Source organism: Micromonospora sp. NPDC049004 (genome assembly GCF_040649315.1).
In the GTDB taxonomy this organism is placed as follows: Bacteria; Actinomycetota; Actinomycetes; order Mycobacteriales; family Micromonosporaceae; genus Micromonospora.
The window spans coordinates 193,550-250,229 of record NZ_JBEZFG010000002.1 but is presented as its reverse complement, the minus strand read 5'-3'; the positions used below and the strand labels follow the sequence as shown (position 1 = coordinate 250,229).

Genomic DNA, 56,680 nt, shown 5'->3' with positions numbered 1-56,680 from the left:
GCAGGCGCTTGCGCGGCTTGCCGCTGGCGTCGGTGGACTCGCCACCGGCCGCCGCAGCGGCCGTGCCGGTCCGGCGGGGCCGCAGCACCGCCAGCGACGGAACGGCCGGGACCTCCTTCGGCGCGTCCGAATCGTCGTCGAAGGCCGAGCCCTGGCCACCACCGAGCAGCGCGGCGGCACCGCCGCCGACCGGCCGCTGCCGGGGCGCGTCCGACCCGGCCAGAGCAGCCGGGGTACGCGGTTCCAGCCCACGCCCCGACGACGCGCCGAGGGGACGGTCCAGCGAGGCGAGCAGGGCGTCCCGACCGGCCCGGATCGGGTCCCGACCCGGACGCGGGTGCTCGGACGCGGCCGGCAACCCGTGCCCACCACGACTCGGCTCACCACGCGACGGGCCGGGCAGGCCGTGCCCACCCCGCTCCGGCGCCGGCTCCTGGCCGAGGATCGGCGTGGGTCGCTCGGCGCACAGGTACTGCGCCATGTCGTCGTGCGGCGTGACCGCCTGCCGGGTCTTGTCGAGATCCCAGATGGCCTGCGCGGTGGCCTTGCCGGACGGCCAGGTGGCGATGATCCGCCAGGTGCCGTCCTCACGCCGGTACGCGTCCCAGGAGATCTTCTCGGTGTCGATGCCGTGCTGGCTCAGCCGGCCGTTGACCACCTCGGCGAGGGGGGTCGGCTTCTCCGCGCCCTTGAGCCGGGTGCGACGGGCGTGCTGGGCGAGCATCGCCCGCTCCTGAAGCACCGGGCCGGCGTAACGCAGGACCCGGTCGACGGGCACCCCGGCGATCCGGGCGACGTCCTCGGCGGACTCACCGGAACGGATGCGGGCCTGGATGTCGCGAGGGGACAGCGAGGGAATCGGGTCGGCGGCCGTGGGCGCCACCGCGAGCGGCGGAGCGCCGGGCTCCGCGTGCAACGCGCCGGCGATCCGCTCGTCGATCGGAAGGGCGAGCAGGCGCCCGACCTCGTCGGCGAGCACAAGAGCATGGCCGTCCTCGGAGAGGGCGACGAAGCGTACTGGGCGCATAGCGTTGCCTCCGTCCCGCTTCGCTGGCCGCACGCCACGAGTCGGCCACCCAGGCGTCTCGGACCACCGTACGCGCATCTGTCTCGGGGTGGGGGAAGCGACACCCCGCATGTCGCGACTGAGCTGCGGCGATGATCACGGTGGGTGTCCATCGAGGCCCCGACGGACACCCACCGTGACGATGCTCAGAGGCGCTCGACGACGTAGTCGATCGACGCGGTCAGCGCCTCGACATCGGCCGGCTCGACGGCCGGGAACAGGGCCACCCGCAACTGGTTGCGGCCGAGCTTGCGGTACGGCTCGGTGTCGACGATGCCGTTGGCGCGCAGCGCCTTGGCGATCGCGGTGGCGTCCACCCCGTCGGCGAAGTCGATTGTCGCGACCACGTTGGACCGCAGCGCCGGGTCGGTGACGAACGGGGTGGCCACCGTGGACCGCTCCGCCCAGCCGTAAACCGTGGCGGCGCTCTCCGCCGTGCGCTTGGCTGCCCAGGACAGACCGCCCTGCGCGTTCATCCAGTCGGTCTGCTCGGCCGCGAGGAAGATGGTGGCCAGCGCCGGGGTGTTGTACGTCTGCTCCAGCCGCGAGTTGTCGATCGCGGTCACCAGGTCCAGGAAGGCCGGGATGTAGCGCCCCGACGCCTTGATCTCGGCGGCCCGGTCCAGCGCGGCCGGCGACATCAGGGCCAGCCAGAGGCCGCCGTCGGAGCCGAAGCACTTCTGCGGCGCGAAGTAGTAGACGTCGGTCTCGCCGACGTTGACCTCCAGGCCACCGGCGCCCGAGGTGGCGTCGACCAGGAGCAGCGAGCCCTCGTCCGCACCGGCCACCCGGCTGATCGGCACGGCCACGCCGGTCGAGGTCTCGTTCTGCGGCGTCGCGTACACGTCCACGCCGGCCTCGGCGACCAGGGCCGGCGCGCTGCCCGCAGCGGCCTTGCGGACGGTCGGCTCACCCAGGAACGGAGCGTCGGAGACCGACTTGGCGAACTTCGCGCCGAACTCGCCGAAGCTGGCGAACTGGGCACGGTCGCGGACGAGGCCGAAGGTGGCGACCTCCCAGAACGCCGTGGTGCCGCCGTTGCCGATCACGACCTCGTAGCCCTCGGGCAGCGAGAAGAACTCGGCGATGCCGGAGCGCAGCCGGGCCACCTGGTCGCGGACCGTCTTCTGCCGGTGCGACGTGCCCAGGTAGCTGGTCGCCACCTCGGCGAGCGCGGACACGGCCGCCGGACGGACCTTGGACGGGCCGCAGCCGAAACGTCCGTCGGCGGGCTTGATCTCGTCGGGAATCCGGATGATCGGTGCGTCAGCCACGGTCTTGAAGGTCCTTCCGCATGGGCGAGGGCGGGCTCGGCGCGGACCGGCGGCGGGCGCGTACGCGGGCGCACGGCGGCCGGGATCCGTACCGGCGATCCGGCGACACTGCCGACCCTCATCCTCGCACCCGGTCCGGGCCGGGGAAGTCGGGGTCCCGAGGGCCGGCCTGAGTCCTTCGCCACACCTCGTGGCCGATCGCCCGGCGGGGCGTACGGAAAGGGCCCCTCCGGACGTGGGGACGTCCGAAGGGGCCCTCGATGCCGGTCAGACGCCGTGGGGGATGGCGCTCCAGCCCTCGACGTCGCTGGGCTTGCGGGTGTTCGGGCCGACGTAGCGGGCGGACGGGCGGACCAGCCGCTGCAGGCGCTTCTGCTCCAGGATGTGCGCGCTCCAGCCGCCCATCCGGGCGCAGGTGAACATCGAGGTGAACATGTGGGCCGGCACCTCGGCGAAGTCCAGCACCACTGCCGACCAGAACTCGACGTTGGTGGCCAGCACCCGGTCCGGGCGGCGGGCCTGAAGCTCGGCGAGGGCGGCCTTCTCCAGCGCCTCGGCGATCTCGAAGCGCGGTGCGCCCAGCTCCTTGGCGGTGCGCCGGAGCACACGGGCGCGCGGGTCCTCGGCGCGGTAGACGCGGTGGCCGAAGCCCATCAGCCGCTCGCCGCGGTCCAGGACACCCTTGACGTAGCCCTCCGCGTCGCCGCTGCGCTCCACGGCCTCCAGCATGCTGAGCACGCGGGACGGAGCGCCGCCGTGCAGCGGCCCGGAGAGGGCGCCGATGCCCGACGAGATGCAGGCCGCCGCGTCCGCCCCGGTGGAGGCGACGATGCGGGCGGTGAAGGTGGAGGCGTTCAGGCCGTGCTCGGCGGCCGAGATGAAGTACGCGTCGACGGCCTTGACGTGCCGCGGGTCGGGCTCGCCCCGCCAGCGCTTCATGAACCGCTCGACGATGGTCTGCGCCTTGTCGATCTCCTTCTGCGGCACCGCCGGCAGGCCGAGACCACGGGCGGACTGCGCGACGAACGAGAGCGCGGTCACCGACACCCGGGCGAGGTCCTCGCGGGCCTGCTCGTCGGAGATGTCCAGCAGCTGGCTGAGCCCCCAGTACGGCGCCAGCATCGCGACCGCCGACTGCACGTCGACCCGGATGTCGCCGGAGTGCACCGGCACCGGGAACGGCTCCGCCGGCGGCAGGCCCGGCCCGAACCGGCCGTCGACCAGGAGCGCCCACACGTTGCCGAACGAGACCTGGCCGATCAGATCCTCGATGTCGACCCCGCGATAGCGCAGCGCGCCACCCTCGCGGTCGGGTTCGGCGATCTCGGTCTCGAAGGCTACGACGCCCTCCAGACCGGGTTTGAAATCGGCCATGTCGCTCTCCTGGATCTGGTCGGTGCGCCTGATCAGCTGAGCCGGCCCGGTCGGCCGGGCGCCTTAGGCGACCCTCAGGGATGTGTTCGGAACATCTTGCCTGCTGCGTAACCGGATATGCGACCCGCTGCGACTGTGCTGCACACGACATCCCCGGACGCGCATTCTCCGCGCCACTCGGTGAGACTGGGCGATGCGGACTGGCCAGCGCGGAAGGGTGCTCGTCGGATCGCTGAAAAGGAGTGGGGACGTGACGGGCGACACACCAGCCCCGGCCGCGATGCGTAACGAGTACGCCGCGGACCTGGGCCTGACCGAAGCTGACCTGGCCGCCGACTGGCACCGCCAGTTCGACAGCTGGTTCGCCGACGCGGTGGCCTTCGGGCTGCCCGAGCCGAACGCGATGGTGGTGGGCACCGCCGACGCCGCCGGCCGGCCCAGCGGCCGGACGGTGCTGCTCAAGGGGTACGACCCCGAGGGCTTCGTCTTCTTCACCAACCACCTCTCCCGCAAGGGCGTCGAGGCGTCCGCCAACCCGTACGCCAGCCTGGTCTTTCCGTGGTTTCCCATGCAGCGGCAGGTGGTGGTCGCCGGGTCGATCGCCCCGGTCGATCAGGCGGTGACCGAGTCGTACTTCGCGAGCCGGCCACGCGGCTCGCAGGTGGGCGCCTGGGCCAGCCCGCAGTCGCAGGTGGTGCCGGACCGGGCCGCGCTGGAAGAGCGCTACCGGGAGGTGGCCGAGCGGTTCGGCGACGCGACGGTCATCCCGCCTCCGCCGCACTGGGGTGGTCTGCGCGTCCGGCCGGAGTCGGTGGAGTTCTGGCAGGGGCGGGCCGGTCGGCTGCACGACCGCCTGCGCTTCCGTCGTGTCGACGGAAGCGACTGGATCGTCGAGCGGCTGGCGCCGTGACGGGTGTGCAGGAGGCCCGGCCGCGCGGAGCGCGCCGCTGGGCGATCGACGTCCGTCCGCTGCGGGTTCCGGCGTACCGCCGGTTGTGGCTCGGCAACACGGTGGCGATGTTCGGCTTCCAGTTCACCGCCGTCGCGGTGCCGGTGGAGATGTACGCCCTGACCCGGGACTCGTTCTGGGTCGGTCTGCTGGGCGTGGCGGCCTTCGTACCCCTGCTGATCTTCGGGCTCTGGGGTGGCGCGGTCGCCGATGCCCGCGACCGCCGTGCGGTGCTGCTCGGCGGCTCATTGTTGCTCTGGGCATCCACTCTCGGTCTGCTGGTCCAGGCGCTGCTGAACGTGGGCAGCCCGGTGCTGTTGCTGGCGCTGATGGCGGTGCAGTCGGTGGCCTTCGCGATCACCTCGCCGGCCCGCAGCGCCATGCTGCCCCGGCTGGTGCCCGACGATCTGGTCGCGTCCGCCACCACCCTGAACTACACGACCTTCACCGCCGCCTCGGTCGCCGGCCCGCTCGCCGCCGGTCTGATCCTCTCCGCCTCGCCGGACACCACTGTGGTGCTGCCGATCGCGTACGGGTTGGACGCGGTGCTGTTCACCGCCATGCTCTGGGCCGCGCTGCGGCTGCCCTCGCTCCCGCCCGAGCCGACCGCGGACGGCCAGGCCCGGCGTGCCGGCCTGGCCAGCGTGATCGACGGATTCCGGTACCTCGCCACCACGCCGGTGCTGCTGCTCTCCTTCGGCGTGGACCTGATCGCGATGATCCTGGCCATGCCGAGGGCGCTGTTCCCGGAGATCGCCCACGAGCGGTTCGGCGGCGGCGGCTCGGTCGGCCTGCTCTACAGCGCCATCGCCATCGGCTCCATGATCGGCGGGCTGACCTCCGGCTGGATCGGTCGACTCCGTCGGCAGGGGGTCGGCCTGGTCGTCGCGGTCGTCGGCTGGGGCCTGGCGATCGCCGCGGCCGGGCTGGCCCACCAGCTCTGGCTGATGGTCCTGCTGCTCGCCGTGGCCGGCGCCGCCGACCTGGTCAGCGCCGTACTGCGCCAGTCCATGCTGCTGGTGTACGCGCCGGACCGGATGCGCGGTCGGCTCCAGGGCGTCAACACGGTGGTGGTGGCCGGCGGTCCGCGCCTGGGTGACCTGCGGGCCGGCACCATGGCCGCCGGGCTCGGCGGAGGTGTGGCCTGGGTCGCCGGCGGGCTCGCCTCGGCGGTGCTCGTGGTGGTGCTCGCGGTCGCCTTCCCGGCGCTGCTGCGCTACCGGGCCACGACGGCGTCGAGCGGCGACCGGCCGTGACCGGTTAGGGTCGCCGGCATGGAAAGCCCCGACCAGCGCCCCTTCTCCGGCGCACAGTGGACCATCGCCGCCGCGGGCCACGAGGCAGTCATCGTGGAGGTGGGCGGCGGGCTGCGGACGTACCGGCACGACGGCGTCGACCTGCTCGACGGCTACCGCACCGACGAGGTCTGCCCCGGCTGCGCCGGGCAGGTGCTCGCGCCCTGGCCGAACCGGATCCGCGACGGTCGCTACCCGTTCGCCGACCGGACGCACCAGCTCGCGCTGACCGAGCCGGAGCGGCACGTCGCCATCCACGGGCTGGTCAACTGGGTGCCGTGGCGGCTGCTGGAGCAGTCCGCGGACGCGGTGACCCTCGGCTACGACCTGCCGCCGCAGCCCGGCTACGAGTGGCCGCTGCGGCTGGTCAGCCGGTGGAGTGTGAGCGCGGACGGTCTTCGGGCCGAGCACGAGGTGACCAACATCGGCGCCGAGGTGGCCCCGTTCGGCTTCTCGGTGCACCCGTACCTGCAACTGCCGGGTGTCGCGGTGGACGACCTGGTCATGCGGCTGCCGGCGCGTACGCGTGTGCTGGTGGACGGTCGGCTGCTGCCGGTCGGGGTGACCCCGGTGGCCGGCACCGAGTACGACTGGACCAGCCCGCGTCGGATCGGCGGCGCGGAGCTGGACCTCTGCTTCGGCGAGGTGATCCGCGACGCCGACGGCGGTTCCTCGGTGAGCCTGGCCGCGCCGGACTCCTCGTCCGGGGTGAGCATCTGGGCGGACGCGGAGTTCGGCTGGTGGCAGGTGTTCACCGGGGACGCGCTGACCGGCGAGCGGCACCGGCGTTCGGTGGCGATCGAGCCGATGACCTGCCCGCCGGACGCGTTCCGCTCGGGCAAGGACCTGCTCACGCTCAAGCCCGGCACGACCTGGCGTGGTGCCTGGGGCATCCGTCCCGGGGCCTGATGGAGTTCGCCGAGGTCGTCCGCCGCCGGCGGATGGTGCGCAACTACGACCCGGACCGTCAGGTCCCGCCCGACGTGGTGGATCGGCTGCTCGACCACGCCGTGCGCGCCCCGTCGGCCGGCTTCGCCCAGGGCTGGGGTTTCCTGGTGTTGGAGGAGGCGGCCGACCGGGAGCGGTTCTGGGCCGCCACCACGCCGGAGGGTGGCGGGCGGGAGCGCTGGCTGGCCGGTATGCGCCGCGCTCCCCTCATCGTGGTGCCGCACGCCAACGAGTCGGCCTACCTGCAGCGGTACGCGGAGCCGGACAAGGGCTGGACGGACCGGTCGACCGACCGCTGGCCGGTGCCCTACTGGTACGTGGACACCGGCTTCGCCGCGCTCCTGATGCTGCTCACCGCCGTCGACGAGGGGCTGGGGGCGTGCTTCTTCGGGATTCCGCCGCAGCGGCTCGCCGCCTACCGGGACGCGTTCGGCGTGCCGGCGGAGTACCACCCCATCGGTGCCGTCACAATCGGTTACCGCGCGCCCGACCATCGGTCACCATCGCTGCGCCGAGGGCGGCGCGAAATGGACGAGGTGGTGCGGCGCGGGCGGTGGAGTTGAGTGCGGCGTCCCGTTCGTCGGAGTTGAGGATCGGGCGAGCGATAGCGAAACTGACATCAGGGAGCAGAACGTCGCGTGCGCTGGGCCGCTAGGCTGGCACGGTCATCGGTGCCGCGCCGCGCGGTGCCCGCCGCGGCCCGGCTCGGCGTCGTCGGTCGGCCCGGCCACGGGGAGGGGAGCGTGCCGTCGTGATCTTCAGAGCGGTCCGGGACGGGCGTCCCTATCCGGAGCACAACCTCACGCTCAAGCAGTGGGCGGAGATCCCGCCCCGTCCGCTGCGCCTGGACCAGTTGATCACCACCAAGCGTGAGCTGGCGCTCGACAAGCTCCTCGCCGAGGATTCGACCTTCTACGGCGACCTGTTTCCGCACGTGGTCCAGTGGAACGGCGGGCTCTACCTGGAGGACGGGCTGCACCGCGCCCTGCGTGCCGCCCTGCAGCAGCGCAACCAGATCCATGCCCGCGTGCTGGTGCTCTCGGGTGCGGGCGATCCCGCCTGAGGCTTCGTTAAGGTGACGGCATGACTGCCCTCGATCTGCTCGACCTGGACCCGTCGCTCAGCGAGGAGGAGCGGCAGATCCGCGACGTCGTCCGCCAGCTCGTCGACGAACGGGTCCGCCCACACGTCGCCGAGTGGTACGAGCAGGGTCGCGTCCCGGCCCGCGAGCTGGCCCGGGAGTTCGGCAAACTCGGCCTGCTCGGCATGCACCTGAGCGGCTACGGCTGCGCCGGCGCCTCCGCCGTCGCGTACGGGCTGGCCTGCCAGGAACTGGAGGCCGGCGACTCCGGGCTCCGCTCACTGGTCTCGGTGCAGGGCTCCCTGGCCATGTACGCCATCTGGCGCTACGGCAGCGAGGAGCAGAAGCAGCGCTGGCTGCCGGCGATGGCGACCGGCGAGGCGATCGGCTGCTTCGGCCTCACCGAACCCGACCACGGCTCCGACCCGGCGTCCATGACCACCCGGGCCCGCCGCGACGGCGACGACTGGATGCTCACCGGCGCCAAGATGTGGATCACCAACGCCCCGATCGCCGACGTGGCGGTCATCTGGGCGCGCACCGACGAGGGCGTCCGCGGTTTCGCCGTACCCATGGACACGCCCGGCGTCACGGCCCGCGAGATCAGCCGCAAGATGTCGCTGCGCGCGTCGGTGACCGGCGAGATCGTGCTCGACGACGTCCGGCTCCCCGCCGACGCCCAACTGCCCGAGGCGGTCGGGCTCAAGGCCCCGCTGAGCTGCCTGACCGAGGCCCGGTACGGCATCGTCTGGGGCTCGCTCGGCGCGGCACGGGACTGCCTGGAGACCGCCCTGTCGTACGCCACCAGCCGCACCCAGTTCGGTCGGCCGCTGGCCGGGTTCCAGCTCACCCAGGCCAAGCTCGCCGACATGGCCGTCGAACTGGTCAAGGGTCAACTGCTCGCGCTGCACCTCGGCCGGCTCGCCGACGACGGCCGGCTGCGCCCCGAGCAGGTCTCCGTGGGCAAGCTGAACAACGTGCGGGAGGCCCTGGCCATCGCCCGGCAGTGCCGCACCATCCTCGGCGCCAACGGCGTCTCCGGGGAGTACCCGGTGATGCGGCACGCGAACAACCTGGAGAGCGTCCTGACGTACGAGGGCACGTCCGAGATCCACCAGCTCGTCGTCGGGCAGCGGCTCACCGGGCTCTCTGCCTTCGCCTGACCTGCCCGTTTACGCATTCCGGCCGCTCGCCGCGCGCCTGTCGTACGGGGGCCGTACCGTCATTGACAGACGACGTGTCTGACGAGGACGGTGAGTGTGATGGCCCGCGACGCTGGCATCAACGAGCCCACGAGGGAGTTCCCCGGTTACCCGACCGGCGACGACCTCAAGGAGCGCTCGGCCGCGACACCCGACCCGACTCCGGACGGGCCGGGCGGCACCGACGGCCCCCCGAGCGGTGGTGCCGGCCCAGGCGGTGGGTCCGGTGGTGCGGCCCGCGGGCTGCTCCTGCTGCTCGGCGCCGCCGCGCTGGCCGTGGTGGTGCTGCTCGGTGTGCAGGTGACCGGTTTCCTGCCCGATTTCCGTAACCCGTTCGCCAAGGAGCAGACCGACCGCAGCCAGCCGCCGCTGCTGAAGTCGATCCAGGATCTCAGTCGCTACGTCGCCGCCGAGGGCAACTTCCAGGTCGTCGTCGACACCCAGAACGACCGGCGCAACGTCCCGGACTTCCTGCTCAACGAACGCACCCTGTTCGTCGGGGCCGGCAGCGTCGAGGCGTACGTCGACTTCACCAAGATCGGTGAGGGTGCGATCGTGCAGTCCGCCGACGGCAAGTCGGTCGAGATCAAGCTGCCCGCGCCGCAGCTCGGCGAGACCAACCTCGACATGGAGAAGAGCTACGTCTTCGCCGAGCAGCGCGGCCTGCTCAACCGGCTCGGCGACCTGGTCGGCAACGACCCCAACCGGCAGCAGCAGGTCTACCAGCTGGCCGAGGAACGGATCACCGCCGCCGCCCGGGACAGCGGGCTCTCCGCCCGCGCCGAGGAGAACACCCGCAAGATGCTGGAGGGGCTGCTGCGCTCGCTGGGCTTCGAGCAGGTGACGGTCACCTACACGGCCCCCTGACCCCTGCGCTTCGGCTCTCGGGCATCGTCAGCACCTCGACGCCCGGGCGCCGTCTTCGGGCCGTCCTCGGCAGGTGCTCACCCGCCCGGGCCGCGCGTGCAGCGGCTCCCGCACCCCCCGGCGGCCCGTGCTCGTCATCCGTCCCCGCCGGCGGCCCGCCGCCGGCGGGGTGCGCGATGCGCAGATCTTGGACAGTTTCCGTCAGCAGCTGACGGAAACTGTCCAAGATCTGGAAGCGGAATGCCGGTTTGCCGTGCCGTGCCGTGGCCGGGAGGCCGGGAGGCCACCACATCGTTTGACGTGGTGGCCTCCGGGCTGCGCTGTCGTGGTGGGTCAGTGGCCGGTGGAGGCGAGGTAGCGGTCCTCGTTGGGCATGAGGACCCAGAGGATCAGGTACACGATCACCTGGGTGCCGGGCAGCAGCAGCGACAGCAGGAACAGCAACCGGACCATCCCGGCGGACATGCCGAACCGCTGACCGAGGCCGGCGCAGACACCGGCGAGCATGCGCCCCTGGCGGGGCCGAACCAGTTTGCGACTCATCGTCGTACTCCCACTCTGCGGCTGTGCGCCGCGTCTGCAATCCACGGTACGAAGGAGTGGCCATCCCGCCCTCGGTCCCGAGGAGGATCGGCGACCCGTGGACCCGTAGGTGCATTACCCGGGCCAACCCTCCCCAACTCCTCCCACACCGCCCCGCGATCTTGCACTTTCTGTCGCGACAGAAGGTTCATACCCACCCGTATCGACGACCGAAAATGCAAGATCGGCGCGAGGGTCTGGCGGGGTCGGGGCTGGGGGTGGGCGGGTAGGCTCGCTGGTTGGGCACCCATACCCCGGGTGACCGACGGCCCCCCGACCGGGCGGCCACGAGCGGGGCCGCCTGACCGGTGGCCACGAACCGGGCAGATCCCGTACGACGGGAAACGCCGAGGAAGCGCAGCCATGATCAGTGTTTTCGACCTCTTCAGCGTCGGCATCGGGCCGTCCAGCTCGCACACGGTGGGGCCGATGCGGGCCGCCCGTACGTTCGTGCTCGGGCTCAAGGCCGACGGGCTGCTCACCGAGACGGCGCGGGTGCAGGCCGAGCTGTTCGGTTCGCTGGGCGCGACCGGCCACGGGCACGGCAGCGACCGGGCGGTGCTGCTGGGGCTGGCCGGTGAGGCGCCGGAGACGGTCGATACCGACACCGTCGGTCCGCGCGTCGAACGGATCCGCGCCGAGCGGCGGATCAGCCTGCTGGACGCGCACGAGATCGACTTCGACCCGGACCGGGACCTCACGCTGCACCGTCGCCGGTCGCTGCCGTATCACCCGAACGGGATGACCTTCGTGGCCTTCGACGCGGCCGGGGAGCAGATCAGGGCCCGCAGCTACTACTCCGTCGGCGGTGGCTTCGTGGTGGACGAGGCGGCGGCGGGCGCGGACCGCATCAAGCCGGACACGACGCGGGTGCGGTACCCGTTCCTGACCGGGGCGCAGCTACTGGAGGTCACCACCCGCACCGGCCTGTCGATCAGCGAGGTGATGCTCGCCAACGAGCGCTCGTGGCGCAGCGAGGCGGAGATCCGGGCCGGCCTGCTGGAGATCTGGCGGGTGATGCGGGAGTGCGTGCAGCGCGGCTGCGAGCGGGACGGCGTACTCCCTGGGGGTTTGAAGGTTCGGCGGCGCGCGGCGGAGCTGCGGCGCGGCCTGGAGGCGGACGCCGGGACTGCCGACCCGCTGCACGCGATGGACTGGGTGACGCTGTTCGCGCTCGCGGTCAACGAGGAGAACGCGGCGGGCGGCCGGGTGGTCACCGCGCCGACGAACGGCGCGGCGGGGATCATCCCGGCGGTGCTGCACTACTACGCCCGGTTCATTCCGGACGCCGATGACGACGGTGTGGTGCGGTTCCTGCTGACGGCCGGTGCGATCGGCGTGCTGTTCAAGGAGAACGCGTCGATCTCCGGCGCGGAGGTCGGCTGTCAGGGTGAGGTCGGCTCGGCCTGCTCGATGGCGGCGGCGGGGCTGGCCGAGGCACTCGGCGGCACTCCCGAACAGGTCGAGAACGCCGCCGAGATCGGGATGGAGCACAACCTCGGGTTGACCTGTGACCCGGTGGGTGGCCTGGTGCAGATCCCCTGCATCGAGCGGAACGCGGTGGCTAGCATCAAGGCGATCACGGCCGCCCGGTTGGCCCTGCGCGGCGACGGCGTGCACAAGGTGTCGCTGGACAAGGTCATCAAGACCATGCGGGAGACGGGCGCCGACATGAAGGTCAAGTACAAGGAGACGGCGCGTGGCGGTCTGGCCGTCAACGTGATCGAGTGCTGAACCCGTAGATTCGGGGCATTCGTTCACCGACTGCTAGCCTGGCGTCCGTTTCAGGAGGCGGGAGGCTGCGGTGACCTCTGGCGTCGCGGCCCTGTGGTCGCACCGCAACTCGCTGCGCATCCTGGTCCGACGGGACCTGGCGGTCAAGTACCAGCAGTCGGTGCTGGGCTACTTCTGGTCGCTGATCGAGCCACTCGGCATGGGCGCCATCTACTGGTTCGTCTTCGGGGTGCTCTACTCCCGGGACACCGGTCGGCACCTCGGCGAGGCGGCCGGGTCGTACCCGCTGTTCCTGATCACCGGGATCTTCGCCTGGATGTGGACCAGTTCGGCGCTGAGCGAGGCCACCAACGCGCTGACCGGCCAGTCCCGGCTGATCACCACGATGAACGTGCCACGGCAGGTCTTCCCGATCGGCCGGGTCACCGGGCGGTTCGCCGAGTACGCGGCCGGCCTGCCGATCCTGATCGCCATCGCGGTGATCTACGCGGCGCACGGCCGGATCCATCCCGGCTGGTCGCTGCTCGCCCTGCCGCTCGCGGTGGCGGTGCAGGCGGTGCTGCTGACCGGGCTGGCCCTGCTGCTGTCCGCGTGGAACGTGCTGATGCGCGACGTGGAGCGGTTCCTGCGACTGATCATCCGGGTGCTGTTCTACGCCACGCCGATCATCTATCCGTTCAGCCTGGTCCGGGAGTCCAACCTGCCGGGCTGGCTGAAGGTGGTGTACGAGCTGAACCCGCTGGTCGGGATCTTCCAACTGCACCACGCGATCTGGTACCCGGACGAGTTCCCGGACGCTCGGCTGCTCACCACCACTGTCGTCGGCAGCCTGCTGGTGCTGGCCGCCGGCTGGTGGTCGTTCCGCCGGTTGGAACCCGCTGTGCTCAAGGAACTCTGAGATGGCGGCGCCGATCATCGAGGCGGACGGTCTGGGCATCCGGTTCGTCCGCAACCGTCGCCGCCAACTGCGGCTGCGCGAGCTGTTCATCCACCGGGGCGGGCGCGGCGCCCTGCCCGGTCAGTTCTGGCCGCTGCGTGACGTGTCGTTCACCGTGGCGCCCGGCGAGACCGTCGGGGTGATCGGCCGCAACGGCACCGGTAAGAGCACCCTGCTGCGGTTGATCGCCGGGGTGCTCATCCCCGACGAGGGCGACATCCGGGTGCACGGCGCGGTGGCGCCGCTGTTGGAGTTGTCCGCCGGTTTCTCCAACGACCTGACCGGGCGGGAGAATCTGCACCTGGTCGGTGGGCTGCACGGACTGTCGACGGGCTACCTGAAGCGGCACTTCGACGAGATCGTCGAGTTCGCGGGTGAGCAGGTGGAACGGGCCATCGACACGTCGGTGCGGCACTACTCGTCGGGGATGAAGGTGCGGCTCGGCTTCGCGATCATCTCGCGCCTGCCGCACCCGATCCTGCTGATGGACGAGGTGACCGCGGTCGGGGACGCGGAGTTCCGCGAGAAGTGTTACGCGACGATTGATCGTCTGCTCGGAGAGGGGCGCACGCTGGTGCTGGTGTCACACAACGAAAAGGACCTGACCCGGTTCTGCCGTCGGGGGTTGTACCTCGACGCGGGCCGGTTGACGCTCGACGGCACCATCGCCGAGGCGCTCGACGCGTACAACGCCGCGGTTCCGCGGTGACGCTCGCGATCGTGCTCGCAGCCGGGACGCCCGCGGCGGGCCTGACCACCGCGTCCGGCGAGCCGCTGGCCGACCGGCTCGCCGTCCAGCTGCGCCGGGCCGGGGCGACCGAGGTGCGCTTCGCCGCCACCCTCGACGAACTGGCCGCGCTTGCCGACGACGCCGACGGGCCACTGCTGATCAGTGGCACCGACCTGGTGGCGCACACCGCAGTGCTGAGGCACCTCGCCACCAGTCCGGTTGGACCGACAGTGGCGCTGGTGCTGACCGACCCGCCGGTGCCCGGACGGACGGCCGTGCGCGAGGAGCGCGGCCAGATCGTCGACGCCGGCCCCCTGGATGCCCTCGACGGCGACGCCACGGGCGTGTTCGGTGGCGCGCTCCGGGTCGGCGTGGACGACCTGCCGAATCTCGCCGCCGCCGCCCGCGCCGCAGCGTCCGAGATGCTGCCCGTCGCCGCCCCGATCGGCCCGGCCGGTGACGTGTCGCCGCTGCCGGTGGCCGGCGGTGTGGGCTCGGCGGGCTCGGCCGCCGCCGGTGGTCCCGGGTCCGCCGTGGACCGGCTCGTCGCGGGTCTCGCGGCGCTCGGCACCCTGATCTTCGCCCAGCGGGTACGCCTGCTCGTGGCGCACCGCGTCGAGGACTCGGCCGGGTTGGTCGCCGCCGAGGCGGCGGTGACGGCTGTCGACGAGGACCGCGCCGAGCTGCGGCTGTCGGTGAAGGAGAAGGACGACTTCTTCTCCACGTACTTCGTCAGCACCTGGTCGCCGTACGTCGTGCGGCTCGCCGCCCGGCTGCGGCTCACCCCGACCGGGGTCACGGTGATCTCGGTGCTGTTCGCGCTGGCAGCCGCCGTGCTGTTCGGAGTCGGCGGGCGGCCCGCGCTGGTGGGCGGCGCGGTGCTGCTCTACCTCGGCTTCGTGCTCGACTGCGTGGACGGCCAGTTGGCCCGCTACACCCGGCACTTCAGCGCGTGGGGCGGCTGGTTGGACACGATGGCCGACCGGGCGAAGGAGTACCTGGTCTACGCCGGTCTGGGCTTCGGAGTCAGTCACGCCGGGCTGGGCAACGGCTGGGCCCTCGCCATCGCCGCGATGACGTTGCAGACCGTCCGGCACATGACCGACACCTGGTACGGGGTACTGCACGACGAGGCGGCACGCCGGCCCCGGACGGCGGCGGGTGCCAGCGGCGGCATCGGCGACCGGCTGAACGCCGCGTCGACGCGGGTGCAGGCGGACACCGGCTCGCTGTCGTACTGGCTGAAGCGGACCGTGGTGTTCCCGATCGGTGAGCGGTGGGCGCTGATCGCGCTGACCGTGGCGCTGTTCAACCCGCTGGTCAGCCTCATCGCGGTGCTGGTCTGGGGTGGGTTGGCTTTCGCGTACACCGGTGCCCTGCGCACGTTGCGGGCCCGCTGGATGCGGGTGCCGGTGCTGGACACGGTCGACGCGACCCTGCACCGCGACGACGGCCCGCTGACCCGCCGGCTGCCGGTGGTCCGCCCGATGGGGCCGCTCACCCTGGCGGTGATCGCCGCGCTCGCCCCGGCGGTGCTGCTGGTCGCCGCCCTGCTGGACGACTCGCCGACGGGACTGCGGTGGGCGGTGCCGGTGGCGTTGCTGGTGCTGCTGGCCGGTGGCCTCGGTGCCAGGGCCGCGCACAACGGCCCCCTGGACTGGCTGGTGCCGGCGGCGCTGCGGGCCGCCGAGTACCTGTTCGCGATCGCCGTCGGGGTGGTCGGCGACGCGCCGGGCTGGCTGATCTTCGGCTACGTCTTCGTGCTCGCCGTGCACCACTACGACCTGACGGCCCGACTGGAGAAGCGGCAGACGGCGCCGCCGCTGCACCTCGCCACCCTGGGCTGGGACGGACGTTCGGTGCTGCTGGCCCTCGCGGCGATTGCCGGCATCGTGAGTATCGGCATGGCTACACTCGGTGCGTACCTTCTCGTGGTTTTCGTGGCGAGCGTCGTCCTGGCCTGGTTTGTCCGGCCGGCCCGTAGCGCGCGGGCGTCGGCCGCGCCGGTGGGCGCGGGAGGTGTCGCGCCGCGCTGACGAAGGGACGGCCGGATGACCCTGATCAGTTTCGTGGTGCCGGCCTTCCGGGTGCAGGGATATCTGCGCGAGTGCCTGGACTCGATCCTCGGCCAGCCGGAGACCGACCTTGAGGTGATCGCCGTCGACGACTGCTCGCCCGACGCCAGCGGCGAGATCATCGACGAGTACGCGGCCCGCGACCAGCGCGTCCGGTCGGTCCGGCTGTCGGAGAACGTCGGCCTCGGTCCAGCCCGCAACATCGGGCTGGACCGGGCTGTCGGCGAGTACGTGTGGTTCATCGACGGGGACGACTGGCTGGTGCCGGACTGCCTGCGGGAGGTGGCCGACCGGCTGCGCGCGACCCGGCCGGACGTGCTGCTGGTGGACCACGTCCGGACGCACTGGAACGACACCGCCACCCGCAGCGCGATGGCCGAGGTGTTCCCGGAGTCGCCCCCAGTTGCTACCTTCCGGCTGCGGGACCGGCCGGAGGCGATGCGGCTGCTGCACACCGCCTGGAACCGGCTGGTCCGCCGGGAGTTTCTGGTCGAGCTGGGATTGCGCTTCTCGGACGGCTGGTACGAGGACGTCTCGTTCAGCTACCCCGTGCTGATGGCGGCGCAGCGGATCGGCGTACTGGACCGGGTCTGCGTCAACTACCGGCAACGTCGGGCGGGCGCGATCACGAAGACCAGAGGGGACCGGCACTTCGAGGTGTTCCCGCAGTGGCACCGGGTCTTCCATCTGATGGACGCCTGGTCGCCGGCGGTGGACGAGCTGCGCCCGGCGGTCTTCGAACGGATGATCTGGCACTACCTGACCGTGCTCGGGAACGGTCAACGGATCGCCCCGGAACTGCGGCCGGCGTTCTTCGCGCAGATCACCGCCGACTACGCGCGGTGGCTGCCGGACGGCGGGTACCCGGTGCCGGAGGGCGTCGAGGGAATCAAGCACCGGCTGGTGGCGACCGGCCGGTGGCGGACGTTCAGCGCGCTGCGGGCCGCCAGCCGGGCCCGCGACACGGCACGGAGGCAGGCACGTACCGCCCGCCGTCGGGTCGGGCCGGTGGCCCGGCGCGGCGCGCGGCTGACCCGCGACGGGCTGCTGCGCGAGTACTACCGGGCCGAGCTGCGCCGGCCGGTGGACCCGACGCTCGCCGTGTACGCGGCCTACTGGTACCGCGGGTACTCCTGCAATCCGGCCGCGATCTACGAGGCGGCCCGCCGGCTGGCCCCCGAGGTGCGGGGCGTGTGGATCGTGCGCCGCGACCGGGTGGACGCCGTACCGGCCGGGGTGGAGTACGTCGTCGCCGGCACGCCGGCGTACTACCGGGTCCTCGCGCGGGCCCGGTGGTTGGTCAACAACGTCAACTACCCGGACTTCGTGCGTAAGCGGCCGGAGCAGGTGCACGTGCAGACCCACCACGGCACTCCGGTCAAGGTGATGGGGCTCGACCAGCAGCGTTACCCGATCGGCGCGGGCCGGATGGACTTCGCCGGCCTGCTGCGCCGGGTGGACCGCTGGGACTACAGCGTCAGCGCCAACAGCTTCTCCACCCAGATGTGGGACCGGGCCTACCCGGCCACCTACACGACGCTTGAGGTGGGCTATCCGCGCAACGACCGGCTGGCCACGGCCAGTCCGGACGACGTACGCCGGCTACGCGCCGAGTTCGGCATCGGGCCCGACGAGCAGGTGGTCCTGTACGCCCCGACGCACCGCGAGCACCTGCCCGGCTACCGGCCGCCCTTCGACCCGGACCGGTTCGTCGCCGCGCTCGGTGACTCGGGGCGGCTGCTGATGCGCAGCCACTACTTCCACGACCGGGAACGCCGGCCCGGCCGGCCGCTGGACTTCCAGCGGGTGCGCGACGTGAGCGGCTACCAGCGGGTGGAGGACCTCTATCTGGTCGCCGACGTGCTGGTCACCGACTACTCCTCGGCGATGTTCGACTATGCGGTGCTTGACCGGCCCATCGTGCTCTACACCCCGGACTGGGAGGCGTACCGCCTGGCGCGGGGTGTCTACTTCGACGTCACCGCGGAGCCACCGGGGGCGGTGGCCGCCACGTTCACCGACCTGCTCGACCTGTTCCGCACGGACGCGGTGCGCTCCGACGCGGCGCACAAGGCCCGCCAGCACTTCCGGGGGCGGTTCTGCCGGCTGAACGACGGGCAGGCGGCCGAACGGGTGGTGCGCCAGGTGTTCCTCGGCGAGCAGCCCGAACCGTCGCCGGGCTGCTGACCGCAACGACGTCGCGTGCCGCGTAATAGCGGTGTCATGGGCCGAACATGAGACGTTTACCCGATGTGCGAAACGAATGATCCTGGTCACAGTCTTCTGGGGGTTCGGCCGACGACCTGGGGGAGGTGACGGTGAGCACCGTCGCGCTCAAAGATGTGAGCAAGGTTTTCAAGGACGGCACGTTGGCCGTCGACAGCATAAATCTGGATGTGAACGACGGCGAGTTCATGGTGTTGCTGGGGCCTTCCGGCTGCGGCAAGTCCACAGTGCTGCGCATGATCGCCGGTCTGGAGGATCCGACACAGGGCGCGGTGCTGCTGGACGGGGAACTGGCGAACGACCTGCCGCCACGCGACCGCAAGATCGCGATGGTCTTCCAGGATTTCGCGCTTTATCCGCACATGACAGTTGGCGACAACATCGCCTTCCCGTTGCGGCTTGCCGGTATCGAACCGGAGCCGCGCGGTGAGCGGGTCACCGACGTGGCGAGTGCCCTGGGCATCAATGACGTCCTCGCCCGCAAACCGGGCCAGCTCTCCGGCGGCCAGCGTCAGCGGGTCGCCATGGGCCGCGCAATCGTCCGACGACCGGGGCTGTTCCTGATGGACGAGCCCCTGTCGAATCTGGACAGTGGGCTGCGCGCCGAGCTGCGCGCGGAGATCTCCGGGCTGACCCGCGAGCTGGGTGTCACCACCGTCTACGTCACCCACGATCAGGCCGAGGCGCTGACCATGGCCGACCGGGTGGCCATCATGCGCCGCGGCGTGCTCCAGGACGTGGGCACACCCACCCAGGTGTACGGCCGTCCGGCGACGCTCTACGTGGCCGCCTTCCTGGGCAGCCCCCGGATGAACCTGCTGGAGGCGTCGGTCTACGTCCACCTCGACAGGTACGTCACGCTCAACCTCGGTGAGCAGTCGCTCTACCTGCCGTGGAACGACATCCGCAGCCGCGCCGTGGCGCACTACCACGGTGAGCGGATCGTGGTCGGGATGCGTGCCGAGGCGCTCACCCCGGTCGCCCCGGACAGCCCCGGTGACGTCCTGCGTGGCCGGATCCGCTACCTGGAGCACCACGGGCACGAGTCGCTGGCGTTCCTCGACATCGGGGCGACCGCGATCATGGTGGACGAGATGGGTGCGCCACTGGACCCGCCGCCCGTGGGCCAGCGGGGCCTGCGCCGGTTCGGTGCGGTGATGCAGCGGCTCACCGGCAAGCCGGTGGAGGCCGAGGACGTGCCGAACGGCGCCGCGCGCAGCACCAGCGTCCTTCCCGACCCGGGCCGGCACCACCGCCGCCCGGCGGAGTTGGCGGTGCGGCTCGCGCCCTACCCGGCGGTCACCGCCGGTCATCCGCTCGCCGTGTCGGTTCGGATGGACGCGCTGCACTTCTTCGACGAGCGCGGTGCCCGGATCGACGTGGGTTGGCGGTGACGCCACGCCGTAGCGGGGTGGCGGGAGGTCCGTCCGGTGTCCTACCGTCTGCCCACCTAGTCCAGTATGTGACACACCGAGAGGGGAACACCCGTGTCGGGTGACCGTCCCAGTCCGCTCGTCATCGAGCGCATCCTGCGCGACCGGCAGGGCATCTGGCAGCAGATCGTGGCCGAGGGCGACCTCAACGCGCTGACCGGGCGGATGCTGGCCAGCTCCGCCATCGCGCTCGCCTGCTACGGGGCGGTGCTCGGGGCGTTCCACAGCCCGCTGATGGCGCTCACGTCCGCGCTGAAGCTGCCGCTGCTGTTCCTGGTCACGCTGGCCATCTGCCTGCCCACGCTCTACCTGTTCAACCTGGTGTTCGGCGCCCGACTGTCGGTGCGCCAGTCGCTGGCGCTGGTGATGGTCGCGATCACGGTCACCTCGATGCTCGCGGTGGCGTTCGCGCCGATCAGCCTGTTCTTTCTGATCACCGCGCCCGACTACGGTTTCTTCAAGCTGCTCAACGTCGCCATCCTGACGCTGTCGGCACTGGTCGGGCTGCGCTTTCTGACCGGCGGGATGCAGGTGCTCAACGACCACGGCCTGCTCGCCCCGGCGGTCCCCACGGCCGCGGCCGCGGGTGAGGTCAACGCCCAGACGCCGGCGGTGCCGGCTGCGGTGCCCGCCGGTGCGGTGCCGGTCAGCGTGCCCGCCGGTGCGGCCTCGACCGCCGATGCGGGTGCCGAGCCGGTCGCCGTGTCGGCGGGAGCCGCGGTGGCGGGTTCGGCCGCGAACGGTGCCACGCCCGCCGCGACGCCGACCGCGCAGCCCGCGGCTCAGGCGCCGGCGCACGTCCCGGCCCAGTGGGGCGGCCAACCGGCCCCCGGCTCGTTCCCGCCCGGCATGATGCCGCCCGGCTACCCGGCGGCGCAACGCCCGTGGGCCACCCCGCCGGCCCGGCGCGGCGAGCCGACGCAGCGGCCGGCCAGCATGACGCTGCTCTACATCTGGATCCTGCTCTTCGGGTTCGTCGGCACCCAGTTGGCGTGGACGCTGCGGCCGTTCTTCGGTGACCCGGGTCAGGACTTCTCGCTCTTCCGTAGCATCGACGGCAACTTCTACGCGGAGATCCTGCGGACGATCGCCAACCTCTGACCCCAACGACTGCCGGGAAAACCCTGGTTGCCGCCCTTGGTTACCGAGAAGTAACGTCGGGCTATGACCATCGACTCCCGCCAGGTGGCGGCCGGCATCCTGGAAGCGGTGCCGTTCGCCCGGACGCTCGGCATCGAATTCGTCGAGGTGGCACCGGAGGCGGACGGCGGGGTGCGGGCCGTCGTCCGGCTTCCCGACACGCCGGCCACCCACAACCACATCGGCGGCCCGCACGCCGGGGCGATGTTCACGCTCGGCGAGACGGCCTCCGGCACGGTCGTGCTGGCCGCCTTCGGGCAGCTGCTCGACCGTTGCGTGCCGCTCGCCGTCCGGGCCGAGATCGCCTACCGCAAGGTGGCCCGGGGGCCGGTGCTGGCCACCGCGCGGCTCGCGCGCCCCGCCCCGGAGGTGATCGCCGAGCTGGAGTCCGGTCGGCGGCCCGAGTTCGCCGTCGAGGTGGAGATCGCCACCGAGGACGGCACGCCCACCTCGGCACTGACGGTGATCTGGACGTTACGGCCGAACTGAGCCACGCCACGGGCGGCCGAAAACGGGTTTGCGGGCCCGGCCGGGTGGTTAGATTCGTACCGTGCTGGGCCTACCTGCTCATGTGACCGCCTGTCTCTTCGATCTGGACGGTGTGCTGACGCAGACCGCCCGGGTGCACAACGCCGCCTGGACGAAGACGTTCGACGAGTTCCTGCGGCAGCGCGCCACGACGACCGGAGAACCCTTCCAGCCGTTCGACCCCGGCCCGGACTACAACCGCTACGTCGACGGCCGGCCCCGCGCCGACGGCGTCCGGTCGTTCCTCGCCTCCCGGGGCATCGTGCTTCCCGAGGGCAGCCCCGACGACCCGCCGGACACCGACACCGTCAACGGTGTCGGCAACCGCAAGAACGTCCTGCTGCTGCAACAGCTGCGCACCTCCGGTGTCGAGGTCTACCCGGGTTCGGTGCGCTATCTGCGGGCGGCGACCGCCGCCGGGCTGCGTCGGGCGGTGGTCACCGCGAGCGCGAACGGGCGCGAGGTGGTCGCCGCGGCCGGCCTGGAGGACCTGTTGGAGGCGCGGGTCGACGGGATTGTGGCCCGCGAGCAGAAGCTGCGTGGCAAGCCGCAGCCCGACACCTTCCTGGCCGGGGCCAGGATCCTCGGAGTGGACCCCGCCCAGGCGGCCGTCTTCGAGGACGCGCTCTCCGGGGTGGCCGCCGGCCGGGCCGGCGGTTTCGGGTACGTGATCGGTGTGGACCGGGTGGGACAGGCCGACGAACTGCTCGCACACGGCGCCGACATCGTGGTGAAGGATCTCGCCGACCTGCTCGACGCGGGCGACGCCGACCCGCCGGCACCACGTCCCGCCGGCGACACCGCTGGCCGGACGCCAACCGGCGACCGGGGTCTCGCGTGATCCGGGAACGGGCCTATCCCGTCGAGCCCTGGCACATCCGGGAGACCCGCCTGGACATGGACGTGCTCGCCCAGTCGGAGTCGGTCTTCGCGCTCTCCAACGGGCACGTAGGTCTGCGCGGCAACCTCGACGAGGGCGAGCCGCACGGCCTGCCCGGCACCTACCTCAACTCGTTCTACGAGCTGCGTCCGCTGCCGTACGCGGAGGCCGGCTACGGGTTCCCCGAGTCCGGGCAGACCATCGTCAACGTCACCAACGGCAAGCTGATCCGGCTGCTCGTCGACGACGAACCGCTCGACGTCCGCTACGGCGAGCTGCTGTCGCACGAGCGGGTCCTCGACATGCGGGCCGGCACCCTGCACCGGGAGCTGCACTGGCGCTCGCCGGCCGGCCGAGAGGTCAAGGTCCGCAGCACCCGGCTCGTGTCGTTCACCCAGCGGTCGGTCGCCGCGATCAGCTACGAGGTGGAGGCCGTCGACGGCCCGCTGCGGCTGATCGTCCAGTCCGAACTGGTCGCCAACGAGTCACTCCCGGCGCAGAGCAAGGACCCCCGGGTAGCGGCCGTGCTGGAATCGCCGTTGCAGGCCGAGGAGGAGCTGACCACCCCGGACGGCGGGCAGCTGATCCACCGCACCAAGGTCTCCGGGCTGCGGGTGGCCGCCGCCATGGAGCACGAGGTGCACGGCCCGGACCACACCACAATCGAGTCCGAGGGGTACGAGGACTGGGTACGCACCACCATCGGTTGCGTGCTCCGGCCCGGCGAGAAGCTGCGGGTGGTCAAGTACCTGACGTACAGCTGGTCCAGCCGCCGTTCGCTGCCCGCGCTCCGCGACCAGGTCGGCGCGGCGCTCGCCGGGGCCCGGCTGGACGGCTGGGACGGCCTGCACCGGGAGCAGCGCAACTATCTCGACCGGTTCTGGGACGCGGCCGACGTGCTGGTCGAGGGCGATCCGGAGATCCAGCAGGCCGTACGGTTCGGTCTGTTCCACGTGCTCCAGGCCGGTGCCCGAGCCGAGCAGCGGCCGATCTCGGCGAAGGGGTTGACCGGTCCCGGCTACGACGGGCACGCCTTCTGGGACACCGAGATGTTCGTCCTGCCGGTGCTCACGTACACCCAGCCGAGCGCGGTGCGCAGCGCGTTGCAGTGGCGGCACAGCACGCTGGAGCAGGCCCGGGAACGGGCCGAGACGCTCGGCTTCAAGGGCGCCGCCTTTCCCTGGCGGACCATCGAGGGGCCGGAGTCCTCCGGGTACTGGCCGGCCGGCACCGCGGCGTTCCACATCGCCGCCGACATCGCCGACGCGGTCCGCCGGTACGTGCTGGTCACCGGGGACACCGTCATGGAGCGGGAGATCGGGCTGGAGCTGCTGGTGGAGACCGCCCGGCTGTGGCGCTCGATCGGGCACCACGACCGGCACGGCCAGTTCCACATCGACGGTGTCACCGGCCCCGACGAGTACACGGCGGTGAAGAACGACAACGTCTACACCAACCTGATGGCCCAGCGGAACCTGCTCACCGCCGCCGAGGTCGTGATGCGCTACCGCGACGAGGCGTTCCACCTCGGGGTCACCGACGAGGAGGCGGCGAGCTGGCGGGACGCGGCGACCTCGATGCACGTGCCGTACGACCACGAGCTGGACGTGCACCAGCAGGTGGAGGGGTTCACCCGGCTGCAGGAGTGGGACTTCCCGCACACGCCCGCCGAGAAGTACCCGCTGCTGCTGCACTACCCGTACTTCGATCTGTACCGCAAACAGGTGGTCAAGCAGGCCGACCTGGTCCTGGCCATGCACTGGCGGGGGGACGCGTTCACCCCCGAGCAGAAGGTGCGCAACTTCCTCTACTACGAACGACGGACCGTCCGCGACTCGTCGCTGTCGGCCTGCACCCAGTCGGTGCTGGCAGCCGAGGTGGGCCATCCCGACCTGGCGCACATCTACCTGCGCGAGGCCGCGCTGATGGACCTGCACGACCTCAACGAGAACACGCGCGACGGCGTGCACATGGCCTCGCTGGCCGGCGCGTGGCTCGCCCTGGTCGGCGGGCTCGGCGGGCTGCGCGATCACGACGACGAGCTGTCGTTCGCGCCCCGGCTCTCCAGCCGGCTCACCCGCCTGGAGTTCTCCCTCCAGTGGCGCGGGCTGGCGCTGCGCGTGGACGTCCGGCCGCACCAGACGACGTACTCGCTGCGCCACGGTGGCCCGGACGACGTCGTGGAGCTACGCCACCACGACCAGATGCTGCGCGTCACCTGCGACGAGCCGGTGACCGTGCCGGTGCCGCCGGCCGAACCCTCGGGACCGCCGCCGGAGCAGCCACCGGGTCGGTCGCCGCTGTTGCGGCTGCCCGAGCACGAGCAGTGACGGCCGGGGCGGGAGTGTTCCCGCCCCGGCCGCCACGCGCGTACGTCAGACCGGCTCGCCGGTCGAGGGCCGTCCGATGGCGTCCCGCGGCGCGGCCGCCTTGGGATCGTCGGGCAGCCGGGCCGAGGCGGCCTGGTCCCCGAAGTCCTGGTTGCGCTCCGCGTCCTGTTCACGCTGGGCGCGCTCGGCCATCTGCTGCTGCCGGGAGATCTGCTGCTTGGCCATGGTGATCCTCGCGATCCGTCGGGGCGCGGGTGCGCCGACACGGTCTGCGGTCGGTCGTCGCGTACCCGGCGGCCCACCCGGCAAACGCCGTCCCTGTGGTGCGACGCGGCGGGCTGCGTGCGCGTGCGACGCGGCGGCCTGCGGGCGCTGCGGCGTGGCGGGCGCGGGCTGCGTGCGCGCGCGATGCGGCGGGCCGCAGGCGCGCGTGCGACGCGGCGGGCGGGGTAAGCGGGCCCAGAGGCGAGCACGCGGAGGTGCGGCATGGACGAAGAGCGCAGCACGGTGAGCATTCCGGTCCGGGGCGCCGAGCTTCCCGCCGATCTGATGCTGCCCGCACGGCCCGTCGGCGTGGTGCTGTTCGCGCACGGCAGCGGCAGCTCGCGGCACAGCCCGCGCAACGTCGCGGTGGCCCGGACGCTGACCGGTCGGGGCCTCGCCACAGTGCTCGTGGATCTGCTCACCCCGGCCGAGGACGAGCTGGACACCCGCACCGCCGAACTACGGTTCGACATCGGGATGTTGGCCAGCCGGCTGGCCGGGATCGTCGACTGGTTGGCTGCCGAACGCCCCGCAGGTGACGTGCCGATCGGTCTCTTCGGTGCCAGTACCGGCGCCGCCGCCGCGCTGGTCGCGGCCGCGTCCCGGGCCGACCGGGTGGGCGCGGTGGTCTCCCGGGGCGGCCGACCCGACCTGGCCGGCGCCGCCCTGGCCCAGGTGCGTACCCCGACGTTGCTCCTCGTCGGCGGCCTCGACGAGGAAGTGATCACGCTCAACGAGCAGGCGCTCACCGAGCTGGGGGAGGTCGGCAAGCTGTGGGTGGTGCCGGGTGCCACCCACCTCTTCGAGGAGCCCGGCGCGCTCGACCAGGTCGCCGAACACGCCGGGACCTGGTTCACCACCCATCTCGCCCGGACGACAGCCGCGCCGCGCCGCTCATGAGAGTGCCGGCGCGTCCGGGGTGGAGCGGTGGCGCAGGACGGTGTCGATGACCCGCCAGAGGACAGCGGTGATCGGAACGCTGACGAAGGCGCCGGCGATGCCCGCGATCAGGGTGCCGGCGGTGACCGCCACCAGGATCACGGCCGGGTGCAGGCGCACCTGGCGCTTCATGACCAGCGGCTCCAACAGGTTGCCCTCGATCTGCTGCACCGCGACCACAGCGGCGAGGGTGAGCAGGGCCGTCGTCGGCCCGTTGGCCGCCAGCGCCACGAGCACCGCCACCGCGCCGGCCACCGTCGCCCCGATGATCGGTACGAAGCCGCCGAGGAAGGTGATCAGCGCCAGTGGCAGGGCCAGCGGCACCCCCAGCAGCACCAGGGCCAGACCGATGCCTATCGCGTCGATCGCGGCGATGAGCATGGTCCCCCGGCTGTACGCGCCAAGCGTCTGCCAGCCACCCCGGCCGGCCTCGGCCACCACCGACCGGTTGGGACCGGTCATCCGGGACAGCACCCAGTGCCACATCGACCGGCCGTCCTTGAGCAGGAAGAAGAGCAGCACCAGGGCGAGCAGCGCGGAACCCAGCACCTCGGTGGCCGTCCGGGCCCCCGACACCGGGTCCGGCGAACTGCCGCTGAGCCCCTCGCGAGCCTGGTCGATCAGCTTGTCGAGTTGGGCGTCGCTGACCGGCAGGGTGGACGTGACGAAGTCGCGGCTGCGGTCCAGCCCCTGGGTCAGCTCCTGACTGAGCTGATCAAACTGGCTGGCGGTCAGGTTCCACACCAGCGCGCCGACCCCCACCAGGATGCCGAGCAGCAGCAGGACGGTGAGCAGCGCGGCAGGTGCCGCCGGCAGACGCAGGCGACGCAGCCGGAGCAGCACCGGGTCGAGCAGCGCGGTGAGGAAGATGGTGGCGGCCAGGGCGATGGCCAGCGGGGCCAGCAGGACGGCGATCCGACCCAGCAGGTAGAGCCCGGCGATGATCACCACCAGGCAGGCGCTCCACAGCACCGCGGTCCGGACCAGCCAGGGCAGGGTGGCCCACGCCTGGCGCGGCCCGGTGCCGCCGGTCGTCGCGGCGGTGCCCGTTGCGGACGCGGTGCCCGTTGTGGACGCGGCGCCGGTCGTGGACGCGGTGCCGGTTGTCGGCGCGGCGTCCGCCCCGGGTTCGTCTGCCGTCATGTCGGCCCTCCTCGATCTCGGCGAGGTCGGTACCCGGCCGGCGCTGCGCCGACACCCGAATCGCGCCAACGCTCGGCTCGCTCTCGGAAGTGACGGGCGCGTTCCGGACGGTCCGGGGCGTCCCGCCCGCGCGGATCGTACGTCGGCGCGGGCCGATCGGCCGGGCCTTCACCATCCCCGTCCGGACCGTCGGTGTTTGCGCCGACAGGCCCAGGGAACGCGAATGGGAACGACCCGAGGAGGAGGAGCACCGTGGGTGACTTCATGGACAAGGCCAAGGACGTCGCGGACAAGCACGACAAGCAGGTCGACCAGGGCATGGAGAAGGCCGGCGACATGGCCGACAAGCGCACTGGCGGCAAGTACGACGACCAGATCGACAAGGGCGTGGACCAGGCGCAGGCGCGGACCGGTGAGGGTGACCAGGTCCGCTGACGAACCGGAGTCTCCCGGGCCGCCGAGGTGTCGGCGGCCCGGGATCGTCCCTGTCGGACGGTACGTCGGTCAGCGCTGCTGCTTCTCGCGTAGCTCGTCCATCGACGTCGGCCGGTCGCGCAGTGCGTCACGCATCCGGTCGATCATGCCGGTGCCGGGGGCGAGCAGCTTGTTCGCCGGGGGGTGGTCCGGCGCGCTCGGGTGGGGCCGGGTCGGCGCGATCTTCTTGAACGCCGTCACCTTCCCGGCCAGCTCGACCAGCTCCTCCCGAGCCGTGGCGGCGCGCAGCCGGGGGAAGAGGTCGTTCTCCTCGTCCTGCACGTGGTGGCGGATGGTGCTGGTCAGATGGGCGAGAAGTTCGTCGAAGCGGCTGTCGGACGGGTCGACCGATTCCAGGTCCTTCATCGTCCGTTCGGCGTCGGCGTGCTCGTCGATCTCGTGGTCCGCGATCTGGTCGCCGTCGGGCAGTGCCTTGCGCGCCGTCGGATAGACGTACGCCTCCTCGGCCACCGCGTGCCGGACCAGCTCGGCGATTACCACGTCGGTGAGCTGGCGGCGGTACTCGGGCGTGCCCTGGCGCGTCTCCAATTCGACGAAGAGGGTCTCGACCTCGCGGTGGTCGGCGATGAGGATGTCGACGACATCCTCGTCGCCGGTGGTCTGTGGATTGTTCATCTGGGCCCCTTACCGGTTGCGGTCGGTGGGTGTGTGGCCCCTGGTACCCCGCAGCGGTCGGGCAAACCTATGGTTGCCGATGGATTTGACGGCGCGATCCGTGGTCGGTGGTCGCCCTGACGGCTGGTGCCGGCGGTGTCCTCTGGTGCGCGCGGGACGGAGGGGCACGATTGGTCGGACGTCCTCGGGGTAACCGCCGCCATGGCCGACGACCGCCCACCAGCCGACCGGGACCGGTCGCGGCTCGGCGAGGCCGCCGAGCGGAGCGGGCAGGCGGTCCAGCGGGTACGCCACCGCGGCGGGCAGGCCGGGCAGGTCCGTGCCCGGCAGTGGGAGATCACCCTGATCATCTCGATCCAGGCCGGGCTGGCCGCCACGCTCGCCGCCCTGATCGCCCAGCACTTCCTCGGCCCCGGCGCACACGTCTTCGCCCCTGCCGCCGCCGTCGGTACGATCGCGACCGCCATCGGTCAGCGCGCCCGCCGTACCTTCGAGCTGCTGTTCGGCGTGGGCCTCGGCATCACCATCGGTGACACGCTGCGTTTCTTCCTCGGCTCCGGGCCGTGGCAGACGGGTGTGGTGGTCGCCCTGGCCATCGCCAGCGCGCTGCTGGTGGCCGGCAGGGGCGGCGCGCTCGTCGGTCAGGCCGGTGGTACGGCGGTGCTGATCGCCACGCTGGCCCCGATGCAGCGCGGCCTGGAGCTGCCGAGGATCTTCGACGCGCTCGTCGGCGGCGCGGTAGGTCTCGTGGTGGTGGCGCTGCTGCTGCCGATCAATCCCCTTCGGGTGCTGGACCGCGCCGCCGCGCCGATCTTCGCCGTTCTCTGCGAACAGCTCGCCGAGCTGGCACAGGCCGTACGGCAACGCGACGGCGACCGGTCGCAGCGCGTCCTGGAGCGGCTGCGGGGTACCGAGGGTGACGTGGGACGTCTGCACGACTCGCTGAGCGGGGCCGAGGAGGTCGTCACCATCGCGCCGGCACGCTGGCACCGCCGCCAACAGTTCCACAGGTACGCCCGCAGCGCGTCGCACCTGGAGCGGCTCCTGCTGGACAGCACCGTCATGGCCCGCTGGTCGACGACCGCCCTGCAGTACGACGAACCGCTCCCGTCGGAGCTGGCGGACGCGATCGCCCGGCTGGGACGGGCGGTGGCGGAGATGCGGACGGAGTGCCGGGTCGGCGAGATCCCGCAGTGCACCCGGAAGCTGGTCGAGGAGACTGCCGAGCTGGCCGGACGGGCATCCGCGGTCGGGGTCAGGTCGTTCGGCGACGCCCTCGTCACCGCCCTGCGCACCGCGGCCAGCGACCTGCTCCGGGCGGCAGGATGCGACCCCGACGACGCCAACCGGATCGTGCGCAGGGCGGCAGGTGCCGGCGAGGCGGCCATCTCCCCACCGCCCCGGCGTCATCTGCACCGCGCCCGGGCGACTCGGGCCACCCGGGCGCGTCGGCGAGCGAACCAGGCGGCCCGCAGGCGCGACGACAGGGCCGGCCTCTCCGCGAGGAAGAGACCGGCCCGGTGAACCGTCAGGATCAGGAGGAGTAGCCGCGCTCGGCGATCCAGTTGGCGACCTTCGGCAGGCTCATCCAGTACTCGCCGAGCGCCGGGTCGGCCGGGTCGGCGACGCGGATGTCGTCCCCGCCGTCGCGGTAGCCGACGAGCGTCAGGTAGTGGCCGCCCTCGTACGAGTGCGGGTTGCCGTCGGTGTCCACGGTCGTGCCCTTGATGTTGGCCACCACCGGCCGGCCGGCGTCGATCGCGGCCAGGACGTCCCGGCGCAGCTGCTCGACCTGGTCGGGTCGGGCCACCGAATCACGGATCTCGGTGGTCCGATAGCGACCGCCGGTCAGCTCGTTGAGCACGCGGGTGGTGTCCAGGGCCGACGGTGTGCCCGCCTCCGTGGTGCCGAGCCGCTTGGCCACCTCGTCCTGGGACAGCGCCTTGCCCTGCGCGGAGAGCGCGATCCGGGTCGCGGCGGGGCCGCAGTAGAAGAAGTTCGGCTGGGCCTGGTAGTCGACGTCGAGAATGCGCTCCGCGCTCCGGTTGGACTGGCTCGACGAGGCCGGGGCGACCTGCGCGGGGGCCGCCTGCGCGGCGACGGCGGGGCCGAGGGCGCAACCGCCGGCGACCAGCAGGCCGACGACTGACAGACCGCTCTTCTGCACGATCGGGTTCATGGTCGAGTCTCCGTTCGGGGGTGTGCCGCCTCCGTGGCGGTCTCGGCCGTGCGTACCGGGGACGTAACGGCCCTGCTTCGGCCGGCATTCCGTCGCCGGCTGCCGCTGGGGCGTCGTGACCAGGTGTAACGGCTACCGGCGGTGCGGGATTCCGCGAGACGGCATGCGACAGCGAGCCGGCCCGAAACGGGCATGGCGTCGCAAAGCGGACAGTGTGCCGGTGTGGCTCAGAGGCTCCCGAGCAGCCCGGTCACGGTGATCTCGATGACCACGCGCTCCGGATTCGGGCGCGGGGTCCGATACCGCTCGGCGTAGCGTCGTTCGGCCTCCGCGACTGCGGCTCGATCCGACCGGAGCACCGCCCGGCCCTCGATCGTCAACCAGCGGCGCCCGTCCACGTGGCAGACCGCCACCGGAGTGCCGTCGGCGCCGGCGGCGGCCACCTGGCGGGCCTTGCGGGACGTACCCGAGGTGATCACCCGGGCCAGCCCGGCCGCCGCGTCGAGTGTGACCCCGACGGGCACCACGTGCGGGGTGCCGTCGGCGCGCAGGGTGGTAAGTGTCGCCAGGTGCCGTTCCGCACAGAAGGCGGCCACCCGGTCGTCGCGGATGTCCAGCCGATGATCGCCCGCCACGCGTCCCCCGTCCTGCGCACCAACCTCGATCATCGTACGGAGCGGGCGCGGTCCGGATCCGGCGGTGCGTCCGGCTGCCCGGGCAGTCGACGGCCGGCCGCCCGGCGCTTGTGCACGAGCCGCGTGAGATAGATCAGCGCGCCGGCCAGAACGCCCATGTCGTCCAGGTAGATCGGGTCCGGGAGGATGTCCACCGGGAAGATCGTGTAGATCAGCGCCCCGTAGAAGGCGACCTTTCCGCCCGCGCCCAGCCCGGTCAGCAGCCGCCTCGTCCGCACCAGCCGTACCGCCAGCACCACCGCGCCGACAAGTGTGGCGAGGGCCAGGATGCCGGCGATCACCACGAGGACCCACGCCTGTCGGGACATGCCGTCACGCTAACCCACAAGCGCCGGCCCGGCCCGGTTCGCCGTGTCGCGGCGAACCGGAACCACCCGGCCGCCGAGTCAGAACGCGGGCACCGCCGCCCGACCCCGGGCGACCACCGCGTTCTCCCGGGTCTGCTCGGTCGATGGCCGGAGCACCTCGCTGAGTGGCAGCACCGACGCCGACTCCGCCACCCGCCGCCCGGTCGCCGCGTGAGCCTCCTCGCGGAGGCTGCGAGCCGCCGCCACGGCCAGCTCAGCGGCCCGCCAGGCCGCCTGCTCCCGCTCCTGGGCGGCGACGTGCCGGGCCGCCAGGTTGTCGCGGATCGCCCGCTGCAGCACGAGTTCCTGCTCGACGGGGTGCAGCCGCGGGTCCCAGCCGTCGCGGTGCGCGAAGACGTCGCTGAGCTGCTCCACCGACAGCTCCCGCCGCCAGTACGCGTCCAGCGCGGCCCGGTGCAGGTAGCGCTCGCGGTCGGCGTACTCGGCGGGGGTCCGGACGGTCTGTGGCAGCGGCATCGCGGCTGCCCCACCGAGCCGCCGTACGCCCGCCTCGGCCGCCTCCAGCGCCTGCCAGGCGGCTTCGACGGTCTCCTGCGCGGCCACCCACTCGGCCCGCCGACGCTGGGCGGTGGTGGTGGCGCGTTCGGCGGCCACCGTGACCTCCTGCGCGTAGCGGCTCTGCTCCCGCTCCTGGAGCGCCTGTTCGAGTTGGCTGGGCATGGCGGCGTTGCGGATCCGGACGGCCGGGTCGAGTCGGAGCCGGCCGGGGCGCAGCAGGAGCACGGCGACGGCGACGACCACCACCCCGAGCAGGCTCAGCCAGATGGCGGCGGCCCGGGGCACGTCGGGCAGGACGGCGGAGAGGACGGTCTGCATGATCAGCACCTCGCGGTCGAACGACGGTATCGACGGATGGGTCCTGACGGCACCGGGCCGGTCGCTCGACTGGTGTCGACGCGCCGGGCTCCGAGTGGTCGGGGTGAGCTGCGGATGGCCGCCCGAGGCTCGGGCCGATCCCCGCTGGGCGGGAGGTCGGGAGCCGGATCGGGTCTGGCTGCGGGTAGCGCCGGTCGGCGGCGACCCGGGCACCCGGACGGACGCACGACCCGGAGCCGGGTCGCGGGGAGCGTCGGGTGGCCTGACGGCCTGGGTTCAGCTGGTGGGAGGGCCGCGTCGGGGCGGGGTGCCGCAGCCGGGCTCAACGGCCGGCGCGTGCTGCGCGCCCGCGAGGACCGGCCGGGTCGGCGCGGCGACGACTGCTTCGCTGCCCGGCCGGGGCGCGGCCGGCTGGCTCGTACGCTCGGTGGCCGCGACGGCCTCGGGTCGAACGGCGTCCACGCGGCTGCTCACGGCGCTGGGCCGCAGCTGGGCCTGGGCGGACGGCGGGGTGGCGGCGAGCGCGCCGCCGAGACCGACAGCGAGCACCAGGGCGGTGACCGCCAGCCGGGTCAGCTCCCGCAGTGACCACAGCACTGCCCACCGGGCTGGGCGGACCAGGGCTGCGGACGACACCCGACCAACCTATCGCCCGAGCCGCCGTGGCGCAGCACGACAGCGGGCGCAACGGTGGTGACCGCCACCACCGTGAACACTGTGGACGGTGGTGACCTGCGGCGACACCGCCTCCGGGTACGACGGCCGGGGGCCGGAACACGGTGACCCCCGCCGCGACAGGCGGCAGGGGTCACTCGGGTGTCTCGTGCGGCGTTGGGCGCCGTCGGCGGGTCAGCCGGCGGTGCCGAGCACCGGTGGCGCGGCGTCCCCGCCGTCCTGCCACACCATCTCGTCCTCGGTCAGCCAGGTCAGCCGCTCGTCGGACTCGTCGTCCTCGGGGCGACCGTGCCCGCCGAGCACCCCGGGGCGGTTGCCACCCCGGCCGTTGCCCGTCAGACCCTGCCGCCCACCCGCTGCCGCCCGACCGGTCTCACCGCGGCGGCCGTCGATGCTCCGCCCGACGCCACTGGCGGAACGGTTCTCGGCGGCGGCAGCGCCGCCGGTCGGCCGGGCCGCCGTGGTGGGCGTGCTGCTCGACCCGGCGAGCGCGGAGGTGCGCAGGACGCCACCGGCCGGCGCCCCGCCCGGTGCCCCGAAGAGCAGGCTCGGCCCGCCCGAGGCGCTGGCAGCCACGGTGGTGGCCGGCCCGGACAGCCCGGCCAGGCCGGCCGCCCCGCCGGTGAGCAGGGCCCCGCCGAGCAGCGGGTCCGCGCCGGCGAGGGAGGTGGTGCCGCCGGGGTCGCTGCCGGAGCCCTCCGGCCCGATGACGACAACCGAGGTGCCGCCGTCGTGGCCGGGGACGGAACCGCCCCCGCCGGCCGGCGGAGGTGCCACCCCGTCGGGCGTCGTGACAGTGGCGCCGCCCGTGTGCGCGGTCAGGCCGGTGGCGGTCGGAGCGGCCGACGGCGTCGTGGTGGCCGGGCCGCTGCGCGGCGTCGGCCGGTCCTGGTTGGTCGTCCGCGGAGTCTCCGGGTGGGGGTGGGGCGGGTCGACCACGCGGTCGTAGGCGGAGAGGTCGTAGCCGGCGGCCAGTTCGGCCACCACGTTCACCATCCGCTGGTGGGCCTTCTCCTGCTCTTCCTTGTCCTGCTGGTGGCCCATGATGCCCCCGACCACGGCACCGGGCAGGCCGAAGGCGGCACCCTTGAGCGCGCCCGAGACGGCCTTGTCGTTGTCGTCGGTCTCCTCCGGGCTCTCGGCCTGCTTGTGCGCGGTGCGCAGCTGGCCGGCCATCATGGTGAGGCCCTGCTTGATGCCAGCCATGCCTTCGCCCAGCGCGTCGGAGTGGTCGACGATCAGCGTGAGCCGGCGCTGGAACTCCCGACCTGCCGAGCCCGTCCAGGTGTGGCCGAGCTTCTCGAGGTCGCCGCTCAGCTCCCGGCCGAGACCGTCCAGGATGCCCTTGAGGGCGGCCCACTGGGCGGCGATCCCGTCGATCTGCTCCGGCTTGCCGGCCATCACCGCGTCGTACAACTCGCGGTGGCTCTTGTCCTGGTAGCGCTGGGTGTACTCAGACACTGCCGTCCCCCTTCGGCTGCAACGCCCGGTCGACACCGGTCAGCGCAGCCGTGATGTCGGTGGCGTTGGCCGCGTTACGCGCCTCGGCGGTGCGGTAGTTGGCCAGGATGGTGCTGGTCGCCTGCTGCGCGGCCACCACCGCCTGCCGGAGCCGCTCGGCCTGCTCCACGTACGACTGGTGGACCTCGCTGTAGCGGCGCGAATTCTGGGTGGCATCGGTGAACGATCCCAACGCCGGTGGGCTGCACTGCATCTCGGTGTTGAGCTTGCGCAGCACCGACTCGGCCTGGCTCAGCCGCGACGTCAGGTGTTGGTGGAAGTCCTCAAGGGACAGCAGGTCGACTTCCGTACGCCCGGTCATGGCAACATCCCCGTCGTTCTGGTTGACAACCGTCAGCGAACCAAGGTTAGTCCACTGCTGCGACACGGGGCGACCCGTCCGAACGGGTCAGTCGTCGGCGCCGGTCGATGCCCCGGGCGACCCGCCGCCCGTGCCCCCGCTCGTCGGGGCGACAGTGGCCGACGTGGACGACGTCGGCTGCGGCACGGACGCGGACGCCAACGCGTCACCCGGTGCGAACTGCACGAGCGCGTCCTCCCGGTTGAGCGTGGGCCCGGTCGGGATCAACGCGAGCAGCGAGCCGGGAACCGCCAGCGGAGTGACCCCTTCGTAGCCGAGCGCCCCCAGCGTCTCGGCGGAACCGAGCGGGTACCGGACACCCTGCGGGCTGATCAGGTAGACCGTCGCGCCGGCGGCGCCGGATCCGCTGGTGCCGGCGCCGGGCGCGGCCTGGGCCAGTACGCCCTTGCCGCCGGGCAGCAGCACCGATTCGGCCGTACGCACCGTGTCCCGGTTGGTCTGGCGCACCGGCACGGAGCCGGGCTCGTCCGCCGTCAACTCCGCCGGAGCCCGGTCGAAGACCTCAAGCGTGGTGGTCGGGGGACCACCGGCGGCGCCGGCCCGGTACGTCGCGCAGAGCAGCGTCTGCCCGGCCCGGGCCTGGTACAGGGTGGGCAGGGTCCGGGGCATGCCGTCCGCGTCGAGCCGCTGCTCGGTCAACAGTCGACCGGCCTGGTCCGGCGTGATGTCGGTGATCTGACCGCCGCCACTGATGAGCAGCAGGGCGGTGATCTCACTGATCGAGACGAGACCCTCCCGCGCGAGCACGTAGTGCTGCCCCGCGGCCTGGAAGACCTGACCGATGGTCGCGGGCCGGCCGGCCACGCTCAGCCCGCTGCGCTCGCCCATGTCGGCCAGGGACGGCTTGCGCAGCGGTGGCCCGGCCGGTATGGCGTTGAGCAGTTGCTGCCCGACCGGCAGCGGCGCCGTGCCGGTCATCCGCAGCGCCGCGACCGCCTGGTCACCGCCGCGCACCTCCAGCCGGGAGTTGCCGGTGAGCAGGTGCCGCTGACCGTCCACGGTGACCAGCACCGCCCGGTCACCGAGCGGCGCACCGCCGGGCAACGCACGGTCGATCACGACGCGGGTGGTGGAGTGGCGCGGGTCGGCCGGGTCGGGCACGTCGCAGACGGACCACGGCAGGCCGGTCAACGACTTGCGGTCCGGCAACGCGTCGGGTGCGCCGACGATGCCGACGGTGTGCCCCCGTGGCCGGTCGCGCAGCGCGGCCTGGGACATGGTGCGCACCGCGGGGTCGGGCTCGTTGAGGATCAGCCGTGCGGAGGCGTAGTTCAGCGTGGGATGCAGCTCGCCCTCGGCGAACACGTACGTCGCGCCGGTTTCCCGCTCGATGACCAGGGTGTTCTCTTCCAGCGGCGCGGCATTCCCGGTCAACTGGCCGTACGCGCCGACGCCACCGAGCACCACCGCCGCGGCGATCACACTGCCGAAGACCGCCATGCCGAGCCGTCGCATCGGCAGGTTGGTCGTCTCCGGATCGCCCGACACGAGCGCGGAGACGATCCGACGGGTGACGAAGCGGTACGCCTGCACCTGATCGCGGCGGGTCCGCATGACTTACCTCCGGCGGGGTGGATCCGCGACGATGTCCTCGGGGTGCCGTCGCGGGCTTCCCTACGATAAGGGGCCGACGGCGGGTCCTCGGGGCCGCCGCCGGATCGGTGCCGGGCCGACCCGGCGCAGAGTCGTACCGTCCAGGAGGGACTGTCAGCGATGACGCAGGTTCAGGCGCCACCCGCGGATGCGGTCACGAGGCCGTCCGGCGTCCCGGCGCGGGTCACCCCGGCGGCCGACCGGCCGGTCCGGGGTCGCATCGGTCCGGTGCTGGTCGGCCAGCTCGTCGTACTCGAGGTGTGCGCCATCGCCGTCTGGGCCGCGACGGCCGGGCCGAGCTGGCTGCTCGCCACGGTCGCCGCCCTGGCGGTGGCGGTCGTGGTGGCCGCGTTCGCCCGCCGTGGCGGTCGCTGGTGGTTCGACGACGTGCTGCTGCGTCGCCGGCTGCGCCAACGCCGTGAGCGGGCGGCGGTCGCGCTGGCCGACGGCACCGCCGTGGACCCCCGGCTGGCCGCGCTCGCACCCGAGCTGGGCGTCATCGAGTTGACCGACCGGGGCACCCGGCTCGGCATCGGGCAGGACGACCAGGGCTGGTTCGCCGCGGTCGCGCTGCAACCGGCCACCGGCGACGCGGTCGGTTCGGTGGATGCGGCGACCGTGGACCGCGCCCTGCGGGTGCTCGCCGACTTCTCGGCCCCGGTGTCCAGGGCCCAGGTGGTCGCGCACACCCTGGTCTGGTATCCGGCCCCCGGTGCGCCGCCGGCGGCGCACCGGACCGTCTGGGTGGCGCTGCGGCTCACGGTCCACGACGCACGGATCGAGACGGTGAGCCGGGGCGGCGGACTGGCCGGTGTCCACCGCACGCTGGCCGCCGGCATCGGCCGCTTGGGCAAGGCGCTGACGGCAGCCGGATTGGCCCACCGGCCGCTGGGTCGCGACGAGCTGCGCGCCGCAGTGGTGTCGGCCGCCGGGCTGGACCTGGTGCCCGAGCCGCCGACGGAGAGCTGGCGGGGGCTGGGCGGCGGCGGCTGGACGCACCGCTGCCTGACCCTGCGGGGCCGCCCGGACGCGCCGTTGGGTCCGCTGGTGGACGCGATCACCGCAACGTCGGCCCCCTCGCACACGGTGGCCGCCGCGGTGGCGCCCGGCGGGCGCATGGCGACGCCGCTGCTCCGGGTCGCGGCCATGGACAACCACGTCGAGGCGCTGGTCAAGGTCGTCCGGGAGGTCGCGCACCGCGCGGGCACGCCGGCCCGGCCGTTGGACGGGCAGCACGGCCCGGGCGTCTACGCCAGCGCGCCTGTCGCGTCGGCGCCCGTGGGCGCCGGCCGGCGGCAGTCCCGCTGACGGCGAGCTGACTGCTCCCCGGTCAGGGCCGCAGGTTGACGATCCAGCCGTACAGGCCGCAGACCCAGACGGCCAGCGGCACCAGCGCGATGATCAGCATGATCTCGACGATGTCGAGCAGCCGACCCCACACCGGCGAGATGCGCTTGCCGGCGACGGTCAGGCCGTAGATCAGGCTGACCACTGCCGCCAGCAGCAGCCCACCGAGGACCAGGCCGAGCCGGACCGCGAGCGACCCACCGGCGAAGGTCGCCGCGGCGGCCAGGCCCAGCCCGACGGTGCCGGCGAGCAGCACCGGAACGCGCTGGGCCCGACCCAGGAGCGGTCGCGCCCGCAGCAACGACAGCAGGGCCAGCACCAGGCACAGCAGCACCGCCGGCAGGCGGCCGTCCAGGGCCAGCACCAGCTGCGCGCCCAGCACGAGCACCGCCACCGTCCACAGCAGACCGGTGAGGAACTGGTCCGCCCGGTCGCTGCGCTCGAGCACCTGCCGCCCGTTCACCGACTCGCTGTCGGTCTTCAGATCGTCCGGACCGGTCGGGATCGACGGCACCGGCAGCCGGGCCAGCCGGTAGGCCACCATCGGCAGCGCCGGCACCACGCCGAACGCGACAGCCGCCACGATCGCGGCCCCGGCGGCGGCGTCGAGGTCGAGGGTCAGGCAGAGCAGCGCGCCCAGACCCGTCCCCGCGCCCACCCCGATCGCGGCGAAGAAGAGGGGGTACCGGTCACCGACGGCCACCACGGCCACCGCCCCGGCGACCACCACGGCCGTGGCCGCGAGCAGGACGTGCGGACTGGCCAGCTCGGTCAGCTTGCGGTCACCGGCGAGCAGCAGCAGGCCACCGGTGCCCGCGTACACCAGCCCGACCATCGCCAGCACCGAGCCCGTGCCGCTGTCACCCGCCGCCCGGGCGAGCACCGCGGCGCCGACCAGCAGCGCCACCGCGACCAGCACGGCGGCCAGCGCGCCGGGCAGGTGGGGAGGGCCGGTGAACAGAGCGGCCAGGGCGCCGGCGCCGAACGCCGCCGCGGCGAACAGCACCGCGAACGACCGGGTCGCCCCGACCTGCCAGGAACCCGGCCGCTGGGTGGTCGCGGTGGCGACCGCGTCCACCACGTCGTCGAAGACGACCTCCGGAGCGGAGGCGGACCGGGGGTTGAAGTACAACACCTCGCCGTCGCGGACACCGAGCTGCGCCGCCGTACGACCACCGTCCAGAGGTGCACCACCCAGGCGGGACAACGCCCAGCCGCCGTGCCGCACCCCGTCGTCGGCCAGGTCCTCACCGGCGTAGCGCAGCAGGGTCGGCAGAAGGTCCGCCATCGGCACGTCCGACGGCAGGGCCAGATCCATCCGCGTACGAGGGGCCACAATGGTGATCCGGCTCAGACCACCGGTCGCCGTCTTCGTCGCCACAGTGGCCTCCTGGTGTCCATCTACGATCGGCGGGCCGGGATCCCGCGGTGCGGGTGCACCGCGCCCACGGGAGATTACCTACGATGACGGGCACGTACAGTGCCCACCCGCGGGCTTCGGGCCGCGCCGGCACGACAGCAGGGCCGCTTCTGGGGAGGAGACAGCCGTGAGCACGGTCGTGTTCCGCCGACCTCCGCGCCAGCCGGGGCCGGCCCTGCCACGCGGTGAGGTGGTGCTGGAGTCCCCGCCCGAGCTGCCCGAGCCGACGCCCCGCGGGATGGGGCAACTGCTCATGATCCTGCCAATGGTCTGCGGTGTCGGTGCGATGGCGTTCCTCTACGCCGGCCGGGGCGGCGGCATGATGACGTACGTCGCGGGTGGCCTGTTCGGCGTCTCGATGCTCGGCATGGCCATCGGTTCGCTCAGCAACGGCGGCAACGACAAGGCCGAGCTGAACGCCGACCGCCGCGACTACATGCGCTACCTGGCGCAGATGCGCAAGCGCACCCGGCGAGCGGCGGCCCAGCAGCGGGACGCGATGAACTGGCGGCACCCCGAGCCCGACGCGCTCTGGTCGATCGCGGCGTCGCGCCGGCTGTGGGAGCGGCGGATCACCGAGCCCGACTTCGGTGAGACCAGGATCGCGCTCGGCCCGCAGCGGCTGGCCGTGGAGATCGTCCCCCCGGAGACCAAGCCGGTCGAGGACCTGGAACCGATGAGCGCCATCGCGCTGCGTCGGTTCGTCCGCGCACACACCACTGTGCCCGAACTGCCCACCGCGTTGTCGGTGCGCGCGTTCAGCCGGGTGGTGCTGCGCGGCGACCGTGAGCCCGTGCTCGACCTGACCCGGGCGGCCCTGGGTCAACTGGCGACGTTCCACGCCCCGGACGACCTGGTCGTCGCCGTGGTCGCCGCGCCCGACCGGCAGCCCGCCTGGAACTGGGTGAAGTGGCTTCCCCACGCCCACCACAGCGGCCGTACGGACGCGGCCGGCGCGCGCCGGCTGGTCTTCGCGAGCCTGGCCGAGGCCGAGGAGTCCCTCGCGGGCGAGCTGGCCGGGCGACCCCGGTTCGCCGCCGAGGCCAAGGCGTTGACCACCGCGCCACACGTGGTCGTGGTGGTCGACGGTGGCGAGATCTCCCCGACCTGCCAGCTGGTGGGCCAGGGGCTGCTCGGCGTCACCCTGATCGACCTCTCCGGGACGGTGCCGCGCGACGCCGGCCGCTGGCTGCTCTGCCTGGACGTGGGCGACGGCACCACCCTCGACCTGATCCGGGGCAGCTCGTCCTCGCGGCTCGGCCGGCCCGACCGGCTCACCGCCGAGGCCGCCGAGGGGCTGGCCCGGCAGATCGCGCCGTACCGGCTGTCGCAGCAGCAGACCAGCAACGAGGAGCCGCTGGCCCGCAGCACGGAACTGCCCGACCTGCTCGGCGTCGGCGACGCCGCGGCCGTGGACGTGCACCAGACCTGGCGGCCGCGCGGTCACCGGGACCGGCTGCGCATCCCGCTCGGCGTCGGCCCGGACGGCAACGTCGTCGAACTCGACTTCAAGGAGTCGGCGCACGAGGGTATGGGCCCGCACGGCCTCGTCATCGGCGCGACCGGCTCCGGCAAGAGCGAGCTGCTCCGTACGGTGGTGGCGGCGCTGGCGGTGACCCACTCGTCCGAGGAGCTGAACTTCGTCCTGGTGGACTTCAAGGGTGGCGCGACGTTCGCCTCCCTGGAGGCGTTGCCGCACACCAGCGCGGTGATCACGAACCTGGCCGACGAGTTGCCGTTGGTCGACCGGATGCGCGACGCGCTGGCCGGTGAGATGGTGCGCCGGCAGGAGTTGCTGCGGGCGGCGGGCAACTACGTGTCCCGGTTCGAGTACGAGAAGGCGCGGGCGGCCGGTGAGCCGTTGGCGCCGATGCCGAGCTTGTTGATCATTTGTGACGAGTTCAGTGAGTTGTTGGCGGCGAAGCCGGACTTCATCGACCTGTTCGTGATGATCGGCCGGTTGGGTCGGTCGCTCGGTGTGCACCTGTTGCTGGCGTCGCAGCGGCTGGAGGAGGGCAAGCTGCGTGGTCTGGACACGCACCTGTCGTACCGGATCGGGTTGCGGACGTTCTCGGCGGTGGAGAGCCGGATCGTGCTCGGCGTGCCGGACGCGTACGAGCTGCCGAACGCGCCCGGGCACGGCTACCTGAAGACGGACACCAGCACCATGCTGCGATTCCGGGCCGCGTACGTCTCGGGGCCGTACCGGGCGCCCGGCCAGCAGGCCTCCGCGTCGCAGGCCCTGGTGCAGCGCCGGATCGTGCCGTACGGCGTCAATTTCATCCCGGCGCAGGCCACGCAGGTGTCGGTGGACGCCATGCCGGAGCCGGAGCAGCCGGCCGACGGCAAGGCCGTCGCGATGCTCGACGTCCTGATCGACCAGCTCAAGGGCCGGGGCCGTCCCGCGCACCAGGTGTGGCTGCCGCCGCTGGCGGAACCGCCGGGCCTGGGCGAGCTGCTCGGCCCGCTGGCCGTCGACCCGACCTACGGGTTGTGCACGGCGTCCTGGCCGGGCCGGGGTCGCCTCACCGTGCCGGTGGGCGTGGTCGACCGCCCGTACGAGCAGCGCCGCGACCCGATGATGGTCGAGCTGGCCGGCGCCGGCGGCAACGTGGTGATCGTCGGCAGTTCGCTCAGCGGCAAGAGCACCATGCTGCGGTCGCTGCTGGCCTCGCTGGCGCTCACCCACACGCCGCGTGAGGTGCAGTTCTTCTGCCTGGACTTCGGCGGTGGCGCGCTGCGCAGCCTGGAACGCCTGCCGCACATGGCCGGGGTGGCCGGCCGGCGCGACATCGAGGCGGTGCGGCGCACGGTGGCCGAGGTCGTCGCGGTGCTGGACGAACGGGAGACGCGCTTCGCCCAGTACGGCATCGACTCGGTGGCGAGCTACCGCCGTCGCCGGGCGGCCGGCGAGTTCGCCGACGACCCGTTCGGCGACGTGTTCCTGGTGGTGGACGGCTGGAACACCCTGCGCCAGGACTACGAGGAGCTGGAGCAGACCATCACGACGCTCGCCAACCGGGGCCTCGGCTTCGGGGTGCACGTGGTGCTCACGGCGGTGCGCTGGGCGGAGATCCGGATCAACATGCGTGATCTGCTCGGCACCAAGCTGGAGTTGCGTCTGGGCGACGCGGCGGAGTCCGAGATCGACCGGCGCTCGGCGATGAACGTGCCGGAGAAGTCGCCCGGTCGCGGTCTGACCCGGGACAAGCTGCACTTCCTCACCGCGATCTCGCGGATCGACGGTCGGCGCGACATCGAGGACCTGAGCGAAGCGTCGGTCGCGCTCGCCGGGCACGTGGCGGCGAACTGGCCGGGGCGCCCGGCGCCGAAGGTGCGGCTGCTGCCCCGCCGGCTGCCGGTGTCCGAGCTGGCCCGGATCATCGACCGGTCGGCCCCCGGCCTGCCGATCGGCGTCAACGAGTCGGCGCTCGCGCCGGTCTACCTGGATCTGGCGAACGAGCCGCACCTGACGGTCTTCGGCGACGCCGAGTGCGGCAAGACCAACCTGCTGCGGCTGATCGCCCGGGGCATCACCGAGCGGTACACGCCGGCCCAGGCGCGGCTGGTGATCGCCGACTACCGCCGTGGGCTGCTGGGCGCGGTGGAGGGCGATCACCTGCTCGACTACGCGCCGTCCAACCAGGCGTTCGCGCAGGGGCTCGGCTCGATCCGCAGCGCGCTGTCCAACCGGCTGCCGGGCCCGGACGTGACCACCGCCCAGCTGCGGGACCGCAGCTGGTGGAAGGGCCCCGACCTCTACATCCTGGTGGACGACTACGACCTGGTGGCCTCCGGTGGCAGCAACCCGCTGAGTGCCCTGCACGAGCTGCTGCCGCAGGCCCGGGATATCGGTCTGCATCTGATCGTCACGCGTCGGGTCGGCGGGGTGTCCCGGGCGCTCTACGAACCCGTACTGCAACGACTGCGCGAGCTGGACTCGCCGGGCCTGCTCATGTCCGGCAACCGGGAGGAGGGCGCGGTCTTCGGCACGTTGCGTCCGAGTCCGCAGCCGCCCGGGCGGGGCACGCTCGTCCGTCGACGCGACGGCCAGCAGTTGATCCAGACCGCCTGGTCCGAGCCGGCCTGACCGAGCCGTCAGACAGGGGTTGGCGGAGTCGGGCGGTCCAGTGTCGACGGCGGCGACGCGCGGTCGCGGGGCCGTTCGGGTCGGATTCCCGTCCGAACGGGTCGCAGGTGCGACGCGATTCACCGCCATCCATCGAACACGACCAGCCAGGGCTGCGGTGGCTGGACGGATTCCGCTACGGTCTTAGTTGGAGTGTCCGTCGGTGGGGTGTTGCTGCCTTGCCGCGGGGGAGGGGCGCGGCAAAGCCGCCGCCACAACATGACGGAAGGGTGTGAAGCATGGCGTTCGAGGTCGAAGCTGCGACTCTGCATACCGCCGCGAGTGACGTGCGGTCCACGCGCAGCGAGGTCGACGGCGAGCTGAAGAAGCTGTGGAACGTAGTCGACGACCTGGCCATGGCGTGGAAGGGTCAGGCGTCCACGGGGTTCCAGTCGTTGATGACGCGCTGGAACGAGGACACCGTCAACCTGCTGACCGCGATGGACAACATCGCGGACCTGCTCGACAAGTCGGGTACGACGCACCAGGTCAACGACGAGGAGCAGCAGCAGATGCTGGACAAGTTCCACTCTGCTCTCAACCCGTGATCCATAGCCAGCAGAGGAGGAAGTCGTGACGATCAAGGTTGACTACGCGGTCCTCGAGAGCAGCAACCAGCAGATGCAGGCCATCTCGAAGACCATCGACGAGAAGCTCGACACGCTGCGGTCGATGCTGTCCAAGCTGCAGTGGGAGGGCGAGGACCGGACCGCCTACGAGCAGCACCAGGCGAAGTGGGACTCGTCGGTCCGGGACATCAACCGGATCCTGAACGAGATCGGCGGCGCCGTCGGTATCGCCCGCGAGAACTACGTCTCCACCGAGATGAGCAACTCCAAGGTGTGGGGCTGACACAATCACCGGTGCGGCTCCGGTCCGGCTTCGACCGGGCCGGAGCCGCACTGCGTTGGCGTCGGCGAGGTACTGGGAGAGCGATGCGTACGGGGAAGCCTTTCCGATCGACACGGGCCATGGGCGCGGCAGTGCTGGCGTTGTGCGCCGCGCTGGCGCCCGCGGTGACTGTCGCGCCGGCGCCGGCCCAGGCCGCCGACACGGTCCGGGGCATTCAGCAGTGGTACCTGGACTACCTCAAGATCTCTGCCGCCCACAAGATCACCAAGGGTGCTGGCGTCGTGGTCGCCGTCGTCGACACCGGCGTCGAGGCCAGCCATCCCGACCTGCGCGGGCAGGTGCTCGCGGGGCACGGCACCAACGCCATGGCTCCCCCGGACGGGCGGCGTGACGACGACAAGGTGAAGGGGCACGGCACCGCGATGGCCGGCATCATCGCCGGGCGCGGCGGGGGCGAGATGCACGTGTTGGGCATCGCCCCGGCCGCGAAGATCCTGCCCGTCGCGATGGGCGCGAACTTCAACGAACAGGACATGGTCCTGGGTATCCGGTGGGCCGCGGACAACGGCGCTGACGTCATCAACCTCTCGCTCGGCAGTGGCAACAGGGCGGCTTCCCCGGATGTGGTGGACGCCGTCAACTACGCGTTGAGCAAGGATGCCGTCGTGGTCGCCTCCGCGGGCAACGTCGAGCAGGGCGACCGACAGGTCACCTCGCCCGCCAACATCCCCGGCGTCGTCGCCGTCTCCGGGTTCGGCAAGCAGGGTGGCTTCTTCGCCGGGTCGGTGCAGGGGCCGGAGACCGTCATCGCCAGTCCGATGGACAGCATCATCGCGCCGGCGCCCGAAGGCGTCTCGCCGAACGGCTATGGGCTGGGCAGCGGCACCAGTTCGGCGGCCGCCCTCATCTCCGGGGTGGTGGCGCTGGTCCGCTCGGAGTATCCGAAGCTCGACGCGGCCAACGTCGTCAACCGGCTGATCAGAACCGCCCGCGACGCCGGGCGGGCCGGGCGGGACCCGCAGTTCGGCTTCGGCAGGGTCGATCCGGTCGCCGCGCTGACCCGATCGGTGCCCGCCGTCACGGCGAACCCGCTCCTGGAGGGCGCGGGCCGCCCGGCCGGCCCGACCCGCACCGGCAGCGCCGCGCGCCCCGGTGACGACGACGGGCCGGCGGTCGAGTTCGGGGTCTCGAACAAGGCCGGCGCGATCGTCCAGGTGGGGCTCTGCCTCGGCGTTCCGATCATCGGGCTGATCGTGCTGCTGGTGGTGCTGCGACGCCGCAGGCGGCGCCCATCGCCGGCCGCTGTCGGCCCGTACCCAGGCGCACCCGGCATGCCGCCACCAGGCTGGCCCGCCACCCAGCCGACACCGGCCGGGTACGGTCCGCCGCCGCAGCCCGTTCCGGGCTACGGTCCGCCGCCGGGCCAGCCGGGGCAGGGGTACCCGCCGGGCCATCCCGCGCCTGGTTATCCGCCGGCACCGACCGCTCCGGCGTCACCGCCGGGCCCGTCCGGCTGGCCGGGCTCGGGCCCGCCGCCACCCGGCCACCAGCAGCAGTGAACGCAGGCCACCAGTCAGGGTTTCGGGGAGGGGACCGATGACGGACGACAGAACCACCCAGCCGGAACGGTACGTGAACGACGACCTCTACATCCCGGTCCCGGTCGGCGGGGTGCCGACGGCGGGTCTGGCCGTGACCGGCTTGGAGATCGACAACGTCAACCACGCCGCAACGCCGAAGGGCCTGGTCACCGCGCCGGGTGAGGCCGGCGTCAAGACCGAGTGGGACGCGACAAGCCTGGACTCGGCCATCACCTGGCTGGAGACCCACGCCGCGTACCTGAACAAGCTGTCCTACGACATGGTCGACATCCAGGACCTGATGGGTGGCGCGGCCAGCGGCGTGGCAGGTGGGGCCGGAGGCCAGCCGAGCCCGCTCGGCGGGTTCGACTGGGCGGCCCGGTTGGCCGCCAAGCACCAGGGGCTCTACCAGGGCACCGAGTCAGGTGTCCGGAGGCTCTCGCAGAACCTGTACGACGCGGCGGAGGCGCTGCGCCAGGTCAAGCAGAACTACGAGACGGCGGAGGAACAGAACAGGATGTCCGCCGCCGACATGCAGCGTGTCTTCGGCGACGTGGCCGGCAACGGCGACGGCCGCTAGGACGGGGGAGGACGAAGGTGGGCCTGAGCTGGGAAGAGATGTGCCAGAAGGTCGTCATCGACGGCCGGCCTGGTGACGTGGAGAGCGCCGCCCTCGGCTGGGAACAGCTGATCAAGAATCTCAACAACGTCAAGCAGAGCCTCGACACCAACATCAAGGACCTGGGCACGACCTGGAAGGGTCCTGCGTACGAAGCGTTCAAGGGCCACATCGAGCAGATCTCCAAGGACACCGGGCAGATCGTGGCGGACGCGGAGAAGGGCACCGGCATCGTCCAGTCGCTCAAGACCGCCGCCGACAAGCTCACCGCGGCCCAGCGGGACTTCCCGATCCCGGCGACCTGCGTCAACGACGTCCTGGAGGCGCGCAACGCGAAGCTGACCCTCGGGGTCGGCTTCTTCGAGGCGAAGGTCTCGCCGGACTTCCTGGGCTGGCTCGACCCGGTGACCGCGATCGCCGACTGGATCAACGACCAGTCGGACGACGCGGCCCGCGTCTACGAGCAGGTGAGCGGCGACTACCAGGCCATCGCGCCTGGCACCCCGGGCGATGCTGGCCCGCTTGGCACGAAGGAACCGACGCACGAGATACCCAAGCTGGACAACGGCGGCGGTGGCGGTGGCGGTGGTGGTGGTGTGCCGAAGCTCGGCGGCAGCCCGTCCACCGGGAGCCTCGGTGCCACGCCCTCGATCGGCGCCACAGGCATGCCGGACACCGGCAACCTGCCGGGCGGTTCCAGCGCCCACCCCGACCTGTCGAGTGGTTACGACCCCGGCACCGGTAACTACCCGGGCACCGGCGGCGTCCCGGGCGTCGGCGGTGCGGACGACCAGTTCAGCAGTGGCCTCGCCGGTGCGGGTGGCGGCGGTTCGCCAGGTCTCGGCTCCGGCCTCGGAGGCGGCGGCCTGGGCTCGGGCGGCCTGGGCTCGTCCGGCGGGGTCGGCGGCGGCGGTGGCGGCCTGGGCAGCGCCGGTGCTCTCGCGGGTGGCGGCGCGCTCGGCCGGGCGGTCTCGCCGGGCATGGGCCCGATGATGGGCGGCGGCGCGGCAGGTGCCGGTCGTGGCGGTGGCCGGGGCGCCGGTGGCCGACTCGGAGCGGGCGGCAAGCTGGGCGGCGGCGGCATGGCACCCGGGATGGGTGGTGCCGCCGGTGGCGCCGGCGCCGGTCGGGGTGGCGCCGGGCGTGGCGCTGGCGCTCGCGGTGCCGGTGGCGTGGCCGGGACGGGCGGCGGTGCCGGCTACGGCGAGGAGGACACCGCCCGCAACACCTGGCTGGAGGAGGACGAGGACGTGTGGGGTGCCGACGGCGGTGGCACCTCCGGCATCCTGCGCTGAGCCTTTCGCGTCACGGCGCTGCTGCGGTCGACCGCAGCAGCGCCGTGACGTGTCTCAGGGGCCGACCGTTGCGGCGGCGGAGCCGACGCTCAGCCGGTGACCGGTTCGTCGGTACGTCGGCCGGGCCGCCAGCCGCGTCGGCGGCCACGCGCCATGATCGGTCGCGTGATCAGCAGCAGCACGGCGAGCAGAGCCCCCACCGCGGCGGCCCAGATCGCGACGGAGCGCTGCCAGCTCAGCGGATCGGCCGCCGGGGCCGGTGCGGCAAGCACGTCAACCGGCGGGTTGGTGCGGGTGCCCAGCAGGCTCGACACCGCCCGGTACGGGTTGACCACGCCGTAGCCGACTTCGGCGTTGCGCCCCTGCGGCGGGTTGTCCGCCGTCCGCTCCAACCGGTCGGCGACCTGCTCCGGCGTGAGATCCGGGTAGGCGGCCCGAACCAGCGCGGCCACCCCCGAGACGTACGCGGCGGCGAAGCTGGTGCCACCCGTCGGTTCGGCGCGGTAGCCGGATCCACCCGGCGCCGGGCCGACGATGTTCAGTCCCGGCGCGGCGACGTCGACGAAGGTGCCGCTGACCGAGGTGCCCACGTGCCCGCCCTGCTCGTCCACGCCGCCCACGGCGATCACCCCGGGGTACGCCGCCGGGTAGGCGGGCCTGTCCTCCTGGGTCTCCTGCCGGTTGCCGGCGGCGGCGACCAGCACCACCCGCTTGGCGAGGGCGCGTTCGACGGCCTGTGCCAGTTCGGGGCGGGGCAGGGTCACCAGGGACAGGTTGATCACGTCGGCGCCGTTGTCGACAGCCCAGTCGATGGCTGCGGCGATCTGCCCGGGTAGCCCCTCGTCGTTGGTGCCCTTGGCGTCCGGCAGGACCCGGATGGGCAGGATGCGCGCCGCCGGGGCGATACCGCTGAACGGCACCCCCGTGCCGTCCTTGCCGGCGATGATGCCGGCGACCATCGTGCCGTGACCGGCCAGGTCACACTGCCCCCGGTTAGCCGGCAGGTTGTTGAAGTCGCGGCCCTCCAGCACCTGACCCTTCAGGATCGGGTGGATGGCGGAGACCCCGGAGTCGATGACCGCTACCGTCACCCCGGCGCCCCGGGACAGCGGCCACGCCGAGGCCGGATCCACCCTCCGCAGCGCCCACGGCATCTGCACCAGGCCGTCCTCGCCGGCCGGGCCGCAGGTGGGCGCCGCCGCTAGCGCCGGAGAGGAGGGGACCACCAGGGCGGCGCCGAGCAGGACCGCCAGCGTTCCACTGAGGACAGCTCGGACGCCACGGCGGGACGGATGGGTCGCGCTCGGCGGCAGGCATTCGCGCACCCGCAGAGATTACCGCTGCACCGCGTCGGGCAGCGCCCGGCGACCGCCGTTCGGGGCGGGAACGGTGACCTCGCTCAGCTTCGGGCGCGACGACGCCGGCCGGGCGGGTACGGCTCGCCGTTCGAGGCCGGCGTGGAACGACGTCAGGGCTCGCCGTTCGGGGCCGGCGTGCGACGCGGGTCCGGGCTCGCCGTTCGACGCGGGCGTGCGACGACGACGGTCAGGGTCGGGAGGAGACGTCGTCGGCGGGTGTTTCGGCGAACAGGGCGAGCAGGTGGCCGACCTGACGATCGGCTTCGGCGGGGTGCCGGAAGTGGCCGGCGGGGTTCAGGGTGTACTCGTTGCGGCGCCCCACCCGGGTGCGGTGCAGGTAACCGCCGGCCTCCAGGTCGGCGACGATGGCCTGGGCGGCCCGTTCGGTGACGCCCACCTCGGCCGCCACGTCGCGCAGTCGTGCTGTGGGATCGCGGGCGATGGCCAGCAGCACATGCCCGTGGTTGGTGAGGAACGTCCAGTTCCGGCCGCCTCCGGCCGTCGCCGCGCTCGTCATCGTGGAGCCGCCTCTCCGGTTGTCCGCTTCACCCGCGTGCCCGCCAGAGGGGTCGGGCCAGGTGCCGACGGGCCGGCCCGGTCCCAACGACCGAAGGGCCGGTTCGGGGTCTACGTATGAAATCTAAATCACGCATATCTTGACGCATCTTGCGGTGCGTGTGACCGTTGAGCCCGAGCCAGCGCCCACCGCCGGCCCGGCTGAAGAGCCTCTTGAGCAGGTAAAACGCGTGGAGACGAGGTGCGGGAATGAGCCGTTCCGGTACGCCTGGAGGGCAGCCCGGTCCGCAGCGGGCCGCCGATCGAGCGTCGACGCCGACCGAGCCGGCCCGAGCGTACGCCGAGCTGGCCGCCGGCAACCGGCGCTTCGTCAGCGGGGCGCCGCGCCACCCCAACCAGGACGCCGGGCACCGGGCCGCCGTGGCCGACGGGCAGCACCCGTTCGCGGTGGTCGTGGGCTGCTCCGACTCCCGACTGGCCGCTGAGATCATCTTCGACCGGGGGCTTGGCGACCTCTTCGTGGTCCGGACGGCCGGCCACACCGCGGGCCCGGAGGTGCTGGGCAGCGTGGAGTACGCCGTGACCGTGCTCGGCACTCCACTGGTGGTGGTCCTCGGCCACGACTCGTGCGGTGCCGTGCAGGCAGCCCGCGAGGCGGCCGCCACCGGTGTCGCGCCCCCGGGGCACCTTCCCGCGGTCGTCGACGCGGTGGTGCCCAGCCTGCGACGTGCCGCCGCCGAGGGCGTGGACGACATCGACGGCATCGTCGACATCCACATCGCGCAGACCGTCGAGACGCTGCTCGGGCAGTCGCCCGTGCTGGCCGGCGAGGTGGCGCAGGGGCGGTGTGCGGTGGTGGGCATGTCGTACCGGCTCGCCGCCGGCGTGGTGCGCCCGGTGACCCCCGTACCGGCCGATGCGGCGACCTCGGACGACCCGGCAGCCTCCGCCGCCGCCTGACCCGACAACTGCCGCCCGGCGGCTTTCGCCGCGCCTGACCCGACGAGGGCCGTCCCGCCTGATGCGGGACGGCCCTCGGACTTCGTCGGGTGGATCAGAGCATCGACATGTGGACGTGGTCGGTGTGGTTCGACGGCCCGCTGTACGACTTCCAGCCGGTCGCCGGGAACCAGATCTGCCGGTTCCAGATCACGTAGTAGATGCCGAGGCGGTCGGCGTTGCGGATGAGGAACGCGGCGACGTTGTTGCCGTACATGCGGGTGTCGTTGTTGTGCCACGGGCTGAAGCCGCTCTTCTGCAACGACCAGTCACAGGCGCGGCCCTTCGGGTGCTCGTACGGGCCACCGTTGCGGTGGCAGCCGACGAACCGGTTGAAGCCGGCCCGCTTGACCTCCTTGTACGCGTGCAGGGTGCGCGGGGTGACGCAACCGGAGGTGGTGGGGTCGTCCTCGCTGCACGACTGCGGCTTCCAGTCACCGTCGGCGGTGCGACCCGGGCCGATCCGGGCGACCGGCGAGACGGCGTCGACCAGACCGCCGGTGAAACCCTGACCGCCGACCAGCGCGAGCGCCTTGTCCGCGTCGCGCTTGTCCTTCGCCATCAGGGCGGTCTGCTTCTGCTGCTCGCGGATCTCCGCGTCGAGGGCCAGCTTGGCCTGCTCGGCGCGGGACTTGACCGCGTTGACCTCGGCGAGCTTCTTCTCGTTGACCATGTTCATCTCGTCGAGCGCCGCGGCTCGGCGGACGAACGAGTCCGGGGCGTCGCTCTCCAGCAGCATCGCGATCGCGCCGACCCGTCCGGTCCGGTACGACTGGGCGGCGATCTGCGCGACCTGCGGGGCCAGCGCGTCCAGGTCGGCCTTGGCCCGCTGGACCTCCACCGCCAGCTCAAGCTGCCGCTTCTTGGACTTGTCCAGTTTGGACTTGGCCGCCACGTAGTCCCGGTTGGTCTGCTCGATGACGTCGGTGAGGAGCTTGGGTTCGTCTTCCTCTTCGTGCCCGGACGGTGTGGGGGTCGTCGGGGCGGCGTGGGCCGGGAGGGGGCCGGCGAACACGGTCAGCGCAGCGAGCACGGCCACCACGGGTGTCAACCAGCGGCGTAGGGGTGCCGTCACAATGTTCCCTTCCGTCGACCGCCGACCGGGTTAGCTGACGGGTTCGGGGCGGAAGTGGCCCCTACCGCTGTCGCGGATTCACCCCACGTACCTGGGTCCCCGGCTCGCCGGTTGGCGATTGGGCGGTGGCACCGCAGGCGCCGCTGCGCGCCTTCGTCGGTGGCCGGCAGCGAGGTTACCCGAGAATCCACCGCCTGAGCTACGTCCTGATGCCGACTAAAAGTGTCATTTCGCCATGGCGTTGAGTGACCAGTGACGCGGTTCTCAGGGCGAGTGCCCGATCCGGTCACGCTGAGGAGTGTCACCATGCCGTATCAGTGCTCCTGTTCGGCTCTGGCCACCCGGTGGTGGCGGTGGATGGGGGTGCGTTCCGCTCCGGGTCGGGTCCGTCGGGCCGACCCCCTGGCGGGGAGCTGAGAGCGGCCAGTGTCTCCGTCCGGTCCCGACGGGGGCGCGGTGTCAGGACGTCGGCGTCCGTGTCCTGCGTCGGCGTCGCCCCGGCCGCGGTCACCACGGCGGCCAGCCCGGTGGTGAGGGGTACGGCGGCGATCAGGCCGAGTGTGGCGACCGCGCTGCGGACGATCTCCTGGGCGAGGAATTCGCTGGTCAGGATCTGCCCGAGGGGGCGGGTGTCGGCGGTGAGCAGGAGCAGCAGCGGTAGTGAGGCGCCCGCGTACGCCAGGACGATGGTGTTGACCGTGGAGGCGATGTGCGCCCGGCCGACCCGGGTGGCCGCCCGGTAGAGCTGTAGCCGGCTCAGACCGGGGTTGGCGTTCGCCAGTTCGGTGACGGTGGCGGCCTGGGTGACTGTCACGTCGTCGAGCACCCCGAGTGAGCCGATGATGATCCCGGCGAGCAGCAGGCCGCGCAGGTCCACGTGGGCCTGGAACATCGACAGCGTGGTGGCGTCCTCGCTGCCGAAGCCGGTGAGCCGGGTGGCGGCCGTGGCGATGGTCGCGAGCACTCCGGTGAGCACCAGGCTGCCGAGGGTGCCGAGCACCGCGACCGAGGTCTGCGCGGTCACTCCGTGTGTCAGGTAGAGCACCACGAACATGATCAGGGCGGCGCCGACCACCGCCACCAGCAGCGGTGGCCGACCGGCGCTGATGCCCGGCAACACGAAGGTGAGCAGGATGGCGAAGCTGGCGGCCAGCCCCGCCAGCGCGGCCAGGCCCCGCCACCGGCCGAACGCGACGATCGCGGCGGCGAAGACCACCGCGAGCCACACCAGCGGCGTTCCGCGCTGATGCTCGGCGATGTTCCAGCTGCTGGTGGTGGGATCGGTCGGGTCGGTCAGCTCGACCAGGACGACGTCGTCGCCGACCTCGACGCGTGGAGCGCCGGGTCCGGCGGGGACGGGCGTCCGTACCTGCTGGCCGGCGCTCGGCCCGTCCTCGACCCGTACGTCCACCGTGCCGCACGGCCCGGTGGCCGGTGTGCCCTCCGGGCTGGCCGACGGCGGGCAGGGTTCGGTCACCACCCGGGTCACCGTGCCGTGGTGGCGCGGCGCGTCAGTGCCACCGCCGGCCTGCGGCGCCCCGTCCCGTGGCCAGAGCACCACGGCGGCGACGACGGTGGCCACGAAGAGCGGCACCACCGTCGCGACGAGGATCCGCCGGACCCGGGGCGGGGCGGGGCGGGCGGTATGGCTGTGGTCGGAACCCAATGCGAGAACTCCCAACGATCCGGTGCGGGGTACGTGCGGACGGGCCGGGCGGTTCACCTCCGCCGGACGAACGCGGTGACGAGCGCATCGAATTGCTGGTTGACGACCCGTTGGTTACCCAGGGTGATCCACTGGGCCGGCCGGTCGGCGCAGGCGCCGCGCCGTGGCGGCGCCGGTGCCCGACTGGGCGGCGGAGTCCGGTAGGCCATCGCCGGAGATGCTAGCCAGCCCAACTGGGTGTCGCAGGTCGTGGCGGAGTGTCGGATGGTCGAACCGCTCGCGCGGCCTGGGCCGGAGCGGCATGTTGGAGTCATGTCCGAGCCCGTCCCCGAGCAGGCCGCCGACCGGAACCGGCACGCGACGCCGGCCGCCCACGATCAGCACGCCGCCCACGATCAGCACGCCGGCCCGGAGAAGCGCGCTGGCCCGGAGAAGCACGCCGGCCCGGAGAAGCACGCCGGCCACGACAAGCACGCCGGCCACGACCCGGCGATGTTCCGCCGCCGGTTCTGGGTCTGCCTGGTGCTCACCGTGCCGGTGGTGCTGACCAGTCACCTGGTGATGGACCGGCTCGGGCTCCGATGGGACGTTCCCGGTCGCTCCTGGATCGGGCCGGTGTTCGGATCGGTGGTCTTCCTCTGGGGTGGCTGGCCGTTCCTGGTCGGCGCGGTGCGCGAGATCCGGGACCGGGCGCCGGGAATGATGCTGCTGGTCGCGATGGCGATCACGGTCGCCTACACGGCGTCGTTGGCCACCAGCCTGGGCGCCTTCGACCTGGATTTCTGGTGGGAGCTGGCCGCGCTGGTCACCATCATGCTGCTCGGGCACTGGCAGGAGATGAAGGCCATCGGGCAGGCCCGGGGGGCGTTGGCGGCGTTGGCCGCGCTGCTGCCGGACGAGGCCGAGCGTGTGGCGCCGGACGGGCGGCCCGAGCCGGTGCCGCTCAGCGCGTTGCGGGTGGGCGACGTGGTGCTCGTCCGGCCCGGGGGTCGGGTGCCGGCGGACGGCCGGATCGTCGACGGCGACGCCGAACTGGACGAGTCGATGATCACCGGTGAGTCGCGGCCGGTGGCCCGGTCGACGGGCGAGCGGGTGGTGGCCGGCACTGTCGCCACCGACTCGGCGATCCGGGTCCGGGTCGAGGCGCTGGGTGACGAGACAGCGCTCGCCGGCATCCAGCGCATGGTCGCGCAGGCGCAGCGCTCGGGTGGGCAGGCCCAACTGCTTGCCGACCGGTTCGCCGCCGCGCTGTTCTACGTGGCCGCCGGCACCGCAGTGGTGACGCTGGCGGTCTGGACCGCGCTCGGTGAGCCCGACCAGGCGGTGGTCCGTACGGTCACGGTCCTGGTGATCGCCTGCCCGCACGCGCTCGGCCTGGCCATCCCGCTGGTCGTGGCACTGTCCACGGCCCTGGCGGCGCGGCGCGGGATCCTGGTCAAGGACCGGTTGGCGCTGGAGCGCATGCGGACCGTCGACGCGGTGCTCTTTGACAAGACCGGCACGCTGACCCGCGGTGAGCACGCGGTGAGTGACCTGGTGACGACTCCGGGCCTGAAGCGGGAGGAGGCGCTGCGGATCGCCGCCGGCGTCGAGTCCGACAGCGAGCATCCGCTGGCCCGGGCGATCGTGACGGCGGCCGGGTCCGCCGGCCCGGCGCGTGGCACCGGCTTCCGGTCGCTGCCGGGCCGCGGCGTGCGGGCCACCGTCGACGGTACGGAGTACGCGGTGGGCGGCCCGGCGTTGCTGCGGGAGTTGGGTCGGCCGCTCCCGGACGACCTGGAGGTGGCGACCGGCCGGTGGTCGGCGCGCGGGGCCGTGGTGTTGTACCTGGTGCGGCTGCCGGGCACCGTGCTCGGGGCGTTCGCGCTCACCGACGAGGTGCGCCCGGAGGCCCGGCAGGCCATCGCCGAGCTCCGTGCCGAAGGCGTCCGCACCATCGCCATGATCACCGGCGACGCGCGGTCGGTGGCCGAGTCGGTGGCCGCCGATCTCGGCTTCCAGCCGGGGGTGGACGAGGTCTTCGCCGAGGTGCTGCCGGCCGAGAAGGACGGCCGGGTCGCGGACCTCCAGCGGCGAGGGCTGACCGTGGCGATGGTCGGCGACGGGGTGAACGACGCGCCGGCGCTGGCCCGCGCCGACGTCGGCATCGCCATCGGGGCGGGGACCGACGTGGCGATCGAGTCCGCCGGGGTGGTGCTGGCGTCGTCCGACCCGCGCGGTGTCGGTGCCGTGGTCCGGCTCTCGCGGGCGTCGTACCGCAAGATGCGGCAGAACCTGGCCTGGGCCGCCGGTTACAACGTGGTGGCGCTGCCGCTGGCGGCCGGCGTGCTCGCCTGGGCCGGGGTGGCGTTGAGCCCGGCGGTGGCGGCGGTGCTGATGTCGGCGTCCACCATCGTGGTGGCGCTCAACGCCCAGTTGCTCCGCCGGGTACGCCTCGACGCGGAGCCCGACTGACCGGCTCAGCCGCGCTTCATGAGCCGGCCGACGGCAGCCATCATCTCGGTGGCCATCTCGTCGGCCCGACCTTCGGCCGCCCCCTCGTGCATGCAGTGGCGGGCGTGCCCGTCGAGCAGGCCCAGGGCCACCTTGTCGAGCGCGGCCTGGATCGCGGAGATCTGGGTGAGCACGTCGATGCAGTAACGGTCCTCGTCGACCATCTTCTCGATGCCCCGGACCTGCCCCTCGACGCGGCGGAGCCGCGCGAGCAGTTGGTCCTTGCTGGCGGTGTAGCCGCGGATCGGTGTGGGTGTGGTCATGGCGACGAGAATAGCGTACCCCTGGGGGGTATGGTAACGTCCCTCGTGTCCGATACCCCCACCGGGTACCGGTACCTGACGGAGTACGAGTCTGCCTCGGCCTTACCCCTGGGGGGTATAGGCTGGCAGAAGACGAAGGGAGCGGTTCGATGGTCGACACGACGTACCAGGTGCGGGGCATGACCTGCGGGCACTGCGTCAGCGCGGTCAGCGCCGAGGTGGGCGCCATCGCCGGGGTGCGCGACGTGCAGGTGGATCTCGCCACCGGCCGGGTCACCGTCACCAGCGAGCAGCCCGTGGACACCGATTCCATCCGGGCCGCGGTCGACGAGGCCGGTTACGACCTCGTCGAGGCGTGAGCGGGAGGCCCGGGATGAACACCGTGACCAGAATGGGCGGGTTCGCCCTCGGTCTCGCGGCGGTCTTCGGCGCGGCGTACGGGGTCGGCCGGGTGGTCGATCCGATCGACCCGGTCGCCGAGAGCCGGCCCGGCGGCGGCGCCGCCCACGGCCCGGGCCCCACCGTGCACGACGAGGCGGCCGAGCGGGTTCCCGGCGGCCTGCTCGTCTCCGATCGTGGCTACACGCTCGTTCCGGTCGCTGCCCCGGCCGGCGAGTTCGCCTTCCAGATCGGCGGGCCGGACGGCCGCCCGGTGACCAGGTACGACGTGGCGCACGACAAGCGGATGCACCTGATCGTCGCCCGGCGGGACCTGTCCGGCTTCCACCACGTGCACCCGGACCTCGCCCCGGA

The 56,680-nt window shown here is 72.5% G+C and carries 52 protein-coding genes and 1 riboswitch (2 of these 53 cut by a window edge); of the genes, 31 read left to right on the top strand and 21 right to left on the bottom strand.

The annotated features are described in order from the left end of the window. The 3 genes from sepH to AB0B97_RS05890 form a co-directional block, all read right to left on the bottom strand. Positions 1-1,027, bottom strand: the 5' portion of a protein-coding gene (gene sepH, locus AB0B97_RS05900) for a septation protein SepH (protein ID WP_234589032.1). It extends 56 nt beyond the left edge of the window; the window shows 1,027 of its 1,083 coding nt (coding positions 1-1,027); it begins with the start codon at positions 1,025-1,027; the stop codon falls past the left edge of the window. A 185-nt stretch (positions 1,028-1,212) separates the two neighbouring features. Then, a complete protein-coding gene (gene serC, locus AB0B97_RS05895; RefSeq protein ID WP_234589033.1) occupies positions 1,213-2,340 on the bottom strand; it encodes a phosphoserine transaminase in 1,128 nt (375 codons plus the stop codon). Between the two features lie 267 nt (positions 2,341-2,607). After that, positions 2,608-3,714, bottom strand: coding sequence for a citrate synthase 2 (locus AB0B97_RS05890; protein WP_234589034.1), 1,107 nt, complete (start codon positions 3,712-3,714; stop codon positions 2,608-2,610). A gap of 193 nt (positions 3,715-3,907) precedes the next feature. On the opposite strand from AB0B97_RS05890, the gene pdxH reads away from it, so the two are divergent. From pdxH to AB0B97_RS05855, 7 genes are all read left to right on the top strand, one after another. Next, positions 3,908-4,624 carry a pyridoxamine 5'-phosphate oxidase gene (pdxH, locus tag AB0B97_RS05885; RefSeq protein WP_357491008.1) on the top strand — a complete coding sequence of 239 codons (717 nt, stop codon included), beginning with the start codon at positions 3,908-3,910 and terminating at the stop codon, positions 4,622-4,624. After that, entirely contained in the window at positions 4,621-5,919 is a 1,299-nt protein-coding gene (locus tag AB0B97_RS05880; protein WP_234589036.1) for an MFS transporter, read from the top strand. Before pdxH ends, AB0B97_RS05880 begins: the two co-directional genes overlap by 4 nt. 18 nt (positions 5,920-5,937) lie before the next feature. Next, positions 5,938-6,867 carry an aldose 1-epimerase family protein gene (locus AB0B97_RS05875; RefSeq protein WP_357491006.1) on the top strand — a complete coding sequence of 310 codons (930 nt, stop codon included), beginning with the start codon at positions 5,938-5,940 and terminating at the stop codon, positions 6,865-6,867. Next, on the top strand, positions 6,867-7,469 hold the full coding sequence (locus AB0B97_RS05870; protein WP_357491004.1) for a nitroreductase family protein: 603 nt from the start codon (positions 6,867-6,869) through the stop codon (positions 7,467-7,469). Before AB0B97_RS05875 ends, AB0B97_RS05870 begins: the two co-directional genes overlap by 1 nt. 188 nt (positions 7,470-7,657) lie before the next feature. Then, the gene (locus tag AB0B97_RS05865) at positions 7,658-7,969 is read left to right on the top strand and encodes a type II toxin-antitoxin system VapB family antitoxin (protein ID WP_234589042.1); all 312 of its coding nucleotides are present in this window, start codon (positions 7,658-7,660) and stop codon (positions 7,967-7,969) included. A 20-nt stretch (positions 7,970-7,989) separates the two neighbouring features. Beyond that, complete coding sequence (locus AB0B97_RS05860) at positions 7,990-9,150, top strand: acyl-CoA dehydrogenase family protein (protein ID WP_357491001.1); 1,161 nt, start codon at positions 7,990-7,992, stop codon at positions 9,148-9,150. A gap of 99 nt (positions 9,151-9,249) precedes the next feature. Further along, complete coding sequence (locus AB0B97_RS05855) at positions 9,250-10,056, top strand: DUF4230 domain-containing protein (protein ID WP_357490999.1); 807 nt, start codon at positions 9,250-9,252, stop codon at positions 10,054-10,056. Between the two features lie 333 nt (positions 10,057-10,389). On the opposite strand, the gene AB0B97_RS05850 is transcribed toward AB0B97_RS05855, so the two are convergent. Continuing rightward, positions 10,390-10,599 carry a PspC domain-containing protein gene (locus AB0B97_RS05850; RefSeq protein ID WP_234589045.1) on the bottom strand — a complete coding sequence of 70 codons (210 nt, stop codon included), beginning with the start codon at positions 10,597-10,599 and terminating at the stop codon, positions 10,390-10,392. 402 nt (positions 10,600-11,001) lie between these two features. On the opposite strand from AB0B97_RS05850, the gene AB0B97_RS05845 reads away from it, so the two are divergent. The 10 genes from AB0B97_RS05845 to AB0B97_RS05800 all read left to right on the top strand — a co-directional run bounded on the left by AB0B97_RS05845 (position 11,002) and on the right by AB0B97_RS05800 (position 24,651). After that, positions 11,002-12,372 (top strand): L-serine ammonia-lyase, encoded by a 1,371-nt coding sequence (locus AB0B97_RS05845; RefSeq protein WP_357490997.1) that lies wholly within the window; start codon positions 11,002-11,004, stop codon positions 12,370-12,372. A 70-nt stretch (positions 12,373-12,442) separates the two neighbouring features. After that, positions 12,443-13,270, top strand: a complete 828-nt coding sequence (locus tag AB0B97_RS05840; RefSeq protein ID WP_357490995.1) for an ABC transporter permease — start codon at positions 12,443-12,445, stop codon at positions 13,268-13,270. Between the two features lies 1 nt (position 13,271). Next, entirely contained in the window at positions 13,272-14,018 is a 747-nt protein-coding gene (locus AB0B97_RS05835; protein WP_357490993.1) for an ABC transporter ATP-binding protein, read from the top strand. Positions 14,019-14,059: 41 nt separating this feature from the next. Continuing rightward, complete coding sequence (locus tag AB0B97_RS05830; protein ID WP_357492042.1) at positions 14,060-16,075, top strand: DUF5941 domain-containing protein; 2,016 nt, start codon at positions 14,060-14,062, stop codon at positions 16,073-16,075. A gap of 15 nt (positions 16,076-16,090) precedes the next feature. Continuing rightward, on the top strand, positions 16,091-18,301 hold the full coding sequence (locus tag AB0B97_RS05825) for a bifunctional glycosyltransferase family 2 protein/CDP-glycerol:glycerophosphate glycerophosphotransferase (RefSeq protein ID WP_357490991.1): 2,211 nt from the start codon (positions 16,091-16,093) through the stop codon (positions 18,299-18,301). A gap of 131 nt (positions 18,302-18,432) precedes the next feature. After that, positions 18,433-19,734, top strand: a complete 1,302-nt coding sequence (locus AB0B97_RS05820; RefSeq protein WP_357490989.1) for an ABC transporter ATP-binding protein — start codon at positions 18,433-18,435, stop codon at positions 19,732-19,734. Positions 19,735-19,827: 93 nt separating this feature from the next. Next, positions 19,828-20,874: a hypothetical protein gene (locus tag AB0B97_RS05815; protein ID WP_357490987.1), complete on the top strand. Its 1,047-nt coding sequence runs from the start codon at positions 19,828-19,830 to the stop codon at positions 20,872-20,874. 63 nt (positions 20,875-20,937) lie between these two features. After that, positions 20,938-21,402, top strand: coding sequence for a DUF4442 domain-containing protein (locus tag AB0B97_RS05810; RefSeq protein WP_234591599.1), 465 nt, complete (start codon positions 20,938-20,940; stop codon positions 21,400-21,402). 61 nt (positions 21,403-21,463) lie between these two features. Then, positions 21,464-22,282, top strand: coding sequence for a beta-phosphoglucomutase family hydrolase (locus AB0B97_RS05805; protein ID WP_357490984.1), 819 nt, complete (start codon positions 21,464-21,466; stop codon positions 22,280-22,282). Further along, entirely contained in the window at positions 22,279-24,651 is a 2,373-nt protein-coding gene (locus AB0B97_RS05800) for a glycosyl hydrolase family 65 protein (protein WP_357490982.1), read from the top strand. Before AB0B97_RS05805 ends, AB0B97_RS05800 begins: the two co-directional genes overlap by 4 nt. 45 nt (positions 24,652-24,696) lie before the next feature. Here the strand turns inward: AB0B97_RS05800 and AB0B97_RS05795 are convergent, their stop codons facing one another. Then, positions 24,697-24,876 (bottom strand): hypothetical protein, encoded by a 180-nt coding sequence (locus tag AB0B97_RS05795; protein WP_234591596.1) that lies wholly within the window; start codon positions 24,874-24,876, stop codon positions 24,697-24,699. 261 nt (positions 24,877-25,137) lie between these two features. Here AB0B97_RS05795 and AB0B97_RS05790 point away from each other — a divergent pair, with 261 nt between their 5' ends. Continuing rightward, positions 25,138-25,815 (top strand): dienelactone hydrolase family protein, encoded by a 678-nt coding sequence (locus AB0B97_RS05790; RefSeq protein WP_357490980.1) that lies wholly within the window; start codon positions 25,138-25,140, stop codon positions 25,813-25,815. On the opposite strand, the gene AB0B97_RS05785 is transcribed toward AB0B97_RS05790, so the two are convergent. Further along, the gene (locus AB0B97_RS05785) at positions 25,810-26,997 is read right to left on the bottom strand and encodes an AI-2E family transporter (RefSeq protein WP_357490978.1); all 1,188 of its coding nucleotides are present in this window, start codon (positions 26,995-26,997) and stop codon (positions 25,810-25,812) included. The two genes, AB0B97_RS05790 and AB0B97_RS05785, sit on opposite strands and share 6 nt — an antisense overlap. 252 nt (positions 26,998-27,249) lie before the next feature. On the opposite strand from AB0B97_RS05785, the gene AB0B97_RS05780 reads away from it, so the two are divergent. Continuing rightward, on the top strand, positions 27,250-27,432 hold the full coding sequence (locus AB0B97_RS05780) for an antitoxin (protein ID WP_007454882.1): 183 nt from the start codon (positions 27,250-27,252) through the stop codon (positions 27,430-27,432). 69 nt (positions 27,433-27,501) lie between these two features. Here AB0B97_RS05780 and AB0B97_RS05775 read toward each other — a convergent pair whose 3' ends face one another. After that, positions 27,502-28,107 carry a hemerythrin domain-containing protein gene (locus tag AB0B97_RS05775; RefSeq protein ID WP_234590078.1) on the bottom strand — a complete coding sequence of 202 codons (606 nt, stop codon included), beginning with the start codon at positions 28,105-28,107 and terminating at the stop codon, positions 27,502-27,504. A 201-nt stretch (positions 28,108-28,308) separates the two neighbouring features. On the opposite strand from AB0B97_RS05775, the gene AB0B97_RS05770 reads away from it, so the two are divergent. Beyond that, complete coding sequence (locus AB0B97_RS05770; RefSeq protein WP_357490975.1) at positions 28,309-29,631, top strand: FUSC family protein; 1,323 nt, start codon at positions 28,309-28,311, stop codon at positions 29,629-29,631. Positions 29,632-29,641: 10 nt separating this feature from the next. On the opposite strand, the gene AB0B97_RS05765 is transcribed toward AB0B97_RS05770, so the two are convergent. From AB0B97_RS05765 to eccB, 8 genes are all read right to left on the bottom strand, one after another. Then, positions 29,642-30,286: a C39 family peptidase gene (locus AB0B97_RS05765; protein WP_234590074.1), complete on the bottom strand. Its 645-nt coding sequence runs from the start codon at positions 30,284-30,286 to the stop codon at positions 29,642-29,644. Positions 30,287-30,513: 227 nt separating this feature from the next. Beyond that, positions 30,514-30,954 (bottom strand): TIGR03618 family F420-dependent PPOX class oxidoreductase, encoded by a 441-nt coding sequence (locus AB0B97_RS05760; RefSeq protein WP_357490973.1) that lies wholly within the window; start codon positions 30,952-30,954, stop codon positions 30,514-30,516. Continuing rightward, positions 30,951-31,289: a YkvA family protein gene (locus AB0B97_RS05755; protein WP_234590059.1), complete on the bottom strand. Its 339-nt coding sequence runs from the start codon at positions 31,287-31,289 to the stop codon at positions 30,951-30,953. The genes AB0B97_RS05760 and AB0B97_RS05755 overlap by 4 nt, the downstream gene beginning before the upstream one ends. Before the next feature lie 78 nt (positions 31,290-31,367). After that, a complete protein-coding gene (locus tag AB0B97_RS05750) occupies positions 31,368-32,165 on the bottom strand; it encodes a hypothetical protein (protein WP_357490971.1) in 798 nt (265 codons plus the stop codon). Between the two features lie 276 nt (positions 32,166-32,441). Then, positions 32,442-32,801: a hypothetical protein gene (locus tag AB0B97_RS05745; protein ID WP_357490969.1), complete on the bottom strand. Its 360-nt coding sequence runs from the start codon at positions 32,799-32,801 to the stop codon at positions 32,442-32,444. A 213-nt stretch (positions 32,802-33,014) separates the two neighbouring features. Beyond that, complete coding sequence (locus AB0B97_RS05740) at positions 33,015-34,301, bottom strand: WXG100 family type VII secretion target (protein WP_357490967.1); 1,287 nt, start codon at positions 34,299-34,301, stop codon at positions 33,015-33,017. After that, on the bottom strand, positions 34,294-34,662 hold the full coding sequence (locus tag AB0B97_RS05735) for a hypothetical protein (protein ID WP_234590050.1): 369 nt from the start codon (positions 34,660-34,662) through the stop codon (positions 34,294-34,296). Before AB0B97_RS05735 ends, AB0B97_RS05740 begins: the two co-directional genes overlap by 8 nt. 87 nt (positions 34,663-34,749) lie before the next feature. Next, positions 34,750-36,276 carry a type VII secretion protein EccB gene (gene eccB / locus AB0B97_RS05730; protein WP_357490965.1) on the bottom strand — a complete coding sequence of 509 codons (1,527 nt, stop codon included), beginning with the start codon at positions 36,274-36,276 and terminating at the stop codon, positions 34,750-34,752. Positions 36,277-36,435: 159 nt separating this feature from the next. Between eccB and AB0B97_RS05725 the strand changes: the two genes are divergently transcribed. After that, positions 36,436-37,623, top strand: coding sequence for a type VII secretion protein EccE (locus AB0B97_RS05725; protein ID WP_357490963.1), 1,188 nt, complete (start codon positions 36,436-36,438; stop codon positions 37,621-37,623). Positions 37,624-37,645: 22 nt separating this feature from the next. On the opposite strand, the gene eccD is transcribed toward AB0B97_RS05725, so the two are convergent. After that, positions 37,646-39,043 (bottom strand): type VII secretion integral membrane protein EccD, encoded by a 1,398-nt coding sequence (gene eccD / locus AB0B97_RS05720; protein WP_357490961.1) that lies wholly within the window; start codon positions 39,041-39,043, stop codon positions 37,646-37,648. A gap of 166 nt (positions 39,044-39,209) precedes the next feature. Here eccD and eccCa point away from each other — a divergent pair, with 166 nt between their 5' ends. The 6 genes from eccCa (at position 39,210) to AB0B97_RS05690 (ending at position 47,557) form a co-directional block, all read left to right on the top strand. Next, a complete protein-coding gene (eccCa, locus tag AB0B97_RS05715; RefSeq protein WP_357490959.1) occupies positions 39,210-43,172 on the top strand; it encodes a type VII secretion protein EccCa in 3,963 nt (1,320 codons plus the stop codon). Between the two features lie 278 nt (positions 43,173-43,450). Further along, on the top strand, positions 43,451-43,759 hold the full coding sequence (locus tag AB0B97_RS05710) for a WXG100 family type VII secretion target (protein ID WP_234590029.1): 309 nt from the start codon (positions 43,451-43,453) through the stop codon (positions 43,757-43,759). Between the two features lie 25 nt (positions 43,760-43,784). Continuing rightward, positions 43,785-44,063 carry a WXG100 family type VII secretion target gene (locus AB0B97_RS05705; protein ID WP_354855539.1) on the top strand — a complete coding sequence of 93 codons (279 nt, stop codon included), beginning with the start codon at positions 43,785-43,787 and terminating at the stop codon, positions 44,061-44,063. Positions 44,064-44,182: 119 nt separating this feature from the next. Further along, positions 44,183-45,622 carry a S8 family serine peptidase gene (locus AB0B97_RS05700; protein WP_357490956.1) on the top strand — a complete coding sequence of 480 codons (1,440 nt, stop codon included), beginning with the start codon at positions 44,183-44,185 and terminating at the stop codon, positions 45,620-45,622. A gap of 37 nt (positions 45,623-45,659) precedes the next feature. Then, positions 45,660-46,223 carry a hypothetical protein gene (locus AB0B97_RS05695; protein ID WP_357490954.1) on the top strand — a complete coding sequence of 188 codons (564 nt, stop codon included), beginning with the start codon at positions 45,660-45,662 and terminating at the stop codon, positions 46,221-46,223. Positions 46,224-46,240: 17 nt separating this feature from the next. After that, entirely contained in the window at positions 46,241-47,557 is a 1,317-nt protein-coding gene (locus tag AB0B97_RS05690; RefSeq protein WP_357490952.1) for a WXG100 family type VII secretion target, read from the top strand. An 89-nt stretch (positions 47,558-47,646) separates the two neighbouring features. Here AB0B97_RS05690 and mycP read toward each other — a convergent pair whose 3' ends face one another. Further along, complete coding sequence (gene mycP, locus AB0B97_RS05685; RefSeq protein ID WP_357490950.1) at positions 47,647-48,882, bottom strand: type VII secretion-associated serine protease mycosin; 1,236 nt, start codon at positions 48,880-48,882, stop codon at positions 47,647-47,649. A gap of 220 nt (positions 48,883-49,102) precedes the next feature. Continuing rightward, the gene (locus AB0B97_RS05680; protein WP_234589616.1) at positions 49,103-49,432 is read right to left on the bottom strand and encodes a MarR family winged helix-turn-helix transcriptional regulator; all 330 of its coding nucleotides are present in this window, start codon (positions 49,430-49,432) and stop codon (positions 49,103-49,105) included. Positions 49,433-49,680: 248 nt separating this feature from the next. Here AB0B97_RS05680 and AB0B97_RS05675 point away from each other — a divergent pair, with 248 nt between their 5' ends. Continuing rightward, positions 49,681-50,391, top strand: coding sequence for a carbonic anhydrase (locus AB0B97_RS05675; protein ID WP_357490948.1), 711 nt, complete (start codon positions 49,681-49,683; stop codon positions 50,389-50,391). Between the two features lie 94 nt (positions 50,392-50,485). Here the strand turns inward: AB0B97_RS05675 and AB0B97_RS05670 are convergent, their stop codons facing one another. Further along, positions 50,486-51,505 carry a hypothetical protein gene (locus tag AB0B97_RS05670; protein ID WP_234589620.1) on the bottom strand — a complete coding sequence of 340 codons (1,020 nt, stop codon included), beginning with the start codon at positions 51,503-51,505 and terminating at the stop codon, positions 50,486-50,488. A gap of 4 nt (positions 51,506-51,509) precedes the next feature. Next, positions 51,510-51,640, bottom strand: a riboswitch (cyclic di-AMP (ydaO/yuaA leader). A 166-nt stretch (positions 51,641-51,806) separates the two neighbouring features. Next, entirely contained in the window at positions 51,807-53,171 is a 1,365-nt protein-coding gene (locus AB0B97_RS05665; protein WP_357490945.1) for a YibE/F family protein, read from the bottom strand. 492 nt (positions 53,172-53,663) lie between these two features. Here AB0B97_RS05665 and AB0B97_RS05660 point away from each other — a divergent pair, with 492 nt between their 5' ends. Further along, positions 53,664-55,625: a copper-translocating P-type ATPase gene (locus AB0B97_RS05660; protein ID WP_357492040.1), complete on the top strand. Its 1,962-nt coding sequence runs from the start codon at positions 53,664-53,666 to the stop codon at positions 55,623-55,625. Between the two features lie 5 nt (positions 55,626-55,630). Here AB0B97_RS05660 and AB0B97_RS05655 read toward each other — a convergent pair whose 3' ends face one another. After that, the gene (locus AB0B97_RS05655; protein ID WP_266248359.1) at positions 55,631-55,927 is read right to left on the bottom strand and encodes a metal-sensitive transcriptional regulator; all 297 of its coding nucleotides are present in this window, start codon (positions 55,925-55,927) and stop codon (positions 55,631-55,633) included. A gap of 149 nt (positions 55,928-56,076) precedes the next feature. Between AB0B97_RS05655 and AB0B97_RS05650 the strand changes: the two genes are divergently transcribed. Continuing rightward, positions 56,077-56,286: a copper ion binding protein gene (locus tag AB0B97_RS05650; RefSeq protein ID WP_357490943.1), complete on the top strand. Its 210-nt coding sequence runs from the start codon at positions 56,077-56,079 to the stop codon at positions 56,284-56,286. A gap of 14 nt (positions 56,287-56,300) precedes the next feature. After that, positions 56,301-56,680 carry the 5' portion of a hypothetical protein gene (locus AB0B97_RS05645; protein WP_357490941.1) on the top strand. 568 nt of this gene lie beyond the right edge of the window, so the window shows 380 of its 948 coding nt (coding positions 1-380); it begins with the start codon at positions 56,301-56,303; its stop codon lies beyond the right edge, outside the window.

Bases quoted from the DNA above. Each gene is read 5' to 3' on its own strand.
- AB0B97_RS05675 (WP_357490948.1), top strand. From the start codon at position 49,681: ATGAGCCGTTCCGGTACGCCTGGAGGGCAGCCCGGTCCGCAGCGGGCC.
- AB0B97_RS05875 (WP_357491006.1), top strand. From the start codon at position 5,938: ATGGAAAGCCCCGACCAGCGCCCCTTCTCCGGCGCACAGTGGACCATC.
- AB0B97_RS05810 (WP_234591599.1), top strand. From the start codon at position 20,938: ATGACCATCGACTCCCGCCAGGTGGCGGCCGGCATCCTGGAAGCGGTG.
- AB0B97_RS05850 (WP_234589045.1), bottom strand. From the start codon at position 10,599: ATGAGTCGCAAACTGGTTCGGCCCCGCCAGGGGCGCATGCTCGCCGGT.
- eccB (WP_357490965.1), bottom strand. From the start codon at position 36,276: ATGCGGACCCGCCGCGATCAGGTGCAGGCGTACCGCTTCGTCACCCGT.
- AB0B97_RS05795 (WP_234591596.1), bottom strand. From the start codon at position 24,876: ATGGCCAAGCAGCAGATCTCCCGGCAGCAGCAGATGGCCGAGCGCGCC.
- AB0B97_RS05700 (WP_357490956.1), top strand. From the start codon at position 44,183: ATGGGCGCGGCAGTGCTGGCGTTGTGCGCCGCGCTGGCGCCCGCGGTG.
- AB0B97_RS05655 (WP_266248359.1), bottom strand. From the start codon at position 55,927: ATGACCACACCCACACCGATCCGCGGCTACACCGCCAGCAAGGACCAA.
- AB0B97_RS05660 (WP_357492040.1), top strand. From the start codon at position 53,664: ATGTTCCGCCGCCGGTTCTGGGTCTGCCTGGTGCTCACCGTGCCGGTG.
- AB0B97_RS05890 (WP_234589034.1), bottom strand. From the start codon at position 3,714: ATGGCCGATTTCAAACCCGGTCTGGAGGGCGTCGTAGCCTTCGAGACC.
- AB0B97_RS05750 (WP_357490971.1), bottom strand. From the start codon at position 32,165: ATGCAGACCGTCCTCTCCGCCGTCCTGCCCGACGTGCCCCGGGCCGCC.
- AB0B97_RS05845 (WP_357490997.1), top strand. From the start codon at position 11,002: ATGATCAGTGTTTTCGACCTCTTCAGCGTCGGCATCGGGCCGTCCAGC.
- AB0B97_RS05735 (WP_234590050.1), bottom strand. From the start codon at position 34,662: ATGACCGGGCGTACGGAAGTCGACCTGCTGTCCCTTGAGGACTTCCAC.
- AB0B97_RS05785 (WP_357490978.1), bottom strand. From the start codon at position 26,997: ATGACGGCAGACGAACCCGGGGCGGACGCCGCGCCGACAACCGGCACC.
- AB0B97_RS05860 (WP_357491001.1), top strand. From the start codon at position 7,990: ATGACTGCCCTCGATCTGCTCGACCTGGACCCGTCGCTCAGCGAGGAG.
- AB0B97_RS05755 (WP_234590059.1), bottom strand. From the start codon at position 31,289: ATGTCCCGACAGGCGTGGGTCCTCGTGGTGATCGCCGGCATCCTGGCC.
- AB0B97_RS05710 (WP_234590029.1), top strand. From the start codon at position 43,451: ATGGCGTTCGAGGTCGAAGCTGCGACTCTGCATACCGCCGCGAGTGAC.
- AB0B97_RS05680 (WP_234589616.1), bottom strand. From the start codon at position 49,432: ATGACGAGCGCGGCGACGGCCGGAGGCGGCCGGAACTGGACGTTCCTC.
- AB0B97_RS05790 (WP_357490980.1), top strand. From the start codon at position 25,138: ATGGACGAAGAGCGCAGCACGGTGAGCATTCCGGTCCGGGGCGCCGAG.
- AB0B97_RS05765 (WP_234590074.1), bottom strand. From the start codon at position 30,286: ATGAACCCGATCGTGCAGAAGAGCGGTCTGTCAGTCGTCGGCCTGCTG.
- pdxH (WP_357491008.1), top strand. From the start codon at position 3,908: ATGCGGACTGGCCAGCGCGGAAGGGTGCTCGTCGGATCGCTGAAAAGG.
- AB0B97_RS05855 (WP_357490999.1), top strand. From the start codon at position 9,250: ATGGCCCGCGACGCTGGCATCAACGAGCCCACGAGGGAGTTCCCCGGT.
- AB0B97_RS05760 (WP_357490973.1), bottom strand. From the start codon at position 30,954: ATGATCGAGGTTGGTGCGCAGGACGGGGGACGCGTGGCGGGCGATCAT.
- AB0B97_RS05825 (WP_357490991.1), top strand. From the start codon at position 16,091: ATGACCCTGATCAGTTTCGTGGTGCCGGCCTTCCGGGTGCAGGGATAT.
- AB0B97_RS05650 (WP_357490943.1), top strand. From the start codon at position 56,077: ATGGTCGACACGACGTACCAGGTGCGGGGCATGACCTGCGGGCACTGC.
- AB0B97_RS05725 (WP_357490963.1), top strand. From the start codon at position 36,436: ATGACGCAGGTTCAGGCGCCACCCGCGGATGCGGTCACGAGGCCGTCC.
- AB0B97_RS05695 (WP_357490954.1), top strand. From the start codon at position 45,660: ATGACGGACGACAGAACCACCCAGCCGGAACGGTACGTGAACGACGAC.
- AB0B97_RS05775 (WP_234590078.1), bottom strand. From the start codon at position 28,107: ATGAACAATCCACAGACCACCGGCGACGAGGATGTCGTCGACATCCTC.
- AB0B97_RS05770 (WP_357490975.1), top strand. From the start codon at position 28,309: ATGGCCGACGACCGCCCACCAGCCGACCGGGACCGGTCGCGGCTCGGC.
- AB0B97_RS05870 (WP_357491004.1), top strand. From the start codon at position 6,867: ATGGAGTTCGCCGAGGTCGTCCGCCGCCGGCGGATGGTGCGCAACTAC.
- AB0B97_RS05835 (WP_357490993.1), top strand. From the start codon at position 13,272: ATGGCGGCGCCGATCATCGAGGCGGACGGTCTGGGCATCCGGTTCGTC.